56 protein-coding genes and 1 pseudogene are annotated in these 55816 nt (G+C 68.6%); 51 read left to right on the top strand and 6 right to left on the bottom strand.

Going from position 1 to position 55816, the window contains the following annotated elements; genetic code table 11:
- The first annotated feature begins 637 nt into the window (after window positions 1–637).
- Together ABD993_RS25425 and ABD993_RS25420 are read left to right on the top strand one after the other, a co-directional pair.
- On the top strand, window positions 638–1360 hold the full coding sequence (locus tag ABD993_RS25425) for a hypothetical protein (protein ID WP_345423517.1): 723 nt from the start codon (window positions 638–640) through the stop codon (window positions 1358–1360).
- Between the two features lie 680 nt (window positions 1361–2040).
- Complete coding sequence (locus ABD993_RS25420; protein WP_345423514.1) at window positions 2041–2199, top strand: hypothetical protein; 159 nt, start codon at window positions 2041–2043, stop codon at window positions 2197–2199.
- 79 nt (window positions 2200–2278) lie between these two features.
- On the opposite strand, the gene ABD993_RS25415 is transcribed toward ABD993_RS25420, so the two are convergent.
- From ABD993_RS25415 to ABD993_RS25405, 3 genes are all read right to left on the bottom strand, one after another.
- The gene (locus ABD993_RS25415) at window positions 2279–2866 is read right to left on the bottom strand and encodes a hypothetical protein (protein ID WP_345423511.1); all 588 of its coding nucleotides are present in this window, start codon (window positions 2864–2866) and stop codon (window positions 2279–2281) included.
- Between the two features lie 81 nt (window positions 2867–2947).
- Window positions 2948–3856, bottom strand: a complete 909-nt coding sequence (locus ABD993_RS25410) for a hypothetical protein (RefSeq protein ID WP_345423508.1) — start codon at window positions 3854–3856, stop codon at window positions 2948–2950.
- Window positions 3857–4042: 186 nt separating this feature from the next.
- A complete protein-coding gene (locus ABD993_RS25405; protein WP_345423505.1) occupies window positions 4043–4294 on the bottom strand; it encodes a hypothetical protein in 252 nt (83 codons plus the stop codon).
- 203 nt (window positions 4295–4497) lie between these two features.
- Here ABD993_RS25405 and ABD993_RS25400 point away from each other — a divergent pair, with 203 nt between their 5' ends.
- The 8 genes and pseudogenes from ABD993_RS25400 to fdxA all read left to right on the top strand — a co-directional run.
- Complete coding sequence (locus ABD993_RS25400; protein ID WP_345423502.1) at window positions 4498–4689, top strand: hypothetical protein; 192 nt, start codon at window positions 4498–4500, stop codon at window positions 4687–4689.
- A 266-nt stretch (window positions 4690–4955) separates the two neighbouring features.
- Entirely contained in the window at window positions 4956–5129 is a 174-nt protein-coding gene (locus ABD993_RS25395; protein ID WP_345423499.1) for a hypothetical protein, read from the top strand.
- Between the two features lie 138 nt (window positions 5130–5267).
- Window positions 5268–5450 (top strand): hypothetical protein, encoded by a 183-nt coding sequence (locus ABD993_RS25390; protein ID WP_345423496.1) that lies wholly within the window; start codon window positions 5268–5270, stop codon window positions 5448–5450.
- Between the two features lie 62 nt (window positions 5451–5512).
- Window positions 5513–5698, top strand: a complete 186-nt coding sequence (locus tag ABD993_RS25385; RefSeq protein ID WP_345423493.1) for a hypothetical protein — start codon at window positions 5513–5515, stop codon at window positions 5696–5698.
- A gap of 49 nt (window positions 5699–5747) precedes the next feature.
- Complete coding sequence (locus tag ABD993_RS25380; protein ID WP_345423490.1) at window positions 5748–6557, top strand: hypothetical protein; 810 nt, start codon at window positions 5748–5750, stop codon at window positions 6555–6557.
- A gap of 243 nt (window positions 6558–6800) precedes the next feature.
- A complete protein-coding gene (locus ABD993_RS25375; RefSeq protein WP_345423487.1) occupies window positions 6801–8711 on the top strand; it encodes a 2-oxoacid:acceptor oxidoreductase subunit alpha in 1911 nt (636 codons plus the stop codon).
- Entirely contained in the window at window positions 8708–9793 is a 1086-nt protein-coding gene (locus tag ABD993_RS25370) for a 2-oxoacid:ferredoxin oxidoreductase subunit beta (protein WP_345423484.1), read from the top strand. The genes ABD993_RS25375 and ABD993_RS25370 overlap by 4 nt, the downstream gene beginning before the upstream one ends.
- A pseudogene (gene fdxA, locus ABD993_RS25365) lies at window positions 9790–10011 on the top strand (ferredoxin); the annotation flags it as partial. The gene ABD993_RS25370 and the pseudogene fdxA, both read left to right, overlap by 4 nt.
- Before the next feature lie 439 nt (window positions 10012–10450).
- Here the strand turns inward: fdxA and ABD993_RS25360 are convergent.
- From ABD993_RS25360 to ABD993_RS25350, 3 genes are all read right to left on the bottom strand, one after another.
- Window positions 10451–10867, bottom strand: a complete 417-nt coding sequence (locus ABD993_RS25360) for a hypothetical protein (RefSeq protein WP_345423481.1) — start codon at window positions 10865–10867, stop codon at window positions 10451–10453.
- Between the two features lie 6 nt (window positions 10868–10873).
- Window positions 10874–11032, bottom strand: a complete 159-nt coding sequence (locus ABD993_RS25355; RefSeq protein ID WP_345423478.1) for a hypothetical protein — start codon at window positions 11030–11032, stop codon at window positions 10874–10876.
- A 103-nt stretch (window positions 11033–11135) separates the two neighbouring features.
- Window positions 11136–11684 (bottom strand): nuclear transport factor 2 family protein, encoded by a 549-nt coding sequence (locus ABD993_RS25350; RefSeq protein ID WP_345423475.1) that lies wholly within the window; start codon window positions 11682–11684, stop codon window positions 11136–11138.
- A 147-nt stretch (window positions 11685–11831) separates the two neighbouring features.
- Between ABD993_RS25350 and ABD993_RS25345 the strand changes: the two genes are divergently transcribed.
- From ABD993_RS25345 to ABD993_RS25145, 41 genes are all read left to right on the top strand, one after another.
- Window positions 11832–12773 (top strand): TIGR03620 family F420-dependent LLM class oxidoreductase, encoded by a 942-nt coding sequence (locus ABD993_RS25345; RefSeq protein WP_345423472.1) that lies wholly within the window; start codon window positions 11832–11834, stop codon window positions 12771–12773.
- A complete protein-coding gene (locus ABD993_RS25340; protein ID WP_345423469.1) occupies window positions 12763–13644 on the top strand; it encodes a 3-hydroxybutyryl-CoA dehydrogenase in 882 nt (293 codons plus the stop codon). The genes ABD993_RS25345 and ABD993_RS25340 overlap by 11 nt, the downstream gene beginning before the upstream one ends.
- 53 nt (window positions 13645–13697) lie before the next feature.
- Window positions 13698–14972 carry an amidohydrolase family protein gene (locus ABD993_RS25335; RefSeq protein ID WP_345423466.1) on the top strand — a complete coding sequence of 425 codons (1275 nt, stop codon included), beginning with the start codon at window positions 13698–13700 and terminating at the stop codon, window positions 14970–14972.
- Between the two features lie 50 nt (window positions 14973–15022).
- Entirely contained in the window at window positions 15023–15946 is a 924-nt protein-coding gene (locus ABD993_RS25330) for an MBL fold metallo-hydrolase (RefSeq protein WP_345423463.1), read from the top strand.
- A gap of 325 nt (window positions 15947–16271) precedes the next feature.
- Complete coding sequence (locus ABD993_RS25325; RefSeq protein WP_345423460.1) at window positions 16272–17477, top strand: amidohydrolase family protein; 1206 nt, start codon at window positions 16272–16274, stop codon at window positions 17475–17477.
- Window positions 17478–17505: 28 nt separating this feature from the next.
- Entirely contained in the window at window positions 17506–20094 is a 2589-nt protein-coding gene (locus tag ABD993_RS25320) for a CaiB/BaiF CoA-transferase family protein (RefSeq protein WP_345423456.1), read from the top strand.
- 16 nt (window positions 20095–20110) lie between these two features.
- Window positions 20111–21394 carry a cytochrome P450 gene (locus ABD993_RS25315; protein WP_345423453.1) on the top strand — a complete coding sequence of 428 codons (1284 nt, stop codon included), beginning with the start codon at window positions 20111–20113 and terminating at the stop codon, window positions 21392–21394.
- 55 nt (window positions 21395–21449) lie between these two features.
- Entirely contained in the window at window positions 21450–22874 is a 1425-nt protein-coding gene (locus ABD993_RS25310; protein WP_345423450.1) for an MmgE/PrpD family protein, read from the top strand.
- A complete protein-coding gene (locus tag ABD993_RS25305) occupies window positions 22871–23662 on the top strand; it encodes an enoyl-CoA hydratase-related protein (protein ID WP_345423447.1) in 792 nt (263 codons plus the stop codon). Before ABD993_RS25310 ends, ABD993_RS25305 begins: the two co-directional genes overlap by 4 nt.
- Before the next feature lie 31 nt (window positions 23663–23693).
- Entirely contained in the window at window positions 23694–24887 is a 1194-nt protein-coding gene (locus ABD993_RS25300; protein WP_345423444.1) for an LLM class flavin-dependent oxidoreductase, read from the top strand.
- The gene (locus ABD993_RS25295; protein ID WP_345423441.1) at window positions 24884–25531 is read left to right on the top strand and encodes a hypothetical protein; all 648 of its coding nucleotides are present in this window, start codon (window positions 24884–24886) and stop codon (window positions 25529–25531) included. The genes ABD993_RS25300 and ABD993_RS25295 overlap by 4 nt, the downstream gene beginning before the upstream one ends.
- Window positions 25528–25860 carry a hypothetical protein gene (locus ABD993_RS25290; RefSeq protein ID WP_345423438.1) on the top strand — a complete coding sequence of 111 codons (333 nt, stop codon included), beginning with the start codon at window positions 25528–25530 and terminating at the stop codon, window positions 25858–25860. Before ABD993_RS25295 ends, ABD993_RS25290 begins: the two co-directional genes overlap by 4 nt.
- Window positions 25861–25864: 4 nt before the next feature.
- Window positions 25865–26977 carry a thiolase family protein gene (locus ABD993_RS25285; protein WP_345423435.1) on the top strand — a complete coding sequence of 371 codons (1113 nt, stop codon included), beginning with the start codon at window positions 25865–25867 and terminating at the stop codon, window positions 26975–26977.
- Window positions 26974–27402, top strand: coding sequence for a Zn-ribbon domain-containing OB-fold protein (locus ABD993_RS25280; protein ID WP_345423432.1), 429 nt, complete (start codon window positions 26974–26976; stop codon window positions 27400–27402). The genes ABD993_RS25285 and ABD993_RS25280 overlap by 4 nt, the downstream gene beginning before the upstream one ends.
- Entirely contained in the window at window positions 27399–28445 is a 1047-nt protein-coding gene (locus tag ABD993_RS25275) for a beta-ketoacyl-[acyl-carrier-protein] synthase family protein (RefSeq protein WP_345423429.1), read from the top strand. The genes ABD993_RS25280 and ABD993_RS25275 overlap by 4 nt, the downstream gene beginning before the upstream one ends.
- 72 nt (window positions 28446–28517) lie before the next feature.
- Entirely contained in the window at window positions 28518–29105 is a 588-nt protein-coding gene (locus tag ABD993_RS25270; RefSeq protein WP_345423426.1) for a MarR family winged helix-turn-helix transcriptional regulator, read from the top strand.
- A gap of 104 nt (window positions 29106–29209) precedes the next feature.
- Window positions 29210–30775 carry a class I adenylate-forming enzyme family protein gene (locus ABD993_RS25265; RefSeq protein WP_345423423.1) on the top strand — a complete coding sequence of 522 codons (1566 nt, stop codon included), beginning with the start codon at window positions 29210–29212 and terminating at the stop codon, window positions 30773–30775.
- A gap of 230 nt (window positions 30776–31005) precedes the next feature.
- Entirely contained in the window at window positions 31006–33708 is a 2703-nt protein-coding gene (locus ABD993_RS25260; protein WP_345423420.1) for an ABC transporter permease subunit, read from the top strand.
- 2 nt (window positions 33709–33710) lie between these two features.
- The gene (locus ABD993_RS25255) at window positions 33711–34508 is read left to right on the top strand and encodes an ABC transporter ATP-binding protein (protein ID WP_345423417.1); all 798 of its coding nucleotides are present in this window, start codon (window positions 33711–33713) and stop codon (window positions 34506–34508) included.
- A gap of 65 nt (window positions 34509–34573) precedes the next feature.
- On the top strand, window positions 34574–35746 hold the full coding sequence (locus ABD993_RS25250; RefSeq protein WP_345423414.1) for an ABC transporter substrate-binding protein: 1173 nt from the start codon (window positions 34574–34576) through the stop codon (window positions 35744–35746).
- Between the two features lie 60 nt (window positions 35747–35806).
- Window positions 35807–37063, top strand: coding sequence for an amidohydrolase family protein (locus tag ABD993_RS25245; RefSeq protein ID WP_345423411.1), 1257 nt, complete (start codon window positions 35807–35809; stop codon window positions 37061–37063).
- A 75-nt stretch (window positions 37064–37138) separates the two neighbouring features.
- A complete protein-coding gene (locus tag ABD993_RS25240; protein ID WP_345423408.1) occupies window positions 37139–37969 on the top strand; it encodes an SDR family NAD(P)-dependent oxidoreductase in 831 nt (276 codons plus the stop codon).
- A gap of 2 nt (window positions 37970–37971) precedes the next feature.
- Complete coding sequence (locus ABD993_RS25235; RefSeq protein ID WP_345423404.1) at window positions 37972–38928, top strand: TIGR03619 family F420-dependent LLM class oxidoreductase; 957 nt, start codon at window positions 37972–37974, stop codon at window positions 38926–38928.
- Window positions 38925–41111, top strand: coding sequence for a molybdopterin-containing oxidoreductase family protein (locus ABD993_RS25230; RefSeq protein ID WP_345423400.1), 2187 nt, complete (start codon window positions 38925–38927; stop codon window positions 41109–41111). The genes ABD993_RS25235 and ABD993_RS25230 overlap by 4 nt, the downstream gene beginning before the upstream one ends.
- Window positions 41108–42073 (top strand): PDR/VanB family oxidoreductase, encoded by a 966-nt coding sequence (locus ABD993_RS25225; protein WP_486362898.1) that lies wholly within the window; start codon window positions 41108–41110, stop codon window positions 42071–42073. Before ABD993_RS25230 ends, ABD993_RS25225 begins: the two co-directional genes overlap by 4 nt.
- Before the next feature lie 48 nt (window positions 42074–42121).
- Entirely contained in the window at window positions 42122–42322 is a 201-nt protein-coding gene (locus ABD993_RS25220) for a ferredoxin (protein ID WP_345423397.1), read from the top strand.
- Window positions 42319–43587 carry a cytochrome P450 gene (locus ABD993_RS25215; protein WP_345423394.1) on the top strand — a complete coding sequence of 423 codons (1269 nt, stop codon included), beginning with the start codon at window positions 42319–42321 and terminating at the stop codon, window positions 43585–43587. Before ABD993_RS25220 ends, ABD993_RS25215 begins: the two co-directional genes overlap by 4 nt.
- Entirely contained in the window at window positions 43584–44795 is a 1212-nt protein-coding gene (locus ABD993_RS25210) for a cytochrome P450 (RefSeq protein ID WP_345423391.1), read from the top strand. The genes ABD993_RS25215 and ABD993_RS25210 overlap by 4 nt, the downstream gene beginning before the upstream one ends.
- Window positions 44792–45580: an SDR family NAD(P)-dependent oxidoreductase gene (locus tag ABD993_RS25205; RefSeq protein ID WP_345423388.1), complete on the top strand. Its 789-nt coding sequence runs from the start codon at window positions 44792–44794 to the stop codon at window positions 45578–45580. The genes ABD993_RS25210 and ABD993_RS25205 overlap by 4 nt, the downstream gene beginning before the upstream one ends.
- Window positions 45581–45676: 96 nt before the next feature.
- Window positions 45677–46699, top strand: a complete 1023-nt coding sequence (locus tag ABD993_RS25200) for a Rieske 2Fe-2S domain-containing protein (protein WP_345423385.1) — start codon at window positions 45677–45679, stop codon at window positions 46697–46699.
- A gap of 7 nt (window positions 46700–46706) precedes the next feature.
- Window positions 46707–47861 (top strand): thiolase C-terminal domain-containing protein, encoded by a 1155-nt coding sequence (locus tag ABD993_RS25195; RefSeq protein ID WP_345423382.1) that lies wholly within the window; start codon window positions 46707–46709, stop codon window positions 47859–47861.
- Entirely contained in the window at window positions 47858–48349 is a 492-nt protein-coding gene (locus tag ABD993_RS25190; RefSeq protein ID WP_345423379.1) for a Zn-ribbon domain-containing OB-fold protein, read from the top strand. Before ABD993_RS25195 ends, ABD993_RS25190 begins: the two co-directional genes overlap by 4 nt.
- On the top strand, window positions 48346–48741 hold the full coding sequence (locus tag ABD993_RS25185; RefSeq protein WP_345423376.1) for a Zn-ribbon domain-containing OB-fold protein: 396 nt from the start codon (window positions 48346–48348) through the stop codon (window positions 48739–48741). The genes ABD993_RS25190 and ABD993_RS25185 overlap by 4 nt, the downstream gene beginning before the upstream one ends.
- Window positions 48738–49853, top strand: coding sequence for a thiolase family protein (locus ABD993_RS25180; protein ID WP_345423373.1), 1116 nt, complete (start codon window positions 48738–48740; stop codon window positions 49851–49853). The genes ABD993_RS25185 and ABD993_RS25180 overlap by 4 nt, the downstream gene beginning before the upstream one ends.
- A gap of 43 nt (window positions 49854–49896) precedes the next feature.
- Window positions 49897–51063, top strand: coding sequence for a thiolase family protein (locus ABD993_RS25175; protein WP_345423370.1), 1167 nt, complete (start codon window positions 49897–49899; stop codon window positions 51061–51063).
- Window positions 51064–51107: 44 nt separating this feature from the next.
- Window positions 51108–51824 (top strand): alpha/beta fold hydrolase, encoded by a 717-nt coding sequence (locus tag ABD993_RS25170; RefSeq protein ID WP_345423367.1) that lies wholly within the window; start codon window positions 51108–51110, stop codon window positions 51822–51824.
- On the top strand, window positions 51821–52333 hold the full coding sequence (locus ABD993_RS25165) for a DoxX family protein (protein WP_345423364.1): 513 nt from the start codon (window positions 51821–51823) through the stop codon (window positions 52331–52333). The genes ABD993_RS25170 and ABD993_RS25165 overlap by 4 nt, the downstream gene beginning before the upstream one ends.
- A 49-nt stretch (window positions 52334–52382) precedes the next feature.
- Complete coding sequence (locus ABD993_RS25160) at window positions 52383–53213, top strand: mycofactocin-coupled SDR family oxidoreductase (RefSeq protein WP_345423361.1); 831 nt, start codon at window positions 52383–52385, stop codon at window positions 53211–53213.
- Window positions 53214–53244: 31 nt separating this feature from the next.
- The gene (locus tag ABD993_RS25155; RefSeq protein WP_345423358.1) at window positions 53245–54723 is read left to right on the top strand and encodes an aldehyde dehydrogenase family protein; all 1479 of its coding nucleotides are present in this window, start codon (window positions 53245–53247) and stop codon (window positions 54721–54723) included.
- Window positions 54724–54808: 85 nt separating this feature from the next.
- Window positions 54809–55483 (top strand): substrate-binding domain-containing protein, encoded by a 675-nt coding sequence (locus ABD993_RS25150; RefSeq protein WP_345423355.1) that lies wholly within the window; start codon window positions 54809–54811, stop codon window positions 55481–55483.
- Window positions 55484–55489: 6 nt separating this feature from the next.
- Window positions 55490–55702, top strand: a complete 213-nt coding sequence (locus ABD993_RS25145; RefSeq protein ID WP_345423352.1) for a hypothetical protein — start codon at window positions 55490–55492, stop codon at window positions 55700–55702.
- The last annotated feature ends 114 nt before the right edge of the window (window positions 55703–55816 follow it).

Below are 55816 nucleotides of genomic sequence, written 5' to 3'. Positions count from 1 at the left end.
CCGAACAGCCGCGGGCTCGACTGCACGAGCTTTCAGCCACGCTGAACTCGCCGGGATTGCCGGAGCAAGATATGCAGAAGGTTCCCTTCTGCGGTCTCAAGGGCGCGACACGGGCTCCGCGAACGAGGGCGTTCGCAGTGCAGACAGATCACAGCGCGGGCAGCCCGAAGGAGACCGAACGACGGGACTGAGCTCGGAAACGATGCGCTTCAGTAGTCGGTACCATGTTGCGACCTGGGCAACCGCCGCCCGCGGCCCCGTTCGCCGCGTACATGCTGCTCAAGCGGAAGTGCGGTCTGTTGGCCCTTGCCAGCCCGGTGCTGGTGCTCGCCGCCGTGGTTCTCCTCGGTGGACTTGCTGTGCTCCTCGTGAACGACTGGAACGCGGTGGCAGGGACGCAGAGCAGCACGGCTTGCGAGGCAGAGCACGCAGCCCGTGGCGAGGTAGTACTCTGCGACGCCAACCGACGGATCATCTGACGGCAAGTAGATGCGGAGCGTGTGCGTTCGCCGCATCAACGGTGACGGTCGCCGATAGTGATCAGAATGTACCGAAGAGCGGCTTAAGCTCCTCGGCGTGATCAAAGACCGGGTCTTAGGGCAGCTGTCTATTCGGCGGTCCTGGCGCGGCCACCAGGATGCTGATCACTGACGTGAAGAGGAAGCCTGAGCAACAGCCGGTCAGCTATCGCAGCGGCAAGAATCCGTTCGGACCGGATCTCGATGACCACTGCCCGTGTGGTTCCTATAGGCGCGCAAGGTCCTGTCACGCTGAAGGTCCAGCCCACTGGACGGTGCCGCCAACTGGGCGCCCACTCCTTGGTGGCGAACGCACCGGTTACGCCCATCCGCAGTGCTACGCCGCCAGCTCGGCCGACTGTTCCGAGGACCTGACCCGTGAGCACTGGTTCAGCAAGTCGATCCTCGACCAGATCGGAGAGAAGACCTTCTGGGTCGAGGGCCTAAGGTGGCAGAAGGGGCCAGGTAAGAAGGAGGTGAGCCACAAGTCCTTCCGCTCAAAGGTCCTGTGCGGCAGGCATAACGAGGCACTCTCTGCGCTGGACGCTGAGGCGGCGGAGTTCTTCGGAGTGTGCGCTCGATGCCAGGACCTCATGGTCTCGCGTACTCCCGGCCGTTTGTTCGCTATGTTTGCTGGCGACGACATCGAACGTTGGATGCTCAAGGTGGTCCTGGGTGGCATTGCGAGTGGGACGTTCCGTTCATCGCTAAGCCCTGCGGTTCCGCCGCCAACAACTATCCCGTTCAAAGAACTTGTGGAGTACCTGTTCTACGGAGACCAAGACGGTTCATTCGTTTACCTCTTTCAGGAGCATGAGATGGGCCGTACTTTGAGCCGCTAGCGATATCGAGTTTCGAGCCGGTTATACCGGTGGGGTTCTCTCTCAGTGCGGAGTCGCGTTCGGTCCAGCAGTCCTGCTGTTGGCGATTGGAAACGTCCCACGACCAGGGCACGGGAGGCATGCCATCGTCCGGCCCGGCGGTGTCGGGGTGAAGTCTGATCTTGTTGACGCACAGACTGTCATCGCTCTGTCATGGAGGCAGGTGGCGACCAGCATGACGACTTATACCTATGCAGGGGAGCCAGACGACCCTCTGTGCTCCAATGGGGTCTTTTCGTAGTACCCAATTCTCGCGCGCGTTGGATTGTTTAGTGGCTGAACAAGCATCGAAGTCGCACCAACTTGGCGCGGAACGGCGGGGGCCGGCGTCCTCCTGAGGTCGTCCGCTGCTTTCACCATCGGAAGCACCTTGGAGCGCTGTAACCACCTCGGCGCTCGCAGCGACTGATTAGCGAGATCACCGGCAGCCAGGAGAGGCTTTGAGGCGCCAGCTCCTGATGAATGCAACAGAGATCAAGCAGGAGTTGGAGGAACATCAGCGGACACAGCGTGTCGCTGAAGCGAGTGAGCAGGGCTAGCGAAGGAAGCTGAGTGCGCTGCGGAGCTGCGTCGTATCGACACAGGGATCTAAGAGCGCCCCTCGGCAGACCTGGCTGGCCCGCGAGTCTGTAGCCAGCATTGTGGGCTCGCTCCTGCTCGTCGCCCTGGCGGTGACCGTGATCGTGGCGATGTTCCGGGGTGCGGAGGTCATGCAGATCGTGTCGAGCGCGTTCTTGGTGATCCTGGGGTACTTCTTTGGGCAGGCTGGGAAGCCTGGTGGTGGAGACAAGGGTGCCTAGAGGTCAGAAGCTTGTTGTCTCTCTAGTTCGACGGATGCTAACCGCATTGAGCCCGCTGGTGCTCATTCATGCTAATCTGCTACCGCAGCTCGGAGATGAGGCCGTTGAACCGGCCATCCTGATTGATACCGTCAACGACATCGATCCAATCGTTGATCGCGGAAATTCGTTCGTTGTGATAGTTCCTGCACGCTGCAGACGCTCCCGCCCACCAGTATTTCTGCCCTTCGATGGAATGCTCGAAGTCGCCGGTGTTCGGGCTACGTGCGAACCCACGGGGCGGAACGTCCTTGTGTGAACCGGGTAGATCACCTGCAGTCGATATCTTGGTCAGTACCAGTCGCACCTGGGCGCTTCCACTCACGAAGATCTGGTGCCGCTGCATCTCGGGCGTCGAGCCAGCATTCTCTGTGTAGTCGATAATGTCAGACTTACGGATCTCGGTGTACGCGCCCAGCGAGAGGTCATCAAAAAGTTGAATCGTGTCGTCCAGCACGTTCACGTAGCCCTCAAGGCGGACAATGCGGTCGGTTGACCCCGCATCGATGAGCTTCGAGACGAAAGGATTTGACTTTATCTCCGATACTTTACTCGGCATTGGAGGCTCCTGACTGATGGTTAGGAGAGGCTTGCTCTCGGCACGCTTGCAGCCGGAGCGTCGACCCATGCGCAGTCGGACGATATACGTAGTTCTGCGTGTTTCGGCGCGGAAGGCAATTATGGCTCAGGATGTCCAGCACGAAGCCCCTCAGAGGTGCTGCTCCGTGAGGTGCTGGTCGAAGGTCAGGCCACGGGCGATGCGATACGGCACCTCGATGGTGCTGCCGTCCTGCGACACCTGAGCTACGCCGTTGAGCCACACACGCTTCCAGTTGAGGGTCAGGACAAGCTGGGACTGCGGTGCGACGTCTACCTGCACCTCTTCTGAGTACTCCTCGCGTTCGGTGCCAGTAATGGAGTAGGTACGTTGAAGCTCGCTGCCGACCGATGCCTCTAAGTTAGCCCAGCCCGGCCCAACCTTGGCCTTCCAGCTGTCGGATGACTTACTGCCGTCGCCAAGATGCCATGACCGGACCCACTCACGGCTTGCACGGAACGACCGGCTCATCTTGCTGCGGGACGCGTTGACCAGAGTCCTGGACTCCGAGCCAATGTCTTCGTACGTCGTGGACTTCTCCACAAAGCCAGCCAGCTGAACGGTGGGGTTTGTGGTGGCTGGTGGCGCCTTCTTGCGGATCTCCTCCACGCTCCGGAGCAACGCCCTTCCAAGGCCGATGTAGACGACGCCTGAAGGGGTTTCGTAGTTCGCAGGCATGGCTACCGGCTGCTTTACTCGGGGCAAGACCTTTGACCCCCGGTTCTCCAGGAGTGCATCAAACTTTCCTATCATTCGAACGGAGACTGAAGTGATGTGCCCCGCTCTAATCTCAAGGGCCGTTGCCTTATGTAAGTCGCCATGAAGAGGGAAGTTGATGTGCATCAGCCATTGGCCCGGCTCCATGCTGACAACTCGGTTGTAGTTAGTTCGGGGGTTGAATTGTAAGTCGGTGAAATTATCGGATAAGCCACTGAGCATCAAGCGCAACCAAAAGAGGCTCATGGTGGTGTTGGCCTTGCCAGCTGGGTCGTATAAAAAGTGGAGTTCGCCGTTATTCATTGCTGGGACTCCACTATGCTCGTGCCCACCTGCAGGATGAGCCACACTAGCAGCGACTGAAGATCAACTGCCGTGACAAGTGGGTGTTTGCGCGCCCGGTAATCAAAAGCCTCCGCATCAGTGCCACCGTAGTGGTGGATGGGGGGCTGACCTTCACGCTGCTTGCTGCTCCGTAAAGCTGTCCTGCTACGTGCTGACAGCTTCAGTGTCGTTGAGGACGTCCCAGGTGCCGAGGGCCTGGCTGGTGGTATTGGCCGTCAGGTTCCTCTCGTGCGTGTGCTCCTCAAGGAGCTTGTCGATGTGCTCCGTCGGGAGATCGCTCGGGATCTCGATTGTTGCCTCGTAGAGCAGGGAAAACTGGCAGTCCTTGGTGAAGGCGGGCCTCGTCATGGTGCTTGTCGTCGGTGTCGGGGCCGGGCTGAGCTTCTGGGTCGCCACCTGGTGAGCGAGTGCGAACGGCGTAGACCCGTCGTGCGAAGAGCCTGGCGCGCATGGGTTCTCACGCTGTCCGTCGTTCGCGTCTGTCCAGCCGGCGTGCTCGGTCTGTTCGGATCGCGTTCTCGACGTCGGAGTATGGCTTGGTACTCGCCGCGGCGCGGCGGACTGGGACCGCGGTGGCGGCCTGGGTAGGGGAGCGGGCGGTGGAGGCCGCCACCCCAGCGGCGCGGCGGGATCGGCGGCGGAGCATGGTCGCGGAACTCGTACGGGTGCGGATCGAGCTGGCGGCGATTGCCGACGCCGGTGGGGCGAACGCGGACGCGGTCGCGGAGCGCCTCAAGCAGCTTGATGAGGTCCTGGACCGAATCGTGGCGTCCACATCCGGCCGTCGGTGATCGCAAAGGTTGTTCATGGGTGGCGGGCAGGCGGGCTGCTGGCCTACCTCTTCGGTCCTGGTGTGGCGGATGAGCACGTCCGGCCCCGGGTGGTCGCGTCCTGGGACGGCCGCGACAGGGGATGGCAGCCAGAACAGCGCGGGCCCGGCGAGCATGACCTCGAGCTCGGCCCTCTGATCCGGGCAATGCAGGCCCCCGCGGTCGCGGCTGGGCTTCCGCTTCGAGAGCCGAGCGAAGCTGGTCGGGGTTATGTCTGGCATTGCTCGGTGCGTCTCTCGGACGCGGATCGGGTGCTGCCGGATGAGCAGTGGGCGGAGATTGCCCGCGAGCTGCTGCACGACGCCGGGATCGCCGAGCGGGACGACCCGGGAGGACCGCGGTGGGTCGCTGTCCGGCACGCTGACGACCACATCCACATTGCCGCGGTGCTGGTTCGGTAGGACTCGAGCAAGCGGTTCTGGCCGCGCAAGCTGGCCCCGGACCTGTCGCTGCCCCGCCTACAGCAACGCTAGGCCGAGAGCGAACCGGGGGAGCCGCGGCGGATACGGCCCACGACCGCCGCGGATCAGGTGCAGCGTGTGGCGGAGGCGGTCGAGTCCGGGAAGGTCGCGCCGGAGGAGGCTGCGGACGGGCTGGGAGACGTGCTGACTGCGCTGTCCGCAGTCAACGATCCGTCGGATCGTTCCGGTACGCCGCGGCGGCGGACCGCGTTCGGGGGACCAGGTCACGGAATGCCGCTGGTGGCGGGGGAGGAGAGCTGAGGATCGTCGCGAGGCGGCTACTGCTCGCGCGCAGGCTCGCCATCGGCGCGGAGAACGGCGGGGTGGAGTTGACGTTCGCGCTCGCTCGGTTGGCGCTCGTGATCGCCGAGCGCAGCCACTCGCGTCCGTGGGCACGCGCCGCGTACATGGCGGCGGCGCAACTGGTCCAGGGCGTGAGCCTTGCTGTTCCGATGACGCATCAGGGTGGCCGCGAGAACGAGCGCGAACGAGAAGTGCGCCTGCCGTGACGCTGGTCGGCATGTCCGACACCCGGAGTAGTCAGAGCGGTGGCGTCCGATGAGCGTCGGCCGGAGCCAGGAGCAGGCGGTCATGGCGACCGCGAGGTTGATCGGCCCGCAGAGCACTGAGGTTCAGATCATTCACCCGGGCACGGACGATGCGGCTGTGAGCGTGCGGATCGGCAAAGTGCTGATCTACATCCATGAGGAGAAGACGGCCGAGCATTTCCACAAGGTGTGGGAGCAGGCTCAGGACGCCGCCGACATGCTGCCCGCCTCCGGTGACGTCCGGTTGGTGCGGGCGCTGAGAGGGATGCCGGAGCCGGCGATCGCGGCGAACGCGATCGGTCTGCCGGCGTCCGCGGTGACCGCCGGTAAGACCAAGGGGGACCCGCCTCGGCCGTTCCTGCGCGTTCAGCTCGGTCGCGTCGTGTTCGAGGTTCGGGACCAGTTCGCCTTCAACACGTGCGCGCACACGTTCGCCTATGCCCGCAAGCAGGCGGCGAAGGCGTTCGTCGAACCCGGCCGTCAGCTGATCGTCCATGGAGCGTTCGAGGTGGCGGGGGATGCGTTCTTCCCGGACAGCGAGGCCGAACAGTTCCGCCGCCCGGGCGGGAGCCAGGTTCCGCCACCTACGCATCGCATCGAGACGAACGGAGCAACCCACGGGCCCGGCGCACCTCGGGTGGACTGCAGGGCGTGGTGGCGGTCATCGCGGTTCGGGATCGGCGTCGGCTCATCCGATGAGCGTCGTCGGTTTCGTGAGCCAGGGGCGTGCGGTCGGGTCGAAGGCGGCGCGGCTGGGGCGAGCCGGCGCACGGCGCCGAGGAACTGCCACATCGTCTTGCTCAGGTCGGGTTCGCTTTAGCAGGGAAGGTCAGGCGAGTCTTGTACGCGGGGGGAGCCAGTGCGCGTCGCATACTCCGGCGCGGGACCGCAGACCGCGACGGAACCCGCAGGCGTCGGTTGGGTGTTACTCGGCGCAAGCGATTCGGGCCCTTCGGGCCGAATGGTCACGGTGGCTCCCTAAATCAGCCTTGCTGAATATCAGGCGTCAAACTACTTTGGGTCTCCGGCGCGACACGTGGTCACGTCAAGGAGGACAAGCGAAGTGGCGATCGACCGGCCTGGCCATGAACCAGCGAGTACTTTCAGCCGGGACCGGGTGGTCATCCGGTTCGCGGGTGACTCGGGTGACGGCATGCAGCTCACGGGTGACCGGTTCACCTCGGAGACCGCGACGTTCGGCAACGACCTGTCGACCCTGCCGAACTATCCCGCGGAGATCCGGGCCCCTGCCGGGACCCTGCCCGGGGTGAGCTCGTTCCAGCTGCACTTCGCGAACTACGACATCCTGACCCCCGGGGACCGGCCGGACGTGCTGGTGGCGATGAACCCGGCCGCGTTGAAGGCCAACATCGCCGACCTGCCCAAGGGCGGGGTGTTGATCGTCAACACCGACGAGTTCACCAAGCGGAACCTGACCAAGGTCGGCTACGCCGCGAACCCCCTGGAGGACGACTCGCTGGAGGACTTCCAGGTCCACGAGGTCGCCATGGCCACCCTCACCCGGGGTGCGCTGGAGGAGACGGGGCTGTCGAAGAAGGACGCGGAGCGGGCGAAGAACATGTTCGCCCTGGGTCTGTTGTCGTGGATGTATCACCGCCCGCACGAGGGCACCGAGCGGTTCCTGCGGGAGAAGTTCGCCAAGAAACCCGACATCGCCGAGGCCAACATCCTCGCCTTCCGCGCCGGGCACGCCTACGGCGAGACCACCGAGGCGTTCGCGGTCACCTACGAGGTCGCCCCGGCCAAGCTGGCGCCGGGCACCTACCGGCAGATCACCGGGAACACCGCGATGGCCTACGGCATCGTCGCGGCCGGGCAGACCACCGGCCTGCCCGTCTTCCTCGGCTCCTACCCGATCACCCCGGCCTCGGACATCCTCCACGAGCTGTCCAAGCACAAAGCCTTCGGCGTGACCACGTTCCAGGCCGAGGACGAGATCGCCGGTGTCGGCGCCGCCCTCGGCGCGAGCTTCGGTGGCGCGCTGGGTGTCACGACGACGTCGGGTCCGGGTGTGGCGCTCAAGGCCGAGACCGTCGGTCTGGCCGTCGCCCTGGAGCTGCCGCTGCTGGTGATCGACGTCCAACGCGGCGGCCCGTCCACGGGGCTGCCGACCAAGACCGAGCAGGCCGACCTGCTGCAGGCGATGTTCGGACGCAACGGCGAGGCCCCGTTGCCGATCATCGCCCCGCAGTCGCCCGGTGACTGCTTCCACGCCGCCATCGAGGCCGCCGCGATCTCGGTGAAGTACCGGACCCCGGTCATGATCCTGTCCGACGGGGCGCTGGCCAACGGCTCCGAGCCGTGGAAGGTCCCCGACGCCTCCACCCTGGAGCAGGTCGACCCGGGGTTCGCCACCGAGGTCAACGCCCCGGACGGATCCGGGGAGTTCTGGCCGTATCTGCGCGACCCGGAGACCTTGGCCCGGCCGTGGGCCATCCCCGGCACCCCCGGGTTGGAGCACCGCATCGGCGGCCTGGAGAAGGCCGACGGACGCGGCTCGATCTCCTACGACCCGGACAACCACGACCGCATGATGCGGCTGCGCGCGGCGAAGATCGACGGCATCCCGGTGCCTGACATCGCCGTCGACGACCCGTCGGGTGAGGCGACGCTGCTCGTCGTGGGCTGGGGGTCGACCTACGGTCCGATCGTGGCCGGGGCCCGGCGCGTCCGGGGTCTAGGCCACAATGTCGCCACGCTGCACCTGCGACACCTGAACCCGTTGCCCGCAAACCTCGGGGACGTCCTCGGTCGCTACTCACGGGTGTTGGTACCGGAGATGAACCTCGGCCAGCTCGCCCTCCTGTTGCGCGGCAGGTTCCTGGTCGACGCCCAGTCCTACACCAAGGTCTCGGGCCTGCCCTTCAAGGCCGAGGAACTCCAGGACGTGATTCTCGATCACCTCGACCTGGGAGCCCTGGCCGATTCCGTTCGCCTGGAGGCATCCGCATGAGCACTGACCTCGGTCTCCCGAGCCTGGGAGCAGGGGCAGGCGGTCTCGATCTCGTCCCCACCACGGACGCGAAGCAGACCGCCAAGGACTACACCTCCGACCAGGAGGTCCGCTGGTGCCCCGGCTGCGGCGACTACGCCGTGCTCGCCGCCGTCCGCCAGTTCCTGCCCACCCTGGGCATCAAACGCGAGAACACCGTGTTCATCTCCGGCATCGGCTGCAGCTCCCGGTTCCCGTACTACCTCAACACCTACGGCATGCACTCCATCCACGGCCGCGCCCCGACCATCGCCACCGGCCTGGCCACCTCGCGACCCGACCTGTCCGTCTGGGTCGTGACGGGTGACGGGGACGCGCTGTCCATCGGCGGCAACCACCTCATCCACGCGTTGCGCCGCAACGTGAACCTGAAGATCCTGCTGTTCAACAACCGGATCTACGGGCTCACCAAGGGCCAGTACTCGCCCACCTCGGAGGTCGGGAAGGTCACCAAGTCCACCCCCATGGGCTCGGTCGACCACCCCTTCAACCCGGTCTCCCTCGCCCTCGGCGCCGAGGCCACCTTCGTCGGACGCGCCCTGGACTCCGACCGCAAGGGCCTCACCGAGGTCCTCGGCGCCGCCGCCGCCCATCGCGGCACCGCCCTGGTCGAGATCTTCCAGGACTGCCCCATTTTCAACGACGGCTCCTTCGACCTGCTGCGCAAGCCCGAGACCAAGGACCAGCGCCTGGTCCCCGTCCGAGACGACGAGCCCATCGTCTTCGGCCCCGAGAACGAGCGCTACGCCGTGGTCCAGGACGGGCTGCGGCTCAAGGTCGTCTCCGCCGACTCGGTGGCACCGGAGCAGATCGTGACCCACGACGCGAGCAACCACGAGCTCGCCTTCGCCCTGTCCCGGCTCAGCGACCAGGACCTGACCCACACCGTCACGGGTATCTTCCGCAACGTCGACCGCACCACCTACGACGACGCCGCCCGCGCCCAGGTCCAGCAGGCCAAGGACCGCAACCCCACGCCGGACCTGCAGGCCCTGCTCGACGGCCGCGACACCTGGACGATCACCGGGCAGGAGACGCGATGACCTATGTGATCTCCGAGCCGTGCATCGACGTCAAGGACAAGGCATGCATCCAGGAGTGCCCGGTCGACTGCATCCACGACGCCGGAAAGATGCTGTACATCGACCCGACCGAATGTGTGGACTGCGGCGCATGCGAGCCGGTATGCCCGGTCGAAGCGATCTACTACGAGGACGACCTGCCCGAGCAGTGGAGTTCGTACCTCACGATCAATGCGGACCACGCGGCCGCGGGACCGCGCTTCGACGCCCCATGACGACACGGCTTTCCCGAGTGCGCCGATCGCGGCGATGTCGAAGACGAGGCAGTAGACCGCTCCCGCGGGATAGCTCTCCTGCCGACGTTCATGACGACGGTCGCGGTCACCGCGGCGACGACCGCAATGCAAGTCGAAGTGCCGATCTGGCATATCAAGGTGTTCACACTGTTTGGATCCCGCGGTCTCGGGGACCACGCACAGGATTGGCAGGGGGATCGCCGAGTAGGCGTGGGCCGCTCCGATCGCACCGGCGGTGGCCGAGACGAAACAGCATTGGCCCTCCGACCGGGAGCAGGACCGGGCCGGCTGTGATCAGCGACTTACCGAACCGTGCGCCTCGCACGCCGTGAGAACGAGGAGACATGCGGCGAACGGGCCGACCACCATCGGGCTCGACCAGTTACATTCGTCGCCCTTCGATGAGGGTGATCAGGAAGCAGACCGGACCGATCGCGAGACCGCCCGCGCCGACCCAGTCGAACCGGCCGGGAGCCTGGATCGGCGACTCGAGAACAAGAACCAGAAACGACCTGGACGACTGCGTTGCCCGCGCAGAGTCACCGCCAGCTGCTGCTCTCAGTGACCGGCCCCGCGATCGGTAGCCTGATGGCGCCCCGATGCCGAGGGACGAGCTCACGAGCCCCACACCGTTGCCCACCCGCTCGGCGGGCAGCACGTCGCGCGTTGGGCTGATTCCCAAGGGCGATAAGCCGAGCCACGCGCCCTGCAGGGCGCGCACGACCAGCAGCACCGTGAAGTTCGGTGTCGCCGCACCGGTCGTCGAGCCGACGACGACGCAGAAGGCGGCGATCAGCACTCCGCGCTAGCCGTACAGGTCGCCGAGGCGGCCGAGCATGGGAGCGGAGATCGCGCCGGCGACCAGGGTGCTGGTGACCAACCAGGTCCCCGTCGAGGAGCCGACCCCGGGTAACCGGGGGAAGAGTGACAGAAGTGGCACCACCATGGTCTGGACCCTCGCCACGCCGAGACCACACGAGGTGATGACGGCGATCGTCGCTCCTGGTCCGCACCCCGAACGCTGGTGCTCCGCGGACCGGCCTGACTGATGTCGGACCGGGCCACAGTCACCTGTTCTCAAGGGTTGCCGCCGCCGTCTGCCGGTTAAGCGGTCGTGCATACGACACGTCCCCGGGCCCGCGCAGCACTGCGCCCGGCGCCGTGCGCGGCAGCTGCGCGCCCTGGATCGTGGGCACCTCGCCGGTCCACTCCGAGGTCACCGCGCGAGCGGCGATGGCCCAGCGGCCGCCTCGCCGCTCGAAGCGGTCGAGGTAGCGGCCGCCGTGCATGCTGATCGGGGACCCGCTGGTGTTGTGCGCGAGCAGCAGGAAGTAGGTCTCGGTGTGGGCCGTGTCGCCCGCGAGTTGGCACGTGTGGTTCGTGACGTAGTGCTGGTGGAGCGTGTGGCGGCGCCTGTGCATGTCGTAGACCCAGTCGGCGAACTCCTCCGGATTGCCTTGGAAGACGCCGTGGTCGTCGAAGGCGTCCTCGTGGTAGGCGGAGAGCATCAGCTCGCGGTCGAACCGGTCTATCCCGCGCGTGTACCGGTGGATGCAGTCCAGGATCTGCTGACGGTCGAGCATCTGTCGGAGTTCGTGCTCCGTCGTCGCGTCCATGCTCCCGTGCCTCTCTGCTCGGTGACATGTTCAGTGGCTGTCCGCGCCGCGCGGCCGACAGTGGCCGGGCCAGAACTTTGCGGCGAGCCATTCGGTTTGTCGGGTGAACATTGCCTACCAGAACATTGGATGCCAGAGTAACAAACGATGAGTGCTGCAGAGGAGGCTGACGGCGGGGTGGGTGGCCGAGTCGAGCGTTGGGTCCCGCCGGGTGTGGGAATCTGGACGGGGACGTTGGACTCTGTGTCGGTGGAGCGGGTCCGTGATGTCGGGGCGGAGCTGGAGGCACTCGGTTTCGGTGCCGTGTGGATTCCGGAGTCGTCGGGCCGGGACGTGTTCGTGCAGCTCTACACCCTGCTCTCGGCGACCCGACGGCTGGTCGGTGCCACCGGGATAGCGAACATCTGGGCCAGGGACGCGGTTGCCATGTCGGCGGCGGCGACGAGCCTGACCGAACTGTTCCCCCGCCGGGTCGTCCTCGGCCTCGGTGTCAGTCATGCGCCACTCGTCGCGGGAGTCAGAGGGCATGCATATGCGCGCCCGCTCGGGGCTATGGAGTCGTATCTGCGGGCGATGCACTCGGCGCCGTACCAGGGTCCGCTAGTGGATCCTGCGCCTGCGCGTCTTCTCGGGGCACTGGGCCCGCGGATGCAGCGCCTCGCGGGAGAGGCCGCGGACGGGATCCATCCCTATCTCGTCACCGGCGAGGCGGTCGCGGCGGCTCGGGAGGCGTTGGGTCCCCGACCGCTGATCTGTCCGGCCCTCCTGGTCTGCCTGCAGTCGGACCGGGCGCAGGCGCGGGCCGCGGTCGCCCTGTACATGGGCCTGGACAACTATGTCCGGAACTTCCGGCGGATGGGCTTCACCGATGACGACTTCGTCGACGGGGGCTCGGACCGGCTGGTCGATGCGATCGTCGCATGGGGATCGGTGGACCAGGTGGCGGGACGGGTCCGCGAGCTCAGGGAGGCCGGCGCGGACCATGTCTGTCTCAACGTCGTGAGCGAACGGCGGCAGGTCCCGATGGACGAGTGGCGGCGTCTCGCGGCCGCCGTGACCGAGCAGGGAAGGGCGACCGATGACTGCTGACGATGGGGGAGACCAGACGGTGAAGATTGCTCGGGTCGGTGTGGTGGGCTGCGGCCAGATGGGCGCCGGTATCGCGGAGGTGTGTGCGCGGTCGGGACTCGACGTCCGGGTCGCCGAGTCTGCTCCCGAGTTGCTCGACGCGGGGCGCACCCGGCTGGCGGCCTCGCTGGATCGAGCTGTGGGCCGCGGCAAGCTCGACCGGACTGACCGGGATGCCGCTGCGGCGCGGGTCAGCTACACCACCGAGCTCGACGACCTCGCCGACTGCGACCTGGTGATTGAGGCGGTCGTCGAGGACGAAGGGGTGAAGACCGACATCTTCGCCGCCTTGGACAAGGTGCTGGGACCCGCGGCCATCTTGGTTTCCAACACGTCGTCGATCCCGCTGGTGACCCTGGCGGTGGCCACGGGCAGACCGGATCGAGTCGTCGGCATCCACTTCTTCAACCCCGCCCCGGTCCAGCAGTTGGTCGAGATCATCCCCGCGCTCACGACATCGCCGGACACGATTCGAAGTGCCGACCGGTTCGCGAGGATGCTCGGCAAGCACCCGATCCGCGCACAGGACCGAGCGGGGTTCGTCGTGAACGCGTTGCTGGTGCCCTACCTGCTCGCGGCGATCCGGATGGTGGAGGCAGGCACCGCGAGCCGCGACGACATCGACAGCGGGATGGTCTTGGGCTGCGCGCACCCGATGGGGCCGCTCAAGCTGTGCGATCTCATCGGGTTGGACACCATCGCGGCCGTCGCCGCGTCGATGTACGAGGAGTTCAAGGAACCGCTCTACGCGGCTCCGCCGTTGCTGCGCCGGATGGTGGCCGCGGGGAAGTTCGGCCGTAAGGCAGCAGCGGGATTCTACGTCTACACCTGAGCAATAGAGATCAGCACGGGCAGCACGTCCACAACGTAGTGAGGTTGTTCGCCGTGGAAGAGTTCCAGAAGTACACCGTCATCTCGGCCGACTGTCACGCCGGCGCCGAGATCAGCACCTATCGCCGATACCTCGAGGCGGAATGGCATTCGGAGTTCGATGACTGGGTCAACGCATTCTCGGACCCCTGGGTCTCGGTCGACGCGGATCCTGCCGAGTTCACCATCGGTGTCGCCTCCGCGAGCTCGTCCGCGAACTGGGACAGCGGGCAGCGGATGCGCCAACTCGAGGACGACGGGATCGTCGCAGAGGTGATCTTCCCCAACACGACTCCGCCGTTCTTCCCATCGGGTGTGTTCACCGCCGCTGCACCGTCCAGCCGTAGGGAGTACGAGCGACGCTGGGCAGGCCTGCGTGCCCACAACCGCTGGCTCGCGGAGTTCTGCTCGGACGTTCCCGGCAGGCGGGCCGGTGTTGCTCAGGTGTTCCTCAACGACGTCGACGACGCGGTCGCCGAGGTCCGCTGGGCGAAGGAAGCCGGGCTGACCGGGGGAATCCTGCTCCCGGCCGACTCGCTCGTCCAGCTGGCGCCGGTATATCACGCGAGCTATGACCCACTGTGGGCGGTCTGCGCTGAGCTGGGGATGCCCGTTCACCGGCATGCTTCCTTGCCGGGCGACCCCACGGTGGAGGGCGACCCGGCCATCACGGCGATCGGGCTGATCGAAGGGCGATTCTTCACCCGCCGGGCGCTCGCCCATCTTGTTTTCGGTGGTGTCTTCGACCGGTTTCCCACGCTGATGTTCGTGCTGACCGAAGCGGGGATCGAATGGGTGCCCGCACATCTGCGTGAGCTGGACGCCGTGTACGGGTCCGCCCGTATGGACGGGACGTTGGCGAATACGTTCGCCGGAGCGGCGGCGAACGCCCTTCGGCGCCGGCCGAGCGAGTACTTGGCCACCAACTGTTATCTGGGTGCGAGTTTCATGTCGGCGGCGGAGGCGCCGGTCAGCCGCCAGATCGGCGTCGACCGCGTCATGTGGGGATCGGACTATCCCCACAGCGAGGGGACCTACCCGTTCAGCATCCAGGCCCTGCAGATGGCGTTCGGCTCGATGACGTACGCGGAGACCAGGAGCATCCTCACCGACACCCCCGCCACGGTGTACGGCTTCGACCGTCAAGCCCTGGAGCACGTCGCTGACCGGGTCGGGCCCAGGGTCGACGCTGTCCATGGCGCGCCGATGCCGGTGCCGCGCTTTCCGGAGGAGTCTCTGTCCCCCGCGTTCTCGGGCGCAGTCGCGACCGGCAGGCTCCCGCAGTCCTGAGCGGCCGCGGCCCCGATGGCCGCGGTGCCGGGCGCCGAGAAGGAGGCACAGTGACCGTTCACGGGGTCGGACGCGCCACCGTGACACCGATCGTCGAAAGTACGGCAAGCTTCGACCGCTCGGTCGTCTTTCCCGACGCCGCCCCGGCCGAGTGGGCGCAAGCCGAGGCGCGCGCGTGTCGCAGCGCGCCACGGCAGGAATACGACCGTCTCGAGTTCGTGGTGCAGTGCTTCCTCATCCGAACCCCGGAGAGCACGGTCCTCATCGACACCGCCGTCGGCGACGGCAAGGACCGACCGCGATGGCCCCGGTGGCATCGGCGGACCGGTGGCGTCCTCCTGCGGGAGCTGGCGCGGGTAGGGGTGACGGCGTCGGACGTCGACATCGTCGTGAACACGCACCTCCACATCGACCACGTCGGCGGCAACACCGTGTCGTCTCCGAGCGGCTGGGTGCCGACGTTCCCGAACGCCCGCTACCTGGTGTCGCGGGAAGAGTATGAGCACCTCGTCGAGCTGCCGGGTGCCGAGCACGCTCGGTGCGTCGGCGACAGCATCGCGCCGCTCGTCGACGCGGACCGCGTCGACTGGGTCGAGGGCGCGCGACAGGTCATCCCGGAGGTGTGGCTGGACCCGACCGCCGGGCACACCGTCGGACACATGAGTGTCAGGGTGGAGTCCGAGGCTGAGGTCGCCGTGATCACCGGGGACGTGCTCCACGACCCGGTGCAGTGCGCGCGACCGGACTGGTCCACCCGTGCGGACGACGATCCACTCGTTGCCCTGCGTACGCGGCGAGACTTCGTCGAGCGGTACGCCAACAGCGCCGCCGTGGTCTTCGGCTCCCACTTCCGATCGCCGACGGCCGGGCTGATCGTCGGACCGGTGGAGTCTCGGTGCTTCGTCTTCCTCGGTGAAGGGCCGCGGACGACGACAGAGTCGGACCATCCGCGGGACCCTGCGGCGACGACGTGACCAGCATTATCGAAGCCCCAACCATCGGCTCCTCACGACCGCACCGGAAGGGCTCCTGGAACGCAGCGTCGGCAACGGAGGCCCCGCGTTCCAGACCGACAGCTGGGTCGAAGCACTTCACCTGCGGCCGAACGGCCGTGGTGGAGAACGGATGACACCGGCCGGCCCGCCGCCGGGAACGTGGGGACGGGCCGCCCCAGCCAGATTCCAGCCTTGCCAAAAGTCTGCCATCTAACTAAATTGGCGGCAGACATCCACCAGGCAGGTCGTGCCGGGCCGGGCAGCATGGCCCAGGGCGCTGCAACCTCATAGGAGAGGACCCAGCATGGTCGACTCGATCTTCACCAACGGACTCGAGGGCATGAAGGTGGTCGATGCCGACACGCACTACTCGGAGCCGCATGATCTCTGGACCTCCCGGGTTCCGGCCTCCTACCGCGATCGCGTCCCGCACGTCGTCCCGGACGGCAAGGGCGGCGAGTGCTGGGTCTACAACGACGGCGACCTCCTCTACCCTCGGGCCGGCGCAGGCAGCGTCATTCGGAAGGACGGGACGAAGCAGGCGCTCCTCGACTGGGACATGCAGAACGACAGCATGCCGATCGACAAGATCCACCCCGGATCGTACGACGTCAAGGCGCGGCTCGAGGTGATGGACAACCAGCACATCTGGGCGCACATCATGTACCCGAACCTCACGGGCTTCGGTGCGCACAAGCTGATCCAGCTCGAGGACCAGGACCTCGCCATGGTCATCGTGAAGGTCTACAACGACGCCGTGGCGGAGATGCAGGTCGAGTCCGGTGAGCGGCTCTTCCCGATGGCGCTCATCCCGTTCTGGAACATCGATGCGGCCGTCGAGGAGATGCACCGGGCCCACGGCATGGGGCTGCGAGGCATCACCACGAGCAGCGAGCCGCACAGCAGTGGGAAGCTCCCGGACCTCACCGACCACCACTGGGACCCGATGTTCGAGGCCGCGGCCGAGCTGAAGATGCCGGTCAACTTCCACGTGGGAGCGAGCGACTTCGGCATCGAGGCGTTCAACAAGGGCTCCTGGCCCGGCCTCGCCGACGTGCCGCGTTGGGTGGTCGGCAGCGTGCTGATCGAGCTGCACAACTCGAAGGTCCTGGCGAACCTCCTCGCCGGCGACCTCCTGGTTCGACACCCGAACGTCAACTTCGTGTCGGTCGAGAGCGGTGTCGGCTGGATGCCGTACGTCCTCGAGCGCCTCGAGTACCAGCTGCTGGAGTCCTCGCTCGACGGCCGCGAATGGGGCCAGCCCTCGCCCACCGAGCTCTTCCGTCGACAGGTCCACGGCTGCTTCTGGTTCGAGGAGTCCGGTCCGGGGCGCATGCTCGACATCATCGGGTTCGACAACGTCATGTTCGAGAGCGACTTCCCACACCCCACGTGCCTGTACCCGTCACCGGTCGAGCACGCCCTGAAGGTTCTGGAGCCCTGGGGCCCGGAGGCGACGCGCAAGGTCATGTCGGAGAACGCGATCCGGCTCTACAACCTGCCCTTCTGACCGAGTCGTCACGAAGCGAGGCCTAGTCGTGTCGCCAGGCAGCACTGCGCCGGACCGAGCAACGCCGGACCGAACAACACTGCAGCACATCCGGGTCGTGGAGGTGGCGGACGAACGTGCCGAGTACGTCGGGCTGATGCTCCGCTCCCTCGGAGCGGAGGTCGTCAAGATCGAACCCCCGGGCGGGAGCCCGACCCGGGGGATCGGGCCCTTCGTCGACGATCGTCCCGATCCCGAGCAGTCGCTGCACTTCTGGAGCTACAACCGGGGGAAGCAGTCGATCATCCTCGATCCCGGGGACGCGGGAGACCGTGCCGCCCTGCGCACCCTGCTCGCATCCTGCGACGTGCTGGTCGACGGTGCGGGGGCGTTGACCGCGGAGTACCTCGGTCTGACGACCGACGAGATCGTGGATCACTACCCGGCCCTCGTGCACGCCCGCATGACGGACTTCGGCGACGACGGGCCGTGGTCGCACTTCCTCGGTTCGGACCTGGTGCACCTCGCCCTCGGCGGTCCGATGTCGAACTGCGGCTACGACCCGGACCCCGACGGGCACTACGGGCTGGCTCCGATGGCGCCACAGCTCTGGCACTCTTACCACATCGCGGGCGACCAGCTGGTGATGGGCATTCTCGCCGCCCTGCTGCACCGCGACCGTGGCGGATCGGGTCAGCTGGTGTCCTGCGCCATCCATGAGGCGGTCGCGAAGAACACCGAGCTGGACCTCATGAACTGGGTGATGCGGCGTGCCGAGATGCTGCGGCAGACGGCCCGGCACGCTGCGGAGCAGGTCACCGTCAGCCCGACCATCGCCCACACCCAGGACGGGCGCTGGTTCACCATGACCCTCCTGGGGCAGAAGGACCACCGTGCGCTGGCGGCCTTTCTCGACGACCACGGCATCCCGCACGACATCGCTAGGGAGGCCACCACCAAGGAGGTCGGCAGGCAGATCCCCGGTTCCGGCGGCGCCGACCCGATGGCGGCGGCCCGTGCGGCGGACGGCCTGCAGCGGATGGCCCGCAAGTACACCTACGCGGACTTCCCCTGGCGAGACGCACAGAAGGTCGGTCTGGTGTGCGCGCCGGTCCGCAAGCCGCACGAGAACCTCGCGGACGAGCACTGGCAGGCCAGGGGAACGTTCGCCCGGGCCGAGCACCCCGCTCTCGGGCGGTCCGTGCCGTATCCGGTGTCGAAGTGGGTGTCGAACGTCACCGGATGGTCGACGGGCGGTTGGTCGCCTCGGCTGGGTGAGCATCAGGACACGGCTCTCGGTCGGTCCGTCCGTCCGGCGGTGACCACGCCCCGAGGCGTCGTCCCGGCGACCCGTCCCTCCCGACGGGGGTTGCCGCTGCCGCTGGAAGGGGTGCGGATCCTCGACTTCTCCTGGTTCCTGGCCTCCGCCGGGGCGACGAGGTTCCTGAGCGCGTTGGGCGCGGAGTCGCTCAAGGTCGAGTGGGCGGCCCATCCCGACACCCGGCTCGGTGCGATGGCGCCGGTCGGCGGCCGCGCCGCCCGCGCCGCGGCGACCGGCCCGCTGCAGGGCGTCACCGACCCGGACATGGGCGGTCAGTTCAACAACAAGAACGCGGGGAAGCGCGGGCTCTCGCTGAACGTCCGGGATCCCCGCGGTCTCGACATCGCCCGTCGGCTCGTCTCGATCTCCGACATCGTCGCGGAGGGCTTCTCCCCGGGGGTCATGAAGCGGTGGGGCCTGGGCTACGACGAGCTGTGCGAGATCCGGCCGGACATCATCTACGCGCAGCAGTCCGGGGCGGGTGAGCTCGGCACCTTCGGCCGGCTGCGGGTCGTCGGGCCCATCGCGGCGGCGCTGTCCGGCGCGACCGAGATGTCCGGTCTCCCGGAGCCCGCGATGCCCGCCGGGTGGGGGTACTCCTACCTGGACTGGATCGGGGCCTACAGCTTCGCCACGGCGATGCTCGCGGCGCTGTATCACCGCGACCGAACCGGTGAGGGCCAGTGGATCGACTCCTCACAGGTCGAGACGGGGATCTTCCTGACCGGCGTGCCTCTGCTGGACTGGGACGTCAACGGGCGTGCGTGGCAACGGACGGGCAACCGCTCGCCCCTCAAACCCGCCGCGCCGCACGGTGCCTACCGAGCGGCTGGGAAAGACCGGTGGATCGCGATCGCCTGCTTCGACGACGAGGAGTGGGCGCGGCTCGCGGGACAGGTCGGGGAGGAGTGGACCCGGGACCCCCGGTTCGCCACTCTCGCCTCCCGGCTGGCCCACCAGGACGAGCTGGACGACCTGATGACCGGCTGGACCAGCACGCAGGACGCCTACCAGCTGATGTACCGGCTGCAGACGGCGGGGGTGCGGGCCGGTGTCTGCCAGACGGCGGCCGACCGGTGCGAACGCGACCCGCAGCTCGACCATCTGCAGTGGCTGACCGAGCTGGCCGGTACCAAGATCGGCACCTGGCCGGTACCGGAGATGCCGATCAAGATGAGCGCCACCCCGCCCTACATCGGTGGTTACCTCGACAGGGGAGCCCCGAACTACGGCGAGGACAACGAGTACGTCCTGGGCGAGCTGCTCGGTTTCGCCACGCGGCACATCAAGGAACTCGCCGATGACGGCGTCATCTGAACCCGACCGCCATCGCGTGAGGCAGGAAGAGGACCTGGTGAACGACACCACCCGGAGCGACCTGGAACGTGAGCTCCTGACCTTCATCCACGACTCGGAGTCCGGTGACCCGCACGACATCTACCGACGCATCCGCGAGGTGGACCCCGTGTTCTGGTCCCCTCGGCTCAACGCATGGCTGGTCACCGGGTACGACCACGTGTCGGCGCTGACCATGGACCCGATCTGGAGCTCGTCGACCTTCAGCTCCGAGGACATGCCGCCCGGCACACTCAGCCGGGGGCCCGGCTTCTGCCAGATGGACATGATGCCCCAACGCAACGACGACCCGGTGCACGGTCAGCTGCGCAAGCTCACCCTGCGCCTGTTCAACGGCAAGGCCGCCGAGCAGCGCAGGCCCCAGATGCGCCAGATCGCCGCCGACGTCCTGGAGGGGATCGAGCCGGGCGTCGAGTTCGACTTCCTGAGCCAGGTGACGTACCGAATCGCTCTGCTGCTCGCCTGCGACATCATCGGCCTGCCGCCCTCGGACATCCCGCAACTGCGTGAATGGGTCGAGCGCTACACCCGCATGCACGGCGCGACGGTGACAGAGGCCGACCAGGCGTCAGCGGACGCGATGTTCACGGAGTTCGGCGAGTACGTCGATGCCGTCATCGCCGGTCGGGACGGAGCGGGAGACGACCGCCGGGACGCCATCGACGCCTTCCGGATCGCGCGGGCGGCCGGCGACATCGAGCAGGACGTCATGGTCGCCAACGTCTTCAACATCATGTTCGGCAGTCATGAGACGACCGCCAATCTGCTCGGCAACGGCCTCTACAAGCTTCTGGAGGAGCGGGAGCAGTGGGCCCTGCTCGCCTCGGACCCCGACAGCTACGCTCCCGGCGCGGTGGAGGAGGTCCTGCGGTACTGCTCGCCCTCGACGAACCTGCTCGCCCGCTACCCCCTGGAGGACGCGGAGCTCGGTGGTCACACGATCAAGAAGGGGCAACGGGTCATGGGCTGCCTCGTCGCCGCCGACCGCGACCCCGCGCAGTTCCCCGACCCCGACCGCTTCGACATCACCCGCAAGCCGAACAGGCACATCGCCTTCGGCAAGGGCCGACACCTGTGTCTGGGTGCCCCTTTCGCCCGGGTCGAGGCCCAGGAGGTCTTCACGGAGCTGGTCCGGCGGTTCCCGAACCTCGAGCTCGCCGAGCCGGTCAGCTTCAACCAGTCCTGGACGCTGCGCGGCTTCACCCGCTTGATGCTTCGCGTGCCGCTGGCCAGCGAAGCCCGTGTGGGAGCAGGTGTCTGAGCCATGACCACGACGGTCGACGTGGATCGTCACCACCGCATCAGGGATGGGGCCCATGGGCGCCACTCGTGAGCTCGGCGAGTTCGTGGCCGACGGGAGGGTCGACTCGCCGAGGGCGGTCGAGCAGACCGTGCGTGCCTTCCTGGACTGCGCCGGGGTGACCCTGCTCGGTGCCGACGAGGCGTCCGCCTCGGCGGTGCGTCGGATGGCGATGTCTCAGGCGGCGGTGCCCGGGCCTGCCGCGGTACTCGGGCGGGGTGGCCTCCGGATGGGCGCGATCGCTGCGGCCGAGGTGAACGGAACCGCGGCCCACGCCCTGGACTACGACGACATCGGGCTGCGGATCGGCCATCCCACCGCCGTGGTGATGTCGGCGGCCCTCGCCGTCGCGGAGCACGTCGGCGGCACCGGGCGCGACCTGGTCGAGTCGATGATCGTGGGATACGAGGTGGCACACCGTTTCGCCGCCTTGTCGCCCGACAACCTCGCCGGTCCCTATGCGCGCGGCTACCACGGCACGCCCGTGTACGGGATCTTCGGCGCAGCAGCTGCGGCGGCCCGGCTCCTGCGGCTGGATCCTGACCGGGTCGGACACGCTCTCGGCATCGCGGCGTCGACCTCCTCAGGCCTGCGCGCGAACTTCGGCACAATGACGAAGCCCTACCACGCCGGGGCGGCCGCGGCGGGCGGAGTCCGGGCCGCCTTCCTGGCCTCGGAGGGGATGACCGCCGCTCATGACGCCCTGGAGCGTCGCTACGGCTGGACGGACGTCATCGGCGGTGTGTGGCCCGAGGGCGGCGACCGGTTGACGGCCGGGCTCGGCACCCGACCGCCGGCCATCGAGGGCGGCCTGTGGTTCAAGGCCTTCCCGTGCTGTGGCGCCAACCAGTACGCCATCGATGGAGTGGTCGAGCTCATGCGCCGCCACGGGCTCGACGCGGCGGACGTGGCGGCCGTCGACGTCACCGTGGACGCGAAGTACCTCGACGAGGTGCTGGTCTACCCCTGGCCCGAGTCGGGGTTGCAGGCGAAGTTCTCCCTCGCCTACAACGTGGTCGCCGCGGTGATGGACGGTGCGATCACCCCTGCCAGCTACACCGACGAGGCCGTCGAGCGCCATGGGACCGCCCGGTCCCTCGCGCGAACGCACGGTACGCGGACCGGGGCGCGGCACGACGCCGTCGTGGTTCTCACGACAGCCGACGGGCGCCTGCTGCGGTCGGTGACCGGAGACCCGGGGGAGGAGTCCGAGGAGCCCGTGCGACGGACGCTTCACGGGATCGAGGCGGATCCCTTGACCTGGGACGAGCTCGCGGCCAAGTTCTCCGCGAACGCGGAGACGGTGATGCCCCCGGAGGCGGTCGCCGATGCGCTCGATGCCCTCTCCACCCTTGCCGACCAGCCCTCCCTGACCGCGGTGACGACCCTGTTGCAGCCGACGGCCCCTGCCGTCGACCGACCGAGAGAACGTGTCTCATGAGCTACTCCGATCTCGAAGGTGTGCACGTCGACGTGTCGGCGGGCGTCGCCACGGTCTCGCTGCGGTTCCGCCCGGGTGACGAGGTGACCAGGCGCCACCAGCATCGGGAGCTGACCACCATCTGGCGTCGGTTCGACGCCGACCCGGAGATCGCCTCGGTCCTCGTCACCGGTCCGGAGGACGGCGACTTCTACCTCAGCGGCAAGCCCAGCGGGCGGCCCCCACTCGCCGGTGACCAGCTGTGGGAGATGATCCAGCGGCTCGAGCGCGAGGGCTCCGGGATCGTCACCGAGATGGCCGCCTTCACCAAGCCGGTCGTGGCCGCCGTGCGGGGCACCGCGGCGGGTGCCGGCCTCGCCGTGGTCCTACTGGCCGACATCTCCGTGGTCAGCGAGGACGCCACGCTCTTCGACCCGCACACGATGCTGGGGATCTCGGCCGGTGACGGAGCCCTCGCCCTCCTCCCGCTCCTGATCGGTATGAGCAAGGCCAAGCTCTACCTGCTCACCTCCGACGCGCTCGGTGGGGCGGAGGCCGAGCGGCTCGGTCTGGTCAGCAGGGCGGTCCCGGACGGAGAGACGTTCGCCGTCGCCGAGGCCTACGCCAAGCGGCTCGCCGCCGGTCCTGCCACGGCGATGCGCTTCACCAAGAAGGCGCTGAACCAGTGGTACAAGCTGACCGGCCTGGTCTCGCAGGACTACTCGATGGCCCTGCAGCTCCTGTCCGAGTTCAGCGGTGAGCGCGTGGGTGGACCCTACGCGCCGTTCCCGCCGGAGAAGATCCCGTGACGGGCCGCCCACAACCGAAGGAGACAGGTCGATGACCGACGGACGTCTGAAGTTCGGCGCCTTCATGGCGCCCTACCACTTCCCCCCCACCAACCCGACGCTCGCCCTCGAACGCGACCTGCAGCTGGTCGAGGCGATGGACCGACTGGGCTTCGACGAGGTCTTCCTCGGCGAGCACCACTCCGGCGGGGTCGAGATCGTCCCGGCGCCCGAGATGTTCCTCGCCGCCGCCGCGCAGCGGACCAGCCGGATCCGGCTCGGCACGGGCGTGACCTCCATCCCGTACCACCACCCGCTGCTGGTGGCCGATCGGATGCTCTTCCTCGACCACCTGAGCCGCGGACGTGCCATCTTCGGCGTCGGGCCCGGTGCGCTCGTCGGAGACGCCCACATGATGGGCATCGACCCGTCGACGCAGCGGACTCGGCTGGAGGAGGGGTTCGAGGCCGTCTGGCGCCTGCTGAACACCGACGAGCCGGTCACCATGGAGACGGAGTGGTTCACGCTCCGGAACGGGCGGACGAACCTCCGGCCGCTGCAGGGCCCGCGCCTCGAGAGCGTCGTCGCCGCCACCCGTTCCCCCTCAGGCCCCCGCTTGGCGGGCCGGTTCGGCTCCGGCCTGCTCTCGCTGGCCGCGACCGACCCCAGTGGCGGGTTCGCCTTCCTCGAGGAGACCTGGCAGATCATGGAGGAGCGGGCCGCCGAGTTCGGTCAGACCGTGGACCGGTCCGACTGGCGGCTGGTCACGCTCATGCACGTCGCCCGCACCGAGAAGGAGGCTCGCGCCCAGGTGCGCGACCGTCTGGCGAACATGCTCCGGATCGGCGCGACCGGGCCGTTCGCCCCGGTCGCCGAGAAGGACGTCGAGGAGGTGCTCCGGGAGCGGGACATCGACGACATCATCGACGAACGCAACGCCTCGGGTTCGCTGGTCATCGGGACGCCCGCCATGGCCTGTGAGCAGATCGAGCGGCTGGTGAAGCAGACCGGCGGGTTCGGGTCACTCCTGCTCATGGTCCACGACATCGCCACCGCCGAGGACATCCAGAACTCCATGGCGCTTCTCGCCGAGCAGGTCGTGCCCGAGTTCACGGGGCAGCTGACGCGCCCGTCCGAGGAGTGGGACAAGCTCTTCGACGCCCGTCGGTCGGCGAGCACGGAGTTCCGGAACGCGCAGGACAAGGCCATCGCGGAGTACGCGGCCGAGCGGGCGCGACGCGCATGACCGAGGTGGTGGTCGCATTCACCGACGACCCCGACTGGGAGGCCGCGGCCCTCGGGCCGAAGTTCCTCGCCTGGGCGGTGGCCGCCGGCGTCGTCGAGGCCGGGGCGGCGTGCCACGCGCGCCGGTTGACGCCGGTAGAGGCGCCGATCGGCGTGCAGCGGCCCCACAACCTGCACGGCCTGTCGACCGACAGCGCGACCGCACTGTTCGAGGTCGAGGGTCCGCGAGGAGGCCTCGACGCCCCGGGGCTCCCGCAGGGGATCGTGGCGACGACGGTGTGTGACCGCGTGGTGCACGCCGGTTCGGGGGAGGGGAGGGTCGGAGTCACTCGGATCGGGCTGACGCGCCGTCAGCCCGGGCTCACCCTGGAGCAGTTCGCCACCGGGTGGCGGGAGCGGCACGTCCCGCTGGTGCACCGGGCGGGACCCCGCTTCACCGAGTACGTCACCTACGTCGTCCGCGCGGGGTCCGTGCCCTGGCACGGCATCGCCATGCAGACCTTCCCCGACAGCGGGGCGGCCGCCGCCCACGACCACAACAACCGGGTCGTCAGGCCGGACGTCTACGAGGACGCGATCACCCTGGTGGCGTCTGCGGAGCAGTACTGGGCATCGTCGCCGATGCCCGTCGAGGAGGACAGATGAGCGAGCCCAGACCGATGTTGATGGTGTTCACCGCCCCCGTGCCCGGGCGTGAGGTCGAGTACCACAGGTGGTATGACGAGATCCATCTCGACGAGATCCTGGCATTGCCCGGATTCGTGGGGGCTCGCCGGTACGACTTCAGCCCGGCGGGTGTCCGAGGCGCAGCGGAACCCCCGACCGGCAACCTCGCCGTCTACGAGCTGCAGGGTGACCCCGCCGCCGCGGTCCAGGCACTGGTCGCCGCGCGCGCGACGCTCCAGCTGAGCGATGCGTTGGCGGACGGGGCGGATGTCTGGCTGTTCAACCCTCGCGAGCCGAAGGCCTCGTAGTCCGGTGTCCGATGTCGCGATCGTGGGCGCGGCCCACACCGCCCAGGGAGAGCTGGCGGGAAGGTCGGCCAACTCCATCGCGGTCGAAGCGGTGGCCCTCGCCCTGGCGGACGCGGGACTCCAGAAGTCCGATCTGGACGGGCTCATCACCTGCCAGCCGGTCGGCACCCGGAGCGGCACGGACTGGCAGATCGGGGCGGCGTTGGGTATCCGCCCCCAGTACTCGGCGACCCTCGAGTACGGGAGCTGCAACTTCTCCCTGCATCTCGCCGTCATGGCCATCCGGGCGGGCTTCGCGTCCACGATCGCGTTGGTGTACGGCGCGAACCACCGCACCGGCCGGACCGATTTCAGCATCACGAGCGCGGCGTCCATGCTGGGGCCGGCCTCCGGTTACCTGCACATCGCGGGCCCGAGCGCGATGGCGGTGCGGAGGTACCAGCATCTCTACGGGCTGACCGAGGAGGAGTTCGGGTGGATCGCCGTCGGCCAGCGGGAGTGGGCGCAGAAGAACCCATTGGCGGTCTTCACCGACCCGCTGCCGATGTCGGAGTACCTCCGGATGCCGTACATGGTCGCACCGCTGCGGCGCCCGGACATCACGATGATCTCGGACGGCGGGGTGGCGTTGATCGTGACGTCGACCGAGCATGCGGCTGACCTGGGCCATCCCGCGGTCGAGATCGTCGGCATGGCCCAGGACGCACCCCTCTACGAGGAGCCGGACGCCCTGATGCGACCGATGTTCGGCCGCTGCGCCTCGCGGCTCTACGAGCAGAGCGGGGTGGGCCCGGCCGAGGTGGACGTGCTCTACGTGCAGGAACCGACCGCCCTCACCGTGCTGCAGGCCCTGGAGGCCTTCGGCTTCTGCAAGGAGGGCGAGGCCGGCGGGTTCCTCGCCGAGGGACACACCCGACCGGGAGGTGATCTGCCGGTCAACACCAACGGTGGTCAGCTGTCGGAGAGCTACATGTGGGGCTGGCTGCACCTGGTCGAGGCGGTCCGGCAACTGCGGGGCGACTGCGGAGACCGACAGGTCGAGGCCCGGACCGCGCTCTACTGCTCGAGCGGCGGCTTCGCCAAGTGTGGCGCGACGGCGCTGAGGCGGTCCGGATGACAGCCGCGGTGTCGAAGCCGATGCCCGATGTCGACGATCCGTTGTCGGGCCCGTTCTGGGCCGCGCTCGACCGACACGAGATCGTCGCGCAGCGCTGCCGGGACTGCGGCATGGTGCGGTGGCCCATCGCGGAGACGTGTCCACGGTGTCTCGGCTCGCCGGCGGTGTGGGAGCGGCTCCCGAGCGAGGGCCGAGTCTGGAGCCACGTCGAGTACGTCCGTGCGTTCCATCCGGCGTTCGCGGCCGAGACCCCTTACGTGATCGCGCTCGTGGACGTGGTGGAAGGGGTACGGCTGCCCGGTCGGCTGCTGCCGGGCGCCCGACCGGTGTCCATCGGCGCTGTAGTGGTCGCGCGGTTCGTGCCGACTCAGTCGGGGCCCACGCTGCTGGCCTGGGAGGAAGTACCGAGGAAGGAGGACAGGTGAGTACTCATCTCGTGATCATCGAGGCGGTTCGCGCACCGCTCGTGCTCGACCAGGCGGGTGGCCTCGCCGACGGGACCCGGGTCGGCGAGCTCCTGTCGCCGATCGTCGACGCGATTCTGACACGTTCTCGGACGCGTCCCGAACAGATCGACGAGATCGTCGTCTGCGGCACCGCTCGAAACACGGTTGAGGCGTTGGCCTCGAAGGCGGTGGACCTGCAGTCGGCATCGGGCACCACAGCGCTGGAGGAAAGGGCCCGCGTGGGTTCCGCCCCTCTCACCCTGGTGGCCGCCGTTAGGGGGCGGGAGTCGCCCTTCCCGGCCTCGACGCCCCCGGTGGCCCCGATGGGAGTGGAGTCCGTGTCCTCCACAGTCGCCCGCTCCGTCGCCCGGGCCGTGGCGGCCGACGCGGCGGGGGACTTCGTCGGCGAGATCGCGCCGGTCGTGCTCGCCGGGACGAACGGATGGGTGCTTGAGCGTGACGAGGTCGGTGCATTCGACCGTGATCGACTCAGTGTCCGGGTCGGCGCCGGGTCGGGGGGGAGTGCCGCCCTGCTCGAGACCGACCGACCCCCCAGCGCTCTCGCTCCGCCGGCGTTCGGCGCCGCGGCCCTCCTGGTGTGCGCGGAGGACCGGGCCGTCGAGCTCGGCTTCCGGCCGCTGGCCAGGATTCTCGCCTCCGTCGGCGAGCGGAGCACGACGGACACGGTGTGGGAGGTGCAGGAACGGGTGACCTCACGGGCGTTGGCCAGAGCCGGGCTGCTTACGTCGCAGCTGGACCACGTCGAGATCGACGAGCGCTTCTCGCAGGCCCCGGAGGTCTGGGGTCGGCGCTTTCGCGTGCACGAGGACCTGGTCAACCCCCGCGGTGGCGCCCTCGCACTCGGGGTACCCGGTCTCGCCTCCGGGCTGCGCCTGGTCGTCACGGTGATCAACGGCCTGCGTACGTCCGGCGGCGTCTTCGGCCTCGTGATCGCCCACGAGCTCGACGACACCGTCAGAGCGATCGTGGTGGAACGAACGGATCAGGTGTCGGCGACCTGATAGGTCACGTCACTGATAGTCTGGTCCCCAAAGTTATGATGTTGGCGCTTCGAGCAGCACGCGGGGGAATAGATGACCGACCCCATCCGAGAGATGCGAGACCACTGGGACGAACGTTGGGGAGGCGGCCTCGCGGCGGAGGCGTCCACTCAACTTCTCAGAGTCTCCCAGCTTCTGCTGGGCAGGCTGGACGGCATCTTGGCCGAGTTCGGGCTCACGCTGGCCCGCTACGAGGCGCTCACGCTGCTGACCTTCTCTCGCAAGAGCGAGCTGCCGTTGAGCAAGCTCGGCGAGAGGCTCATGATCCATCCGGCCTCGGTCACGTCGATCGTGGACAAGCTCGTCGAGTTCGAATACGTCGAGCGGGTTCCTCATCACTCCGACCGGCGGGTGGTGCTGGCCAGGGTGACGACGAGCGGACGGCAGATCGTCGAGCGCGCCTCCGCGGTGATCATCGCCGCCAACAACGGTTTCGCCGGGCTCACCGACGACGACCTCGAGACGCTGATCGCTTTGAGCGTCCGCTTCCGTGACGCGGTCGGCGATGTCGGATCGACCGACAACTCCGTCGACGGCTCGACAGGGGTGAAGGGTGGCGGTCGACGAGTCGATCAGTCGCGGGTCCGTAGGGCCCGTATCACGCGGAGTAGGAGCGCGTAGCGATCGTCGGCCGCTACCGCCACTCCGTCGGCCTTCGATGGCCGAGGCGAGCGCAGGGCATCGCCGGTTTCCCGTGTGCCCTGCATGTGTGGTCGAGGTGCGCAATGAGCTATCTCAACTGTGGACGACTTCTCCGACTGGCTGCGGACCGCAATGGGCCGCGCCCCTTCCTGACCTTCGGCGCCCGGACCTGGACTTACGCGCAATTCCACCAGACGGTCAACCGGCTGGCGAACTCGTTGCTCGCGTCCGGGGTCAAGTCCGGGGACCGGGTCGCGATCCTGTCGCACAACAGCGACGGGGTCCTGTTGGTCCTGTTCGCCGCAGCCCGGATCGGTGCCGTGACGGTGCCTTTGAACACGATGCTGACCAATGACGAGGCCGTCGATCTCGTCGTCCGGTCGAAGGCTTCCGTCCTCGCGGTCGGATCCGGTCTCTCCGGCCGGCTCGACGGCATCCTGGAGCGGGTACCGCGTCCGCGGCTCGTTCTCCAGCTGGGCGAGGGCCGACCGGAGTCGCCGGACGTAGTCTCCCTCGATGAGCTGATCGCCGCGAGCATCGCGTCCGACGAGCCGCACATCGCGGTGGCCGACGAGGACCTGGCGACGATCATCTTCACCTCCGGCTCCACGGGCACGCCCAAAGCGACCGCCAAGACCCATGCCAACCTGGGGTGGTCCGCGGTCAACCTGCAGCTGGCCGAGCCCCGTGACCGCCGCTCCGTCGAGCTGTTCGCCATCCCGCTGTCCGGCATCGGCTTCGCCAACTTCATCCTGGCCGACGTGCTCGCCGGTGCCCATGTGGTGCTCATGGCCAAGTTCGACGCCGACGAGGCCGTCCGCCTGATCGAGCACCATCGGGTGACTCACGCGTTCCTGGCTCCAACGATGTTGCTGTCCATGGCCGGTTCTCCCGAGCTCCGCGACGGTGCCCTGCGCTCCGTCGTGGCGGTGGACACCGCGTACGAGATGTCGCCCGAGCAGCGGCGGTCCGTCGCCGAATGCTTCCCGGCTGCCGACTTCGTGTACGGCTACGGGTCCACCGAGGGCCTGCTGAACCGGACCCCACCCGACCGCTTCCTCACCGATCCGACCTGTGTCGGTCGACCCGCCGGGCTCGACGAGACCCGGGTGATGACCGCCGACGGTCGCCTCGCCGCGACCGACGAGGTCGGTGAGATCGAGCTGTACGGCCCGACCCGGATGGCGGGCTATCTCGGCCAGGACGACGCGGAGGTGTTCACCGGGGACGGCTGGTACCGCACGGGAGACCTCGGCAGCATGGACGAGGACGGCATGCTCCACTTCCGCGGCCGGATCAAGGACATGATCAAGAGTGGCGGCTACAACGTCGCTGCGGCCGAGGTCGAGTCCGCCATCGGCGAGGTCGACGGAGTTCGTGCGGTGGCTGTCGTGGGTCGCTCGCACCCTTACTGGGGGGAGGCGGTCGTCGCCGCCGTCGTCCTCGAGACAGAGGCCGAGGCCGACAAGACCCGACGCGCGATCACGGACCATCTCTCGCAGCGGCTGTCCGCCTACAAACGGCCGAAGCACGTCGAGATGGTGACCGATCTTCCGTACTCGCCCTCGGGCAAGGTGGCAAAGGGTGTTCTGGTCGCTGCGCTCGCCCATGTCTTCGCCGACGAGGGCGCTCGGTCCGACGGAGGCTGACCACGGTCGGTGTCGTTCCGTCCGGTGGCGGGCCGTCACGGCGTCGAGATGTAAGCACGCAAGATATTCTGGTCTCTGAGTATGTTGTGTGCTAGAAATATCCCGCGATGTGATCGGTGTCGCGTCCGAGGTTGGACGGGACACCGACGGGCGGGTGGACAGGACCTTCCGGTCCTGGCCTGAGTTGCCGAATGTCGCACTGCGAATCGACCGAGTACAGGTGGTCAACGATGCACACCGTTCTGCAATTGGCCATCACGGGGCTGGGCTCGGGTGCCGCCACCGCCTTGCTGGCGCTGGGTCTGGTCCTGACATACCGCGGCTCCGGGGTGGTGAACTTCGCCCAGGGTGCGATCGCGACCAGCGCCGCCTATACCTTCCTGGTATTGGTCGAGGAGGACTGGTCGACTCTGCCCGCCGCGGCCGTATCGGTCGCGATCGCGGTCGCGATCGGCGTCGCCTTCCAGGTCCTGGTTCTCCGCAACCTGCGCACCGCGCCGCCCATGGCGAAGGTGATCGCGACCATCGGGCTGCTGGTCACCCTGGTTGCGCTGGTCCCGCTGGTCTTCGGAGACGAGTGGCGCCCGCCTGTCGAGCTGGTGGACCGGACGGCCATCGACCTCGGCTTCGGTGACCCCGCCTTCGTCTTCCCGTTCGACCGACTGGTCTTCCTCCTGGTCGCCATCGCGGCGACCGTGGTGCTGTGGGCGATCTATCGATTCACGACGTTCGGCCGGGCGACTCGCGCGTTGGCCGACAACGAGCGAGCTGTGACGCTGCTCGGCTACTCCACCGACACCCTCGCCGTCATCAACTGGGGTCTGGGTGCGGCCCTCGCCGGCGGGGCAGGCGTGCTGCTGGCCAGCCTGGTTCAGCAGACCCCGATGTCGTACACCTTGATCCTCGGCGGCGCCATCGCCGCCGCGTTGATCGCGAACTTCCGTTCGTTCGCCGTGACCCTGGTGGCCTGTCTGCTCCTCGGGTCCGTACAGGCGGTCGTGCAGAGCATCGCGCCCGACCTGACCGCGGTGACGACCATCGGCGGATGGGGGGAGCTGATCCCGCTCATCGTGATCGTGGTCGTGATGGTGGTGCGCGGCCGGTCGATCCCGGTCCGCGGCGCGTTGCTGGAGACGGTCCTGCCCGCCGCGCCCGCGATCCGTAGCCCCCTCCGGTTCGCCGCCATCGGGATCGCGGTCGGTCTGGTCTGGATGATCGTCGTACCCGCGGCATGGGTCGCCCCGAGCACGATCTCCCTCATCGGCGGGTTGGTCTGCCTGTCGCTCGTCGTGCTGACCGGTTACCTCGGACAGGTCAGCCTCGCCCAGATGTTCCTGGCGGGCAGTGGCGCGTTCTTCGCCGCCCAGGCTGCCTCCAGCCTGCCCTTCCCGATACCCCTGCTGATCGGTGGACTCGCCGCGGTGCCGATCGGCTGGCTGCTCGCGTTGCCCGCGCTGCGCATCCGTGGCATCAACCTCGCCGTCGTCACGATGGCGGCGGCCTTCGCAGCGGACGCGGCCTTCTTCACCGACTTCCGGCTGGCAGGGGGGAGCTCGTTCGAGAGGCCGTCGCTCGGGGGGATCGAGCTCAACCCCGTCACCTCGCCACGCTCCTTCGCCGTCGTGGTCCTGATCGTGGTCCTCCTGCTCTGCCTGGGGGTGGCGTGGCTCCGGCGCAGCCACATCGGCCTGCGGCTCCTCGCCGTGCGGGCCAACGAGCGCGGAGCCGCCGCGCTCGGGCTCTCGAACGCCCGGGCGAAGCTGGTGGCCTTCGGGATCTCGGCCTTCATCGCCGGAGTGAGCGGAGCGCTGCTGGGCTACCAGGCGGAGCGTCTGAGCTACGACAACTTCGGAGCCTTCCTCTCGCTCGTCATCGTGTCCACGGCCTACATGGCGGGCATCGGCGCGATCCCGTCGGTGTTCATCGGTGGGCTCCTGGTCAGCGGCGGGTTGTTGGCCTCCTGGCTGCACTTCCCCGGGGTCGCCGGTCAGATCGTCCAGGTGTTGGGGGGCGTCGGCGTCATGTTGACGGTCATCATGCACCCCAGTGGTCTGGCTCTGCTGCCGCATGACATGCGGGAGAAGCTGCAGCGGCGTCGGATTGCGCACGTCAAGGACGGGGCGGAGGCCGCCCCGGTACCGGAGCCGCGCGCGGACGGCGAGAAAGAGCCAGTCGCCGACGCACCATCCCGGTCGGTGTCCGTGGCGTCGTTGCTGACCCATCGTGACGACCGGCGCTCCCTGGTGGCCGAGCACATGACCCTGAGCTACGGGGCCGTCACCGCGGTGAACGACGTCTCGCTCGTCGTCCCGCCGGGTCAGCTGGTGGGCCTCATCGGCCCGAACGGCGCGGGCAAGACGTCGACCATCGACGCGCTGACCGGTTTCGCACCCGGAACCCGGGGCTCGGTGCGTCTCGGGGAGGTCGAGATCGGCGGTTGGCCCGCGCACAAGCGCGCCCGTGCCGGGCTCATCCGCACGTTCCAGGGCCTCGAGATCTTCGACGACCTGACCGTGCGGGAGAACCTCGAGGTCGCCCAGCGAGGCATCGCCCGGGGAAGCAGCGTCTCCGTCGACGACGCTCTGGCGGCCTTCGACCTCAGAGCGGACGCAGAGCGGGCGGCGGCGAGCCTGCCGCAGGGCGAACGGCGGATGCTCGCCCTCGCCCGAGCCCTGGCGTGCGGGCCCGAGGTCCTCGTCCTGGACGAGCCGGCCGCCGGGCTGGACAGTGACGAGTCCGCGCACCTGGGAACCCTCCTCCGGGGGGTCGTGGACAGCGGCCTCGGTGTGCTGCTCGTCGACCACGACATGTCCTTGGTGTTGACCGTCTGCGACCACGTGCTCGTCATGGACTTCGGCCACGTGATCGCGACCGGAGATCCCAACTCGATCCGCCGGGACGAGCTCGTCCTGAGCGCCTACCTGGGGGGATGACGATGACCGATCTCCTGAGCGTGACCGACCTCGCGGTCGGCTACGGCGAGACCATGGCCCTGTTCGACGTCGAGTTCTCCGTGGGCGCGGGCGAGGTCGTAACGCTCCTCGGTCCCAACGGGGCCGGGAAGACGACGACGCTGCTCACCGTCATGGGCTTCCTCGAACCGAGGCGTGGCAGTGTGCGGGCGGAGGGGCGCGACCTCAAGGGCGTGTCCCCCCATCGCCGGGCACGCGACGGGTGGACCTACGTTCCGGACGACCGGGCGCTGCTCGCCAACCTGACCGTCGCCGAGAACCTCTCCATCGTCCGCAACGCCAAGGCCGATCCCTTCGAGCTCTTCCCCGAGCTCGAAGCCCTGCGCGGCCGGCGGGCGGGGCTGCTGTCCGGTGGTGAGCAGCAGATGCTCGCGCTGGCCCGTGCCCTCTGCACCAGGCCGAAGCTCCTGCTCGTCGACGAGCTCTCGCTCGGCCTGGCTCCCCTCGTGGTGGGCCGTCTGCTGACCGCGTTGCGGGAGGCCGCGGACACGCTCGGATCCGGTGTGCTGCTCGTCGAGCAGCAGGTCGAGCGTGTGCTGGAGGTGGCGGACCTGGGCCACGTCCTGGTCCGCGGCCGCATCGAGATGAGCGGAAGTGCGGCGGAGCTCCGTGCCAACCGTTCGGTCGTCGAGGCGAGCTATCTCGGAGAGCGGGCCGCGGACCCCGAAGCGACCGCACCCGCGGTCGAGCCGCGGCCCGGCGCACTACCCGGTGTGGGGGACCATGCCCAACCTGAGACCCCGCAGCTGCCCAACCGCTGACGGTTGTGGCGTGAGACGTCGGAACCCACCCCGGTCAGACTGACCCTCGGATCAATGGAGAAACGATGAGAAGCCTGGTCACCGCAGCGTCCGCTGCAGTGTTGCTACTGGCGGTCGCGGGCTGCGGGGGCGGCTCGCAGGCCGCCAACGCCCCCCAGGGCGAGCCCCTCGTGCTCGGTATCGTGAACACCGACAGCTCGGCGGGCAGCCTGAAGAGCACGGGTGACGGGCTCGAGGCGTGGGTGAAGGCCCAGAACGCCAAGGGTGGCGTCCAGGGGCGGCCCCTCGAGGTCAGCCGCTGCGACGACGCCGGCGACCCGCAGAAGAACGCCGACTGTGCTCGGCGCATGGTGGCCGACCCGAAGGTGCTCGTGATCGCCGGGTCGGCGGGCCGACACCTCGGTGCGACCTCGGGACCGATCTTCGAGGCGGCGAGCATGCCGGTGATCTGCGCGAGCCCGTCCAGCGTCCAGGAGTTCAGCGGCAAGACCGCTTTCTGCATCCGCGGCGGACACCTCGTCGGCTTCGCGTCGGTGCTCGACTACTGGAAGAAGAACAACATCAACACCGTGACCTACGTGGCACAGGACACGGCGGCGGGGCACTCGTCGGCGAACGACCTCAAGACACTGCAGTCCATCGTCGGCACGACACCGGCGGGGGAGAGCTACGTCCCGCAGAACTCCCCGGACTTCCTCCCGGCCGCCCAGGCGGCGGAAGCCAGCGACCCGAACGCGATCCTGCTCGGCATGGCCCCGAACGTCACCCTGCAGATGCTGCAGGCCTTCCAGACCGTCGGCAGCAAGCCCACGTTGGGCACGAACGGCGGTAGCCTGAACGGCGCGGTGATCTCCAGTCCCGCGTCCGAGGGGCTCTACGCGGACAACTCGTTCCCGGTCTTCAGCTCGACCGACCCGGCCATGACGGAGTTCAAGAACGGTATGGGTGAGGCCGGCTTCGACAAGGAGATCGACGGCTACGCGCTGGCGGGTTGGCTGACCGGAAAGGTCTTCGAGAACGTCGCCAACCAGGTCGGCCCGAACCCCACTCGAGAGTCGATCCTGAAGGTGCTCATGGACGGCAAGGTGGAGAACGTGCCGCTGCTCCCCGCCGTGCTCAGCCGGGCCAACGCCCCCAAGAGCATCCCGAACCTCGGCGCGATCGCGAACCCGACCACACACGTCGTCCAGATCAAGAACGGGGAGCTGACAGACCTCGGCACCTTCACGATGCCGTAGCTCTGAGCGGGCCGGTGTGCCCCACCTCCAGCAACCTGGGGCTAAGGAGAGGAATCCGATATGAGCGACAGACTTCTGATCATCTCCGGCGATGGCCACGTGGCCTTGCCGATGGCGGAGTACCGTCCCTACCTCGAGGAGAAGTACCACTCCGCGTTCGACGACCTGCTCGGCTCGACTGCGAAGACGACCATCAACTTCTTCGATGTCCTCGACCCCGAGTTGGCGGAGCGTCACAAGGCCACGATCTACGACTCCGGTGCCATCGAGGGCCACTGGGACCCTGAGCGTCGTGTTCAGGAGCTCGCTAAGGACGGCATCGTGGGTGAGCTGCTGTTTCCGGACGGGACGCCGTTCAGCGCAGGCGGGCTGGGCTCGGCCCGCACCCGCTTCCCGGGTGAGCTGGAGTTGGCCGGCGCTCGGGCCTACAACCGTTGGGTCGCGGATTTCACCGCCGGACAGCCGGCTCTGGGCGCGCAGGCGATCCTGTGCCTGCACGACGTCGCCGAGGCGGTCAAGGACGTCTACCGGGCGAAGGAACTCGGGTTCAAGTCGCTGTTCATGCCCGGCATGGACGACGGCAAGCCGTTGTTCTGGGACCCCTGCTACGAGCCGCTGTGGTCCGCGGCCGAGGAGGTTGGCCTCCCGCTGAACTTCCACGGCGGGACCGGTATGCCGGACTACGGTGGCGCTGTCCTGCCGGGTGTCCCCGGCGAGGTCCGGGCGCGCATCTCTGGGTTCGAGTTCGCCTGGTGGGCGCACCGCCCGTTCTGGTTCCTGATCTGGAGCGGTGTGCTGGAGCGGCACGCCGGCCTGCGCATCGCCTTCACCGAGCAACACAGCGACTGGGTCATCCAGGTGCTGGCCATGATGGACCACTCGTGGCACAACAGCATGATGAACGACTCGCTGAAGAAGATCGTCAAGCGGCCGCCGAGCGAGTACTACAAGCGGCAGGTCTGGATCGGCTCCTCGTTGCTGTCCCGGGGCGAGCTCGTCACGCGGGACCGGATCGGCACCGACAAGATGATGTTCGGTGCCGATTTCCCGCACCCCGAAGGCACCTTCGGCGTCACGCGTGAGTACCTGCGCGCGACGATCGGGGCCACCGATATGACCGACGACGAGATTCGGGCCTTCCTCGGTGGGAACGCCGCGTCGTTCTACGGGTTCGACGTCGACGCGCTGCGGCCGATGGCCGACTCCCACGGGCTGACCCTGGACGAGATCCGGGTTCCGCTCCCGCAGGGCGAGGAGGAGATCCTCCGCCGGGTGGACGCTCTCCGGCCCACGATCACGCTCAGTGACATGCGCTGAGTCAGACCGAACCGCGGTGGACGCGCCTGAAGCGGCGCGTCCACCGCTCTGTCCAGAGCGAGAAGGGATTCGACGGTGAGCACCAACGAGGCTGTCGGGCAGCTGGCGGGCAAGCGTGCCCTGGTCATCGGCGGCGGCGGTGGAGGGATCGGCTGGACGATCTCGTCGACCGTGGCGAAGGAGGGCGCCGACGTCGCCGTCGTGGACAAGGACCCGGAGCGCGCCGCCGACGCGGCGGCGCGGCTCGAGGCGTTCGGCGGGAAGTCGGTGGGAGTCGTGGGCGACGTCCTCGACCGAACCGACCTCCGCCGCGCGGTCGGGGAGGCACGCAGCCTCCTCGGCGGAATCGACGTGCTGGTGACGGTGGTGGGGGGGCAGACTGTCTTCGGTCTTCCGTTCGTGCCGCTCACCGAGTACACGGACGAGCAGGTCGACCTCGCGTTCGGGCTCAACCTCGACTACGTCGTGACCGCGGTGCGCGAGGTGGTGCCCATCATGGTCGAGCAGGGCACCGGCGGCTCCATCGTCAGCGTCGGGTCCATCTCGGGTGGCTTCCACGGTGCGCAGAACCAAGCCGTCTACGGGGCGTCCAAGGCCGCGGTGAACCATCTCGCCCGCACGGTCGCCGCTGAGAACGGGCGCGCGGGCATCCGGATGAACGTCGTCAGTCCGGGCAGTGTCCAGACTCCAGCGACCGGTACCCGCGTCTCGGACGAGGTCGACGCGCTGCTCGACCACATCCCGCTCGGGCGACGGGGCAGACCGGAGGACATCGCGGACGTCGTGGTCTTCTTCGCCTCGGATCGCTCACGTTACGTAACCGGACAGACGCTCTCGGTCGATGGTGGAGCCTCCACCGGACACCCGCTGCCACACATCTCGTTGCTGCGGAGCGCCAAGAAGTGACTGTGCAGAGCCAGGTCGGCAGTCGAGCCGTCGGTTGGCCCGTCGGTGTACCGGTCGGGATCCAGCTGTCCGGCCTCGTGCACGACCGCCTCGAGCTCTCGGCCCTGCCCGGCCTGGTCGCCGATCTCGAACAGGCCGGAGCCGACGACGTCGTGTACGGCGAGCACCTCGCGTACGCCGGGACGATGACGCACCCGAGCGGCAAGCTGCTGGGGCGCACGGACCGAACCTCGGCGGTCAGCGACGTCCTCGTGCTGTTCGCCGCGATAGCAGCGAGGACCCAGCGGATCCGGCTCTGCACCTCCATCGTGCTCGGCGCACTGCACGAGCCTTTCCTGTTCGCCAAGCAGACCGCCTCGGTGGACCGACTCTCCGAGGGGCGGCTCGTGCTGGGCGTCGGGGCGGGGTGGTCGCGGGTGGATTTCGCGGCGGTCGGCGTGCCCTTCGAGGAGCGGTTCGCGCGGATGGAGGAGACGGTCGAGGCCTGTCGTCGCCTGTGGACGACGGCTCCCGCCTCGTTCGAAGGGCGCTGGCATCACTTCGCCGACGTCGTCAGCGAACCTGCACCCTGGCGTGCCGACGGCCCGCCCGTGTGGTGGGGCGGCAAGTCCACCCCCGTCACGGCCCGGCGGGTGGCCGAGCGGGGTGACGGGTGGATCGTGAGCGAGGCGGCCACCCTCGCCGACGTGCGTGACGGCGTCGCGGCGATCAGGGCGGCATGTCGTCGGATCGGGCGCGACGCGGCCACCGTCGGCGTGCGGGCGACGGTCAAGCCGGACCCCGACGCCCCGGTGGCGGGGTCGGCATCCGAGATGGCGGCGCAGATCGCCCGGCGGGCCACCGAGCTCGCCGAGGCGGGCGTCAGCCATGTGACGGTCGCGCTCGCCGACTGGCGCGCGACGATCGACGGGCCCCTCGACGCCGCCGGGCTGGTGGCGGCACTGCGAGGCGGGGCGTGACCACCACCGTGCCGTCCGTCTGCCGGATCTGCAACCACTGTTGCAGCGTGCTGGTCGACGTCGAGGACGGCCGGGCGACCCGAGTCCGGGGAGATGCCGAGAATCCCGTCTACCAGGGCTACACGTGCGTGAAGGGGCGCAGCCAACCCGCCTACCTCGACTCGCTCGAGCGGATACTGCGGCCGTTGCACCGCGACGGGTCCGGCGAGTTCAGGTCGGTCGGCAGCGGGGAGGTCGTACGGCGGATCGCTGATCGGCTGAGCGACATCGTCGACCGGCACGGTCCACGCTCGGTGGCGCTGTACCTCGGGACGAGCCAGTGCATGAGCAACGCGACGGCGCCCTTCGGGTTCGCGTTCATGAGGGCTCTGGGGTCGCCGATGTGCTTCACCCCCAACACCATCGACAAGCCGGGTAAGTCGATCGCCAAGGCCCTGCACGGCTCCTGGATGGCCCCTCCCCAGGAGTTCGACGAGCCGCGGTCCGCGCTCCTGATCGGCGTCAACCCGGTGGTCAGCCACAAGGGGCTGCCGAAGGGGCGGCAGGGCCGGTGGCTGCGCGACGCGCGGGCGAAGGGGATGGTCCTGTCGGTCGTCGACCCGCGCCGCACGGAGACGGCGAAGCGGGCGGACATCCACCTGCAGCCACGCCCGGGCCACGATGCCGAGATCCTCGCAGCCATCCTGCACGTCGTCCTCAAGGAGGATCTCGGCGATCCGGGGTTCGTCCGCGACGAGACGGTCGGCATAGAGGCGTTGCGGCGTGCCGTCGCGCCCTTCGAGCCGCGGGCGGTCGCCGCGGCCGCCGACTGCAGCGCGGCCGACCTGGTCGAGATCGCCCGGGTCCACGGCCGGGCGGGGCGCGGTTACGCCATGGCGGGCACGGGCCCGAACATGTCCGGTCCTGGAACTCTGGTGGAGTATCTCGTGCTCTGTCTCGAGGCCGTCTGCGGTCACTACCTCCGAGCCGGTGACGCGGTGCGCAACCCGGGGACCCTCGTGCCCTCCTCCGACCACCGGGCGCAGGCCCGGCCGCCGGGTGCGGCACGGCTGGGCGAGCGGATGCGGGTCCGAGGCCTCACGGCCACTCCTGCCGGGCTGCCGACCGCCGCGCTCGCCGAGGAGATCCTGACGCCGGGCGAAGGCCAGGTCAAGGCGTTGATCAGCTGCGGTGGAAACCCGCTTGCGGCCTGGCCGGACCAGCTGCGGACCCTGGAGGCTCTGCGCTCGCTGGACCTGCTGGTGCAGATCGACCCGTGGATGTCGCAGACCGCCCGGGAAGCACATTTCGTGATCGGCCCGACGATGCCGCTCGAGGTCCCCGGGAGCACGGCGATCATCGATCTCGCGACGCACCATCAGGGCGTCGGCTACGGTCCGGTGGACGCCTACGGGCAGTACACCCCCGCTGTGGTCGACCCGCCCGAGAACTCGGACGTGATCGAGGAGTGGGCCTTCTTCCACAGCTTGGCGCGCGAGATGGGACTCGCGCTGCAGCTGGGGGAGACCTTCGGGGGCACGGTCGCCGACGCAGCTCGGATCGACCCGGCGTCGGAGCCCTCGTCCGAGCAGGTGCTCGGCCTCGTCCTCGCGGGATCCCGGGTGCCGCTCGACGAGGTGCGCAAGCATCCCCACGGCGCGCTCTTCCCGGCCCCCGGCATCGTCGTGGAGCCCAAGGAGCCCGGGTGGACGGGACGGCTCGACCTCGCGAACGCCGAGATGATGGACGAGCTCACCGAGCTGACCGAGGTCAAGGGCGGGAGCATCGACGACCTGCGGTTGATCTGTCGCAGGCTGCCCCACGTGTACAACTCCTCGTGCCGTGACGCCGCGGCGTTCGCCCGGGCGCCGGAACACAACCCGGCGTTCCTGCACCCGGCGGATCTGCGGGCCCGCGAGGTCGTGTCCGGCGATCTCGTCGAGATCTCGTCGGGGCGCGGAACCGTGACCGCGGTCGCGCGGGCCGACGAGTCGCTGCGTCCCGGGCTCGTCGCCCTGACCCACGGGTTCGGTGGGCTGCCCGGGGACGAGGCGGACGCGCCGCGCCAGATCGGGGCCAACGTCGACCGGCTGCTCGATGTCACACATCGACCGGACCGGTTCTCCGGTCAGCCCTTGATGAGCAACGTCCCGGTGCGAGTGCAGCGTGTGCCGCCGGAAGCAGCGACGAGAGGACTGTCGTGAGCCTGACAACCACCCGTGAGGACCTCCGCGCGATGGTCGTCGTCGAGCGGGCGGAGATGTCCGACGGCGTCGCGGAGTTCGTCCTCGCCGCCGCGGACGGCGGCGCGCTCGCGCCGTGGGAGCCCGGCGCGCACATCGACCTCGTCGTCGAGGAGGTCGTCCGGCAGTACTCGCTGTGCGGCGACCCGGAGGACGGCACCCGGTGGCGGATCGGGGTACTCCGTGAGCCGGCCGGGCGTGGCGGCTCACAGCTGATCCACGACACCCTCGAGCCGGGTTCGCGCGTGCACGTGCGGGGACCTCGGAACAACTTCGCTCTGGTCGAGGCGTCGCGCTACGTGTTCATCGCCGGCGGGATCGGCATCACACCGTTGTTGCCGATGATCCGCACGGTCGAGAAGCGGTGCGTCCCGTGGACCCTCGTCTACGGGGGCCGCTCCCGCTCGACGATGGCGTTCCTGCCCGAGCTCGCCACGTACGGCGACGCCGTCCAGCTCTACCCTCAGGACGAGGCCGGCCTACCCGATCTGGACGCGGTGCTGGCGCACCCGGAGGCGGCCACCGCGGTCTACTGCTGCGGACCCGAGCCGCTGCTGGAGGCTGTGCGGACGCGGTGTCTCTCCTGGCCTCCCGATGCGCTGCGGGTGGAGCGCTTCTCCCGCCAGGCCACCGACCCCGGCGCGATGGTCGAGGACCAGCCGGTCGAGGTCGTCCTCTCCCGGAGCGGGGTGACGGTCGAGGTGCCTGCGGACAGGTCCATCCTAGAGGTCGCCGTCGAGGCCGGGGCGGACGCACTGTTCTCCTGCGAGGAGGGTATCTGCGGCTCCTGCGAGGTCACCGTCCTGGAGGGTGTGCCCGACCACCGTGACGCCGTGCTCGACGACGCCGACCGGGCGGCGGGTGACCGCATGATGATCTGCGTCTCCCGGAGCGTGGGCCCGCGGCTCGTCCTCGACCTGTGACTCCCGAACCGACATCCCAACCCGCCACCGCAGAAGAGGAGTGACTCCGTGAAGATCACCGTCGACGACGAGAAGTGCATGGGACATGCGCGCTGTTACGCCGTGAACGAGGACCTGTTCCCCCTCGACGACGAGGGCTACTCGAGTCTGCGCACCGACGGGGCGGTCGACGTCCCCGACGCCCAGGCGGCGGATGTGGAGTCCGCCATCACCCTGTGCCCCGAGCGCGCGATCGAGCGTGCGGGATGACCGCCACCGAGCCCGACGCTGCCGAGACTGCAGGACAGGCCCGCGGAGCGGTCGATGTGGTCAACGAGCGCCCGAACCTGATCCAGTTGGACTTCGAGCGGGACGCCGAGCTCCGGAGGGACCATTTCGGTGTCTTCGAGCGGCTCGCGGACGGCCCCTCCTTCGTCTACTCCGAGACTCCGGGCTTCTGGATGTTCACGAAGGCGGAGAACATCGAGGCGGCCCTCAAGCGGACGGACCTCTTCTCCAACCGCCAGATGTCGGCCATGAAGCGCGACCGGGAGAAGCGGGTCCCCTACAAGTTCATCCCCGAGCAGCTGGACCCTCCGGAGCACGGGCTCTATCGGAAGATCATCACTCCGATGCTCAGCCCGGCGCGCATGAAGCGACTCGAGCCCCGCGTCCGCGAGGTCGCGCGTGGCCTCGCCGAGGCGATGCTCTCCGCGGGCCGCGGCGAGGTCGTCGCCGAGTTCTCCCGGCCGCTCGTGGTCCACGTCTTCACCGAGCTGCTCGGTTTGCCGCTGAGCGAGGCGAACACGTTCGGACACCTGGCACGCACGCTGGTCGTCGGCGACCCCAACGACGACGACGGCTCGATCGTCGGCAAGGCCTTCACCGACCTGACCGACTACCTGGGCGGCTACCTCGAGGCGCGACGCGTGCAGCCGCGCGAGGACCTGCTGACCGGAATCGTTCAGGCTGAGGTCAACGGTGAGCCCATCACCCTCGAGCGTCAGGCGGAGATCGCGCTGCTGCTCTTCGTCGGGGGCCTCGAGACCACTGTGGCGTCCATGTCGTACCTGGTCCGACACTGCGCCGACGACACGGCGACCCAGGACGCGATCCGTGCGGACCCCACCCTCGTGCCGGCCGCGGTCGAGGAGTCCCTGCGCTTCTACAGCCAGATCTCGATGAGCCGACAGGTCCGGGTGGACACGGAGTTCGAGGGATGTCCCATGAAGGAGGGTGACTACCTGGTCCTGCCGCTGGCCGCCGCGGGGCGTGACACCGCCGCTTTCGCCGACGCCCGCCGTTTCGACCTGCACCGGCAGGACAACCGGCACATCGCCTTCGGCGTGGGACCCCACCGCTGCGCGGGATCCCATCTGGCGCGCGTCGAGATGTACGCCGCCATGGACGAGTTCCACAAGGTCATCCCGTCCTATCGGCACACCGTCGACGCGAGCCGGGACGACTACGTCGTCGGGGTCAGCGGACCGCTGCGGGTCGACATCGAGTGGGACTCCGGTCAGGGGACCCGATGACCGCACGTCAGCCGAGCGTGCGGCACTGCGCCTTCGACTTCGAGGGTGACCCGTCACTGCGGACGAACCACTTCGAGGTGTTCGACGAGCTCAGCGACTCCGCGGAGTTCCTGTACTCCAGCACGCCCGGCTACTGGATGTTCTCCGGCATGGAAGCGGTGCACGAGGCGTTGACCAGCCCGGGGCTGTTCTCGAACGCCCCGTTGTCGGCCATGAAGCGGGACCGGGAGAAGCGGGTCCCGTACCGGTTCGTGCCGCAGCAGCTCGATCCGCCCGAGCACGGCCTGTACCGCAGGATCATCATGCCGCTGCTCAGCCCCGTCCGGATGCGAAAGCTTGAACCGGGGATCAGGGCGACCGCCGCCGAGCTCGCCGCCGGTCTGCGATCGCGCGGTCGGTGCGAGGTGGTGGAGGACTTCGCCCGACCTCTGGTGATGTCGGTGTTCCTCGAGCTGTTCGGCCTGCCGGGCGAGGAGACGCGACGGTTCGCCGACCTGGCGGGCAGGCTGCTGGTGGGGGACCCGGAGGACGTCGACGGCAGCGGTGTCCAGGCCGTCTTCGACGAGCTCACCGAGTTCCTCGCGGCCGCCGTCGACGAGTGCCGTTCCCGGCCCCGCGAGGATGTCCTGTCCGGGATCGTGCACGGCCGTGTGAACGGCGAGCCGCTGCCCGAGTCCCGGCTCGCCGAGATGGTCCTGCAGGTGTTCACCGCGGGCCTTGAGACGACGACGGCGGCGATCGCCTACCTCATCAGGCACTGTGCGGGTGACCCGGTGGTGCAGGAGGAGATCCGTGCCGACCGCTCGCTCGTCCCCGCCGCGGTCGAGGAGTCACTGCGGCTGTATTCGCAGGTCGCCCCAAGCCGACGAGTGGTTCAGGACGCCGATTTCCGCGGCTGCCCGGTCAAGAAGGACGACTACGTCGTGCTGCCGCTGGCGTTCGCCAACCGGGACCTGGACGCCTTCTCGGATGCACGGCGGTTCGACCTGCGGAGGGCCGACAACCGGCACATCGCCTTCGGCGCGGGGGCACACCGGTGCGCCGGGTCCCATCTCGCCCGGGTCGAGCTCGTCGCCGCCGTCGACGAGTTCCACCAGGCCCTGCCGTCCTATCGGCCGGCGCCCGACGCCTCCGTGGAGGAGTACGTCGTGGGCATCAGTGGGCCCGTGCGGGTCGACATCGAGTGGGACGTGAAGGAGCACGGATGACGAGCAGCAGACACGGAGATCGGGTCGCGGTGGTGACGGGGGCCGGGTCAGGGATCGGCGCGACCTCGGCGGCGACCCTGGCGGCCCACGGTGCGCGCGTCGCGGTGACGGACGTGAACGAGGAGGCCGCCGAGAAGTGCGCCGCCGCGATCCGGGCCTCCGGCGGAGTCGCCGAGGCCTACCGGCTCGACGTGGCCGACGAGCTGAGCTGGCAGCGAACCGTGCCTGCGATCGTGAACGCCCTCGGCCCGATCACCCTGCTGCACAGCAACGCGGGCCTGATGTCGGCGGTGCCGCAAGACATCGAGCTGTCCCTGGTCGATGTCGAGGTCTGGGACGCGATCATGGCGGTCAACGTCAGGGGCGGCTTCCTGGCCTGCAAGCACCTGGTCCCCGGCATGATCGAGGCCGGCGGCGGCTCCATCGTGTTCACGTCGTCGATCGCGGGCCAGGTCTCCAACGTCCTCCGCGCCGGCTACTCCACGAGCAAGGGGGCCATCAACGCCTTCTGCCGCGCCGTCGCCACGATGTACGGGGACCGCGGTGTGCGGGCCAACGCGGTGGCACCCGGGATCATCGCCACCCCCGGAGCACTCGCGTCGATGAGCGCCGACACCCACCGGTCGATGGGTGCGGGTGCGTCCCTCGGCCGGACGGGGACCCCTGAGGAGGTCGCCGGGGTCGTCTCCTTCCTGCTGAGTGACGAGGCCTCCTACCTCACCGGGCAGATCGTCGTGGTCGACGGGGGCTACACGTCGCGGATGTCGACGCCGAAGACGGACTGACCGCGAAGATCACTGTCATCAATAATATTTGACGGCTAACTATCAGGCGCCTAGCATGTTTGGAGACGGGCGTCGGGTCGGAAGGACAGAGACAACATGCGAAGCACACTGAGGCTCCCCGCTCCTGACCACTACGCCAGCGGCTGGTACCGCTTCGCCTACCGGTACGACTTCGCTCCCGGCGATGTTCGTCCGCTGCACCTGTTCGGCCGCGACCTCGTGGCGTTCTGCGGAGAGGACGGCCAGGTCAAGGTCCTCGACGCGCACTGCCCGCATCTCGGGGCCCACCTGGGCCACGGCGGCATCGTGGTCGGCAACTGCGTCCAGTGCCCCTTCCACGGCTGGCAGTGGGACGGTCTGGGCAAGAACCAGGCGATCCCCAACGAGCCCAAGCCGTCACCGGCGACCATCCGCTCGTGGCGGACCGTGGAGCGGGACGGCATCTGCTATCTGTGGTTCGACCAGGACGACCGGGACCCGGACTGGGAGCCGGGCCCGCTGCTGCCGGAGGGCTCCGCGGACGAGTACTTCCTACTCGACGAGTCGGTGGTCGGGACCTGGGAGGGTGTCCAGGTCTACCCCCAGAGCATCGTCGAGAACGTGGCGGACGCGTCGCACTTCAAGTTCATCCACGGCAGTGGTGAGATCCCGGACATTCACCAGTACTCGGTCGAGGGTGCGCTGTTCCGCTCGAAGTTCGTCTACGAGTGGGGCGCGGGCTACGAGTCGACCTGGTTGACTCCGAACGGGCCCATCCCCTCCGAGGTGTTCACCGAGTCATGGGGCCTGGGCATCGTCATCACTCGCTACTTCGGCATCCCGGAGATGATCCAGGTCACGGGTGCGACGCCGATCGACGGGCGGACGTCGGTCGTGTCCTCGGCGCTCTTCGTGCGCCGCGCCACCCCGGAGACCATCGAGATCGACCCGCTCCGGCGGCGCCTGGTCAAGCATCTCCTGGAGCAGCCCGAGCACGACCTCACCGTCTGGGAGAACATGGCGATTCTCGAGCGTCCATTGTTCCGTCGGTCCGAGGCGCGGATCTACACCGCTCTCCGCGAGTGGGCGGGCGGGTTCTACCCCTCTCGGAGCGCGGCGCCGGCCTCGCTGACGTCGTAGGCGCACGATGAACGTGTATGTGGCCGGGGTGGGGGAGAGCGGTCCCGTCGCCCGTGGCAAGGGCCCTGCGGCGGAGACGATGGCGCTGCGGGCGGCGTTCGACGCGTGCAGAGACGCCGGCATCGAGCCTGCGAAAGTGGACGGCATCGTCCGCTACTCGCACGACGGTGCGATCTCGGCCATGAGTCTCGCCGCCAACCTCGGGATGGAGGAGTTGTCCTTCGCCGTCGACGTGCCGCATGCAGGCGGCAGCGGGGCCGCGCTGCTGGACGTCGCCATCGCCGCCGTGCGGTCGGGGGCGGCCCGGACCGTGCTGTGCACCCGGACCGTGGTGGCGGAGGAGTGGCTTCGTCAGTTGGTCGCGCCGGACCCGTTGAGGCCGTTCTACCTCGACGCGCCGAACTACCTCCGGCCGGTCGGGTGGACCGGTTACCTGCACCTGTTCGGGTTGCTCTATCAGGAGCACGCCAACCGCTACGGGACCACACGCGCCGACCTCTATCCGGTCGCGGAGCAGATGCGGCAGAACGCCAAGAGCTCTCTGCTCGATCTGGCGGACCCCTTGCCCGCTCTCGACGACTACCTGGCCCTGCCCACGACGGTCGGCCCTTTCACCCCGCTGGACGAGTTCGTCCCCGCCGATCTGTCGTGTGCGGTCATCGTCTCCGCACACGATCGTTCGGATCGGTCCGTGGGGGTCGAGATCGTGGCCACCGCCCAGTCGCAGGGCCCCGAGCCGATGAGCTGGTTCGACTCCCGCCCGCTGTCGCCCGATGCCCTGGACAGCCCGTCCCGAGCGGTCGCCGACAAGCTCTTCGCCTCCGCGGGCCTAGTGCGGGGGGACATCGACGTGGTCGGCCTGTACGACTGCACCACCTTCACGCTTCTCTTCCTGCTCGAGGAGTCCGGCCTGGTCGAGCGTGGTGGAGCGGCGGAGCTCGCCCGCCTGGACGGGCTGCTCCCGCACGGGGCGTGTCCGACCAACCCACACGGCGGCGATCTCGCGGCCGGCTACTCCCACGGTTTCCGACACATCCTGGAGATGGTCCGCCAACTGCGGTGGACCGCGGTCAACCAGGTTTCCGCGGCCGAGCACGCTCTGGTCCTCGGCCCGCCCGCCGGACCCACGTCCGGCGCGATCCTGCGAAGGGTGGCACTGTGAACGAGACCACCGCTGAGGTGACGGTGCTCGGCCTCTGCGATGCGGAGAAGGGCACCGCGGGTATGGCCGCCCAGTACGGCGAGATCCTCGCCGGCGGGCGTGCGGTGCTCCAGGGATGCGCTCGCTGCGGTGCTGCCGCCTTCCCGCCGCGATTGCGGTGCCGGTCCTGCTCGAGCGACGACCTGCAGTGGTGGGACGCCGGAGACACCGCAAAGGTCACGTCATGGGCGCGGGTCGCCCTGAACGGGCCGACGGAAACCGCCTCGGTCCCACGTCGGGTCGGGAAGGACGGCCCCTACACCACGGTGGTGGTGCAGCCGGAATCCTTCGCGGACGTCCGGTTGCTCTGTCTCTTGGTCACGGCGGACGGCGGTATCGAGCACGATGCCGTGCCGACCTCGAACGACCGGGTGACGGTGCGGACGGCCTCCCTCGGTGGCTCGATGGTCCCCGTCTGCTCGCTCGGCCCGAATGAGGATCCACGATGAGCGACCAGATCACCTTCGACCCGCGTCCGCAGGTCGTCACCGACGGCGCAGGCTCCCGAGTGCTGGGCAGCCTGTGCGAGGGCTGCGGGTACCCGATCCTGGACGCCGCGGCTCTCTGCTGCCCGCGATGCCGGTCCACGGACCTGGGACAGGCCGAGTTCGGGCCGTGGGGCACCGTCTGGTCGAGCACGACCATCCGGTTCCCTCTGCCGGGGCGCACCCCGCCGTACGACGTCGCATACGTGGATCTCGACGACGGACCGCGGCTCCTCGTCCACATCGAGGGCGACGGCGGTGCGCCGGTCGACAGCAGGGTCCGGCTCACCGGCGCCACCGAGTCTGGCGACGTCCGAGGTTCGGTCGAGGGCACTGCTCCGATGGAGAGACCATGAGCGTGATCTACGGCGTGGGTACGTCGATGTTCGGACGACAGACCGGCACGACCGCACATGTGCTGGGGCAGCAGGCGGTGATCGAGGCCTTCGCCGACGCCGGGACCAAGGACGTGCAGGCCGCGTTCGTCGGTTCGGTGTTCGGTGCGTCGGGTGTGGCGCAGCGCGCGCTGCATCCGCTGGGTCTGGGTGGCATCCCGATCATCACCATCGAGAACGCCTGTGCGAGCGGTACGACCGCCCTGCACGAGGCTCACGTCGCGGTGGAGAGCGGACGGTTCGACCGGGTGCTCGCCCTCGGGTTGGAGCACATGACCGGCCGCTTCCGAGGTGGCATCCATCCGGAGCGCACGGATGTCGACGGCGCGTCGGGGCTCGGCCTGCCCGGGGTCTACGCGATGGCGGCCAGCCGCTTCCTCGCGGACGGTCGGGTGACCGAGGCGGAGCTGGCCGCGGTCTCGGTCAAGAACCACCGACACGCCCTCGGCAACGAGCGCGCCCAGTACCGCGGTGACTACACGATCGAGCAGGTCCTGGAGTCGGCGATGATTGCGGACCCTCTGACCCTGCTGCAGTGTTGCCCGATCTCCGACGGGGCGGCGGCCGCCGTGGTGGGCGTGGATCGCGGAGTGGGCACGGACGTCGGGATCCGTGGCATCGCGCTCCGCTCCGGGGGGCTCTGGGACCACCTAAGCCCCCACGTCTGGGGCTTCGACCTGGTCCGCGCGACCGCGCACGAGGCCTTCCAACGTGCGGGTCTGGCACCGACGGACGTCGATCTGGCCGAAGTACACGACGCCTTCACCATCGGTGAGGTCGTCACGACCGAGGCGATGGGCCTCGTCGCGGAGGGGGATGGCGGCCCGGCGGCCGCTCGCGGGGTCACCGCCCTCGGTGGAGGCCTGCCGGTCAACCCGTCGGGTGGGCTGCTCTCGCGCGGCCACCCGCTCGGCGCGACCGGGCTGGCACAGGTGGCCGAGGTCGTTTGGCAGCTCCAGGGGCGTGCGGGTGCCCGTCAGGTCGAGGGGGCTCGAGTCGGGGTCGTCGAGACGATGGGCGGCGGCGTGGCAGGCATCGACGGGAACGGGTGCGTCGTCGCAGTCCTGGGCTGAGCCCACAACGACGCGCTGGACATCGATCACGAAGGAGTGCAGGTTGTCGGAGAGGCAGATCTACCTTAAGTCGGCGCGGCGGACGGCCTTCGGTCGCTTCGGGGGCGGTTTCCGGGACCAGCCGGTCACCGACCTCGCCGTCCCGGTGGTGAAGGACGTCATCGCCCGCAGCGGGTTGGCCGCCGAGGATGTCGACCATCTGGTGTTCGGCAACGTCATCGCGACGACGTCGGAGGCGCCGTGGGCGGCGCGGATCACGGCGCTCGGGGCCGGTATCCCGGATAGCGTCCGGACGGTGAACGTCAACCGGGCCTGCGGGACCGGCGTCCAAGCGGTGATCACTGCCGCCGAGCAGATCGGGCTGGGCCGTTCGGAGGTGGCCGTCGCCGCCGGCGCTGAGGCGTTCTCCATGGCGCCGTCCGTCCTGTGGACCCGGTGGGGCAACAAGCGCGGGGTCCCGAAGATCGAGGACATGCTGGAGTGGGCCTACACCGATCCCTGGGGCAACGTCATGGGGGTCACGGGGGAGAACCTGGCCGGGCTCGGGGGCATCGGTCGAGATGAGCAGGACGAGTACGCCCTTCGCAGCCAGACCCGGGCCGAGGCTGCTCGCGCCGCCGGCTACCTGGCCGAGGAGATCCACGAGGTGGGCGGCGTCGCGGTGGACGAGTTCCCACGCCCGCAGGTCACCCTGTCCGATCTCCAGAAGCTGCGTCCGGCCTTCGCCGAGGACGGCAGCGTGACCGCCGGGAACTCCTCCGGTGTCAACGATGGCGCGGGTGCGGTCATGGTGATCTCGGAGGAGGCCGTCGAGCGGCACGGTGTGGCGCCGGACGGGCGGATCGTCGACTGGGCCGTCGTCGGTGTCGAGGCCGGTCTGATGGGTCGTGGGCCGGTGCCCGCGACCCAGGCCGTCCTGGCACGGACCGGACTGTCGGTGGGGGACCTCGACGTCTGCGAGGTGAACGAGGCCTTCGCGGTGGTCGTCCTCTATGCGATGGCCCAGCTCAAGCTCGACCCGGAGCTCACCAACCCCAACGGCGGTGCGATTTCGATCGGCCACCCGCCGGGCGCCACCGGGATCCGGATGATCGCCTCCGCGCTGAACCAGCTCGCCCGCACGGGCGGTCGGTACGGCCTGGTCAGCCTGTGCCTCGGCGGCGGCATGGGACTGTCGATGATCGTGGAGAACCTGCGCAACCGTTCGTGACCGGACAGCCTCTCCCGAACCGGGAAGGCGGACAGGAGGGGGCCATGGCCGAGTTCGTGCTGATCCACGGTGGGATGCACGGGGGCTGGTGCTGGGAGCGTCTGGAGCCGGAGCTGGCGAGGCTCGGTCACACGAGCGTCGCCACGACCCACAAGTGCGACGTCGCAGGCCTCGGCAATGGTGACTACGCGCGAGAGGTGGCCGACCAGGTCGGTCACCTCTCGGACGACGTGATCGTGGTGGGCCACTCGATCGGTGGCCTGGTCGCGCCGCTCCTGCCCGCGCTCCGTCCGGTGCGCGGGTTGGTGTTGCTCTGTGCCGCGGTCCCGGCGGTCGGGCTCGGCTTCGCCGAGCAGGCGGACACAGCGCCCGCGTCGGCCGTCGACCCGGAGCGGCTGATCGCGGACGAGGCCGGTTTCATCCGCTATACCGCAGAGGCCGCTCCCGAGGTCTTCTGCCACGACGTCGACCAGGCCACAGTGGATGCGATTCTCCCGCGGCTTCGCCCGCAGGCGCTGAGCGCAATGGTCGAGAAGACCCCGATGGAGCGCTGGCCGGATGTACCGACCCATTCGATCTACTGCCGGGACGACCGTGCCATGAGCCCGGTCTACTCGCGGATCGTCGCGCAGCACCGCGGGTTTCCGCTAACCGAGATGGAGGGCAGCCACTCGCCGTTCTACTCGCGGCCACGCGACCTTGCCCGGGAGCTGGACCACATCGCGACCGAGGTGCTTGCGACGGCTGGTGGCAAGTCATGAGCGGTTCGGGTGTGGACGTAGCCCGGGTCGTGCTGAGGGCCGCCCTCGGAGCGACGTTCATCGCTCACGGGCTCAAGCACGGTCGGAGCCTGGACGGCACGGCGAAATGGTTCACGTCGATCGGCTTCCGACAACCGCAGGTACAGGCCAGGGCCAGCGCCGTGGTCGAGGTCGGTGCGGGCGCGGCCGTGCTGGCGGGCGCGGCCACGCCGTTGGCGGCGGGTGCCATCGTCGCGACGATGGCGGTCGCCGCGCGCTCCGTCCATGCGCGCAACGGCTTCTTCATCACCGCCGAGGGCTACGAGTACGTGCTGAACCTCGCCGGAGCGGGGGTCGCCCTCGCAGGCATCGGGCCGGGCAGGTTCAGCGTGGACCGGGCCATCGGGCTGGACCGCCGGTTGAACGGAGCCGCCGCGGCGCTCACTGCGGCGGCGATCGGCATCGGTGGTGCGGCTGCGCAGCTCGCCGTGTTCTGGCGTAGCCCGGGCATGGGGGCCGTACAGGAGTAGGTGACGTCCTGACGATCGTCGGGACTGGTCAGGTCAGGAGAGGATTGTCATGGGTCGAGTAGAGGGCAAGGTCGCCTTCATCACGGGAGCGGCGCGGGGGCAGGGTCGGGCGCACGCGGTCCGCCTGGCGGAGGAGGGCGCCGACATCATCGCGATGGACCTGTGCGGCCCTATCGCGACGTCGGTCGCCAAGCCTGCAACGGCGGAGGACTTGGAGGAGACGACCAGCCTCGTCGAAAAGCTGGACCGCCGGATCTACAGCTACCAGGCCGACGTCCGGGACTATGCGAGTCTCTCCGCCGGTCTCCAGGAGGGAGTCGACCGTCTGGGTGGGCTGGACGTGGTCGTCGCCAACGCGGGCATGTGGTCGTACGGGCTGCTGGAGGAGTTTGCGCCCGAGGCGTTCCAGGAGATCATCGATGTCAACCTGATCGGGGTATGGAACACGCTTCGGGCGACGGTCCCCGTCCTCAAGGCGCAGGGCCGGGGTGGTTCCATCATCCTCACGTCGTCGGTCGCCGGTATGAAGGCCTACGGCATGACGGCGCCCTACGTGGCGGCGAAACACGGTGTCGTCGGGCTCATGCGCACCGCGGCCATCGAGCTCGGACCGAACTCCATCCGAGTGAACACCGTCAACCCCAGCAACGTGCACACCGACCTCATCCACAATCAGACGACGTACGACCTGTTCGCGCCCGACCTGACGAACCCGACGTGGGAGGAGGTCGCGCCCCGCTTTCAGGCCATGCACCTGCTGCCCACGCCCGATGCGCAGCCCGAGGACGTGGCGAACGCCGTGTTGTTCCTCGCGTCGGACGAGTCCCGCTATACAACTGGGCTGACCCTGACGGTCGACTGCGGCAACTTCACGAAATGACCTACCCCGCTGCGATGGAGGAGTGGTGAGCATGGGATACGACCGCATCGACAGTAAGCTTTACATCGACGGTCAGTGGCGCGACGGACAAGACGGGGAGACCTTCGAGGTCTATGACCCGTTCGACGAGTCGTCGATCGGTTCGGCCGCCCGGGCCACCCTGTCCGATGTCTCGGACGCGGTGGGTGCGGCTCGGCGGGCCTTCGACACCACCGAGTGGGCCACCGACCGGGACTTTCGCCTGAAGTGCATGCGGCAGGTGGAGCAGGGTCTGATCAAGTACCGCGAGCGGCTCGCGGACCTGGCCACGCGTGAGGCGGGCATCCCGTCGAACCAGGCACCGTTGATGGACACGATCATCGGCGAGGTCACCTGGACGATCGCCCTCATGAGCTCCTTCGACTGGGAGCTCGACCTGCCGCCGCACGAGGCGCTCGGTCTGACCAGCAACCGGCGGGTGCGGCAGGAGGCGCGCGGGGTCGTCGCGGCCATCACCCCGTGGAACATGCCCACGCCGATGAATGTCGGCAAGACCATTCCGGCCCTCGCCACGGGCAACACCGTGGTGCTCAAGCCGGCACCGGACACCCCGCTCGCGGCGGTGCTGCTCGCGGAGGTCATCGACCAGCACACGGATATTCCGCCGGGTGTGTTCAACCTGGTGACCTCCGACGACAACGCCATCGGTGGGGACGCGCTGACCGCCGACCCCAGGGTGGACATGTTTCACTTCACCGGGTCGACCGCCGTCGGGCAGCGGATTGCGAGCCGTGCCGCCATCGGCTTCCGGAAGGTCGTCCTGGAGCTGGGCGGCAAGTCCGCGAACATCATCCTCGAGGACGCCGACCTCGACACCGCGATCCCCTTCGGTGTGGGGATGTGCATGTACAACAGCGGCCAGGGCTGTCTGCTGCCGACGCGGATGGTGGTGCACTCCAGTGTCTACGACGACGTGCTCGAGCGGGTCGTGGCCGTGACCCGGGCACTGCCGTGGGGTGACCCGAAGAAGCTCGAGACGCAGGTGGGCCCGATCATCCGGAAGGGCCAGCTGGACCGGATGGCGGGTCTCGTCGACCGTGCCCGAGAGGGCGGCGCCACCGTCTTGACCGGTGGTAGGACCGGTCACCCGGACTTCGAGCGGGGGCATTGGTACGAGCCGACGGTGGTGACGGGTGTGCAGCCCGATGCCGAGATCGCACAGACCGAGGTGTTCGGGCCCGTGCTGACGGTGCTCCGGTACGACGGTCCCGACGAGGAGGCGATCCGGATCGCGAACGCCACCCCTTACGGCCTCGGCGGATTCGTCCAGACGCGGGACCCGGAGCGGGCCTGGCGCGTGGCGGAGTCGTTGCGCTCCGGCGGCGTCGCGATAGGTCCGTCGTTCTGGGTCGCAGCCGACACGCCGTTCGGCGGCTACGGGGCCAGTGGCCTAGGTCGTGAGCGTGGCGTCGAGGGCTTCCGTGAGTTCCTGCAGGCCAAGGCCATCTCCAGCCCGGCCCCGGTGAGCTGAGGCCCCAGCGCTCCGGGTGGGACGCGGACACACCCTCCCGTCCCACCCGCGGCGCGCCCGCACCCGTCCGATCGGAGGAGCCTCGATGAAGAGGCACGCCCGTCTGACGGTGCTCGTCGCCGCTGCGCTCGCGTTCCTGGCGAGCGCATGCGCGGCCCCGGGGTCGACCCCAGCCGATGTCGGCGCCGACCAGGGCGGGCTGATCAAGGAGTCCCACTCGCTGAGCACGCTGCCGTTCTTGTACACCCTCGAGAAGGGTTACGCGAAGGGCTTTGGTACCGATGTGGTCCAGATGCCGGACACGAGCTTGAGCAGCCAGTCGACCCAGGCGCTTCTGGCGGGCCAGTTGGACGCCGTGCAGACCGGTTCCATGTCGGTCTTCGCCGCGGAGGCCGCGGGTCAGGACGTGATCAGCTTCGCTATCCCGACGCCTGGTCCGTCCTATCAGGTCGTGATCTCCACGGAGGCGGCTCGACGGATGGCAAGCGGGGGAGTGACGCCTCAGTCGCCGGTCGCTGACCGCGTGAAGGCGCCGAAGGGGCTGACGCTCGCGGTCCCGGGTACCTGGGGAATCATCGGTTCGCTCACCCGCTCCACCGCAAGCGAGTACGGCCTCGATGCCTTGACCGAGCTCACCCTCCGCGGGATCCCCGATCCCACCGCGATGGTGGTCGCCCTGCGACAGGGCCAGGGTTCACCCTGGCTCCGCCGTTCACCTCGGCGGTGGTGGCGGACGGCAGCGCCATGGCGGCGGCGATGACCGCGCATGGCGGCGATGACCGCGGAGATCGTCTTGTCGGACAGCGGAGGCGGCTTTCTGCTGAACCAGGCGGCCGGGCGGTTCGACACGGCCGGGGTGTTCGCGACCATCGTGGTTCTGGTGGCGCTGGGCTTGCTGCTGACCGGTGTGGTGGCTTTGCTCAAGTGCAGGTTCATGGAGTGGAAGAACCTCGCGGGATGGGCCGGAGGAGACAGATGACCGTCACGATGACCGCGCTCGTCACCCACCGAACCGCACGCGGCGGCACGACAAGGGGCGGATTCTAGCGATCGTTGCGAATCGTTTGTCTAGTAGTCCGGTCTTTCCAGCGTT

Origin of the sequence: Pseudonocardia xishanensis, assembly GCF_039541715.1 — a bacterium.
Classification (GTDB): domain Bacteria; phylum Actinomycetota; class Actinomycetes; order Mycobacteriales; family Pseudonocardiaceae; genus Pseudonocardia; species Pseudonocardia xishanensis.
The sequence above is the reverse complement of the archived record's forward strand: the minus strand, read 5'-3'. Positions and strand labels throughout refer to the sequence as shown.

Coding starts and splice junctions, on each gene's coding strand:
- ABD993_RS25425 (WP_345423517.1), top strand. CDS start 638: ATGCTGATCACTGACGTGAAGAGGAAGCCTGAGCAACAGCCGGTCAGC.
- ABD993_RS25415 (WP_345423511.1), bottom strand. CDS start 2,866: ATGGGTCGACGCTCCGGCTGCAAGCGTGCCGAGAGCAAGCCTCTCCTA.
- ABD993_RS25410 (WP_345423508.1), bottom strand. CDS start 3,856: ATGAATAACGGCGAACTCCACTTTTTATACGACCCAGCTGGCAAGGCC.
- ABD993_RS25380 (WP_345423490.1), top strand. CDS start 5,748: ATGAGCGTCGGCCGGAGCCAGGAGCAGGCGGTCATGGCGACCGCGAGG.
- ABD993_RS25370 (WP_345423484.1), top strand. CDS start 8,708: ATGAGCACTGACCTCGGTCTCCCGAGCCTGGGAGCAGGGGCAGGCGGT.
- ABD993_RS25350 (WP_345423475.1), bottom strand. CDS start 11,684: ATGGACGCGACGACGGAGCACGAACTCCGACAGATGCTCGACCGTCAG.
- ABD993_RS25345 (WP_345423472.1), top strand. CDS start 11,832: ATGAGTGCTGCAGAGGAGGCTGACGGCGGGGTGGGTGGCCGAGTCGAG.
- ABD993_RS25340 (WP_345423469.1), top strand. CDS start 12,763: ATGACTGCTGACGATGGGGGAGACCAGACGGTGAAGATTGCTCGGGTC.
- ABD993_RS25325 (WP_345423460.1), top strand. CDS start 16,272: ATGGTCGACTCGATCTTCACCAACGGACTCGAGGGCATGAAGGTGGTC.
- ABD993_RS25310 (WP_345423450.1), top strand. CDS start 21,450: ATGGGCGCCACTCGTGAGCTCGGCGAGTTCGTGGCCGACGGGAGGGTC.
- ABD993_RS25305 (WP_345423447.1), top strand. CDS start 22,871: ATGAGCTACTCCGATCTCGAAGGTGTGCACGTCGACGTGTCGGCGGGC.
- ABD993_RS25300 (WP_345423444.1), top strand. CDS start 23,694: ATGACCGACGGACGTCTGAAGTTCGGCGCCTTCATGGCGCCCTACCAC.
- ABD993_RS25295 (WP_345423441.1), top strand. CDS start 24,884: ATGACCGAGGTGGTGGTCGCATTCACCGACGACCCCGACTGGGAGGCC.
- ABD993_RS25290 (WP_345423438.1), top strand. CDS start 25,528: ATGAGCGAGCCCAGACCGATGTTGATGGTGTTCACCGCCCCCGTGCCC.
- ABD993_RS25280 (WP_345423432.1), top strand. CDS start 26,974: ATGACAGCCGCGGTGTCGAAGCCGATGCCCGATGTCGACGATCCGTTG.
- ABD993_RS25270 (WP_345423426.1), top strand. CDS start 28,518: ATGACCGACCCCATCCGAGAGATGCGAGACCACTGGGACGAACGTTGG.
- ABD993_RS25265 (WP_345423423.1), top strand. CDS start 29,210: ATGAGCTATCTCAACTGTGGACGACTTCTCCGACTGGCTGCGGACCGC.
- ABD993_RS25260 (WP_345423420.1), top strand. CDS start 31,006: ATGCACACCGTTCTGCAATTGGCCATCACGGGGCTGGGCTCGGGTGCC.
- ABD993_RS25255 (WP_345423417.1), top strand. CDS start 33,711: ATGACCGATCTCCTGAGCGTGACCGACCTCGCGGTCGGCTACGGCGAG.
- ABD993_RS25250 (WP_345423414.1), top strand. CDS start 34,574: ATGAGAAGCCTGGTCACCGCAGCGTCCGCTGCAGTGTTGCTACTGGCG.
- ABD993_RS25245 (WP_345423411.1), top strand. CDS start 35,807: ATGAGCGACAGACTTCTGATCATCTCCGGCGATGGCCACGTGGCCTTG.
- ABD993_RS25215 (WP_345423394.1), top strand. CDS start 42,319: ATGACCGCCACCGAGCCCGACGCTGCCGAGACTGCAGGACAGGCCCGC.
- ABD993_RS25210 (WP_345423391.1), top strand. CDS start 43,584: ATGACCGCACGTCAGCCGAGCGTGCGGCACTGCGCCTTCGACTTCGAG.
- ABD993_RS25205 (WP_345423388.1), top strand. CDS start 44,792: ATGACGAGCAGCAGACACGGAGATCGGGTCGCGGTGGTGACGGGGGCC.
- ABD993_RS25200 (WP_345423385.1), top strand. CDS start 45,677: ATGCGAAGCACACTGAGGCTCCCCGCTCCTGACCACTACGCCAGCGGC.
- ABD993_RS25195 (WP_345423382.1), top strand. CDS start 46,707: ATGAACGTGTATGTGGCCGGGGTGGGGGAGAGCGGTCCCGTCGCCCGT.
- ABD993_RS25185 (WP_345423376.1), top strand. CDS start 48,346: ATGAGCGACCAGATCACCTTCGACCCGCGTCCGCAGGTCGTCACCGAC.
- ABD993_RS25180 (WP_345423373.1), top strand. CDS start 48,738: ATGAGCGTGATCTACGGCGTGGGTACGTCGATGTTCGGACGACAGACC.
- ABD993_RS25170 (WP_345423367.1), top strand. CDS start 51,108: ATGGCCGAGTTCGTGCTGATCCACGGTGGGATGCACGGGGGCTGGTGC.
- ABD993_RS25165 (WP_345423364.1), top strand. CDS start 51,821: ATGAGCGGTTCGGGTGTGGACGTAGCCCGGGTCGTGCTGAGGGCCGCC.
- ABD993_RS25160 (WP_345423361.1), top strand. CDS start 52,383: ATGGGTCGAGTAGAGGGCAAGGTCGCCTTCATCACGGGAGCGGCGCGG.
- ABD993_RS25155 (WP_345423358.1), top strand. CDS start 53,245: ATGGGATACGACCGCATCGACAGTAAGCTTTACATCGACGGTCAGTGG.
- ABD993_RS25150 (WP_345423355.1), top strand. CDS start 54,809: ATGAAGAGGCACGCCCGTCTGACGGTGCTCGTCGCCGCTGCGCTCGCG.
- ABD993_RS25145 (WP_345423352.1), top strand. CDS start 55,490: ATGGCGGCGATGACCGCGGAGATCGTCTTGTCGGACAGCGGAGGCGGC.